This window comes from Neoroseomonas rubea (assembly GCF_016106015.1).
GTDB lineage: Bacteria > Pseudomonadota > Alphaproteobacteria > Acetobacterales > Acetobacteraceae > Neoroseomonas > Neoroseomonas rubea.
The window spans coordinates 1-46,602 of sequence record NZ_JACADQ010000009.1 but is presented as its reverse complement, the minus strand read 5'-3'; the positions used below and the strand labels follow the sequence as shown (position 1 = coordinate 46,602).

50 protein-coding genes, 1 tRNA gene and 1 pseudogene are annotated in these 46,602 nt (G+C 70.3%); 37 read left to right on the top strand and 15 right to left on the bottom strand.

All coding sequences use genetic code 11. From position 1 onward, the window contains the following. Positions 1-55: 55 nt before the first annotated feature. Complete coding sequence (locus HW577_RS02530; protein ID WP_198374481.1) at positions 56-1,123, bottom strand: helix-turn-helix domain-containing protein; 1,068 nt, start codon at positions 1,121-1,123, stop codon at positions 56-58. A gap of 353 nt (positions 1,124-1,476) precedes the next feature. Here HW577_RS02530 and guaA point away from each other — a divergent pair, with 353 nt between their 5' ends. The 3 genes from guaA to HW577_RS27120 all read left to right on the top strand — a co-directional run bounded on the left by guaA (position 1,477) and on the right by HW577_RS27120 (position 4,278). Beyond that, positions 1,477-3,057 (top strand): glutamine-hydrolyzing GMP synthase, encoded by a 1,581-nt coding sequence (gene guaA, locus HW577_RS02525; RefSeq protein ID WP_232474630.1) that lies wholly within the window; start codon positions 1,477-1,479, stop codon positions 3,055-3,057. Between the two features lie 69 nt (positions 3,058-3,126). After that, the gene (locus tag HW577_RS02520) at positions 3,127-3,501 is read left to right on the top strand and encodes a RidA family protein (RefSeq protein ID WP_198374479.1); all 375 of its coding nucleotides are present in this window, start codon (positions 3,127-3,129) and stop codon (positions 3,499-3,501) included. Between the two features lie 456 nt (positions 3,502-3,957). Further along, the gene (locus HW577_RS27120; RefSeq protein ID WP_408639516.1) at positions 3,958-4,278 is read left to right on the top strand and encodes an HNH endonuclease; all 321 of its coding nucleotides are present in this window, start codon (positions 3,958-3,960) and stop codon (positions 4,276-4,278) included. A 141-nt stretch (positions 4,279-4,419) separates the two neighbouring features. Here HW577_RS27120 and HW577_RS02510 read toward each other — a convergent pair whose 3' ends face one another. Beyond that, positions 4,420-5,289: a CPBP family intramembrane glutamic endopeptidase gene (locus HW577_RS02510; protein WP_198374477.1), complete on the bottom strand. Its 870-nt coding sequence runs from the start codon at positions 5,287-5,289 to the stop codon at positions 4,420-4,422. A 247-nt stretch (positions 5,290-5,536) separates the two neighbouring features. On the opposite strand from HW577_RS02510, the gene HW577_RS02505 reads away from it, so the two are divergent. Genes HW577_RS02505 through HW577_RS02495 form a run of 3 tightly spaced genes read left to right on the top strand, consistent with a single transcriptional unit; the run spans position 5,537 to position 6,934 of the window. Beyond that, positions 5,537-6,094 (top strand): DNA-3-methyladenine glycosylase I, encoded by a 558-nt coding sequence (locus HW577_RS02505; protein ID WP_232474629.1) that lies wholly within the window; start codon positions 5,537-5,539, stop codon positions 6,092-6,094. A 3-nt stretch (positions 6,095-6,097) separates the two neighbouring features. Continuing rightward, a complete protein-coding gene (gene ybaK / locus HW577_RS02500) occupies positions 6,098-6,571 on the top strand; it encodes a Cys-tRNA(Pro) deacylase (protein WP_198374475.1) in 474 nt (157 codons plus the stop codon). Positions 6,572-6,586: 15 nt separating this feature from the next. Then, positions 6,587-6,934, top strand: a complete 348-nt coding sequence (locus HW577_RS02495) for an arsenate reductase (RefSeq protein WP_198374474.1) — start codon at positions 6,587-6,589, stop codon at positions 6,932-6,934. A 62-nt stretch (positions 6,935-6,996) separates the two neighbouring features. Here HW577_RS02495 and HW577_RS02490 read toward each other — a convergent pair whose 3' ends face one another. The 5 genes from HW577_RS02490 to HW577_RS02470 are packed head-to-tail and all read right to left on the bottom strand — an operon-like array spanning position 6,997 to position 9,347. Continuing rightward, positions 6,997-7,455 carry an SRPBCC family protein gene (locus HW577_RS02490; protein WP_198374473.1) on the bottom strand — a complete coding sequence of 153 codons (459 nt, stop codon included), beginning with the start codon at positions 7,453-7,455 and terminating at the stop codon, positions 6,997-6,999. Beyond that, a complete protein-coding gene (locus tag HW577_RS02485; RefSeq protein ID WP_198374472.1) occupies positions 7,452-7,871 on the bottom strand; it encodes a VOC family protein in 420 nt (139 codons plus the stop codon). Before HW577_RS02485 ends, HW577_RS02490 begins: the two co-directional genes overlap by 4 nt. A 3-nt stretch (positions 7,872-7,874) precedes the next feature. Next, a complete protein-coding gene (locus tag HW577_RS02480) occupies positions 7,875-8,228 on the bottom strand; it encodes a DUF1428 domain-containing protein (protein ID WP_198374471.1) in 354 nt (117 codons plus the stop codon). A gap of 22 nt (positions 8,229-8,250) precedes the next feature. Beyond that, a complete protein-coding gene (locus HW577_RS02475) occupies positions 8,251-8,727 on the bottom strand; it encodes a VOC family protein (protein ID WP_198374470.1) in 477 nt (158 codons plus the stop codon). After that, positions 8,724-9,347 carry a TetR/AcrR family transcriptional regulator gene (locus HW577_RS02470; protein ID WP_198374469.1) on the bottom strand — a complete coding sequence of 208 codons (624 nt, stop codon included), beginning with the start codon at positions 9,345-9,347 and terminating at the stop codon, positions 8,724-8,726. The genes HW577_RS02475 and HW577_RS02470 overlap by 4 nt, the downstream gene beginning before the upstream one ends. A 162-nt stretch (positions 9,348-9,509) precedes the next feature. On the opposite strand from HW577_RS02470, the gene HW577_RS02465 reads away from it, so the two are divergent. From HW577_RS02465 to HW577_RS02435, 7 genes are all read left to right on the top strand, one after another. Continuing rightward, positions 9,510-9,713, top strand: coding sequence for a hypothetical protein (locus tag HW577_RS02465; RefSeq protein WP_198374468.1), 204 nt, complete (start codon positions 9,510-9,512; stop codon positions 9,711-9,713). A gap of 70 nt (positions 9,714-9,783) precedes the next feature. Continuing rightward, positions 9,784-11,352, top strand: a complete 1,569-nt coding sequence (locus HW577_RS02460; protein WP_198374467.1) for an ABC transporter substrate-binding protein — start codon at positions 9,784-9,786, stop codon at positions 11,350-11,352. Between the two features lie 58 nt (positions 11,353-11,410). Continuing rightward, positions 11,411-12,691, top strand: a complete 1,281-nt coding sequence (locus HW577_RS02455) for an ArgE/DapE family deacylase (protein ID WP_198374466.1) — start codon at positions 11,411-11,413, stop codon at positions 12,689-12,691. Continuing rightward, positions 12,631-13,647, top strand: coding sequence for a tripartite tricarboxylate transporter substrate binding protein (locus HW577_RS02450; RefSeq protein ID WP_198374465.1), 1,017 nt, complete (start codon positions 12,631-12,633; stop codon positions 13,645-13,647). Before HW577_RS02455 ends, HW577_RS02450 begins: the two co-directional genes overlap by 61 nt. Then, a complete protein-coding gene (locus HW577_RS02445; protein ID WP_198374464.1) occupies positions 13,644-14,882 on the top strand; it encodes a M28 family peptidase in 1,239 nt (412 codons plus the stop codon). Before HW577_RS02450 ends, HW577_RS02445 begins: the two co-directional genes overlap by 4 nt. A gap of 21 nt (positions 14,883-14,903) precedes the next feature. Next, the gene (locus HW577_RS27030) at positions 14,904-16,598 is read left to right on the top strand and encodes a GMC family oxidoreductase (protein WP_198374463.1); all 1,695 of its coding nucleotides are present in this window, start codon (positions 14,904-14,906) and stop codon (positions 16,596-16,598) included. Between the two features lie 88 nt (positions 16,599-16,686). Further along, positions 16,687-17,715 carry an amino acid ABC transporter substrate-binding protein gene (locus tag HW577_RS02435; RefSeq protein ID WP_198374462.1) on the top strand — a complete coding sequence of 343 codons (1,029 nt, stop codon included), beginning with the start codon at positions 16,687-16,689 and terminating at the stop codon, positions 17,713-17,715. Positions 17,716-17,846: 131 nt separating this feature from the next. Here HW577_RS02435 and rpoH read toward each other — a convergent pair whose 3' ends face one another. Further along, positions 17,847-18,731 carry an RNA polymerase sigma factor RpoH gene (rpoH, locus tag HW577_RS02430; protein WP_198374461.1) on the bottom strand — a complete coding sequence of 295 codons (885 nt, stop codon included), beginning with the start codon at positions 18,729-18,731 and terminating at the stop codon, positions 17,847-17,849. 228 nt (positions 18,732-18,959) lie between these two features. Beyond that, positions 18,960-19,886 carry an RluA family pseudouridine synthase gene (locus HW577_RS02425; RefSeq protein ID WP_198374483.1) on the bottom strand — a complete coding sequence of 309 codons (927 nt, stop codon included), beginning with the start codon at positions 19,884-19,886 and terminating at the stop codon, positions 18,960-18,962. Positions 19,887-19,944: 58 nt separating this feature from the next. Between HW577_RS02425 and HW577_RS02420 the strand changes: the two genes are divergently transcribed. From HW577_RS02420 to HW577_RS02400, 5 genes are all read left to right on the top strand, one after another. Next, positions 19,945-20,226 (top strand): DUF6476 family protein, encoded by a 282-nt coding sequence (locus tag HW577_RS02420; protein ID WP_332837356.1) that lies wholly within the window; start codon positions 19,945-19,947, stop codon positions 20,224-20,226. A gap of 6 nt (positions 20,227-20,232) precedes the next feature. Continuing rightward, on the top strand, positions 20,233-20,415 hold the full coding sequence (locus HW577_RS02415) for a DUF2256 domain-containing protein (protein ID WP_198374460.1): 183 nt from the start codon (positions 20,233-20,235) through the stop codon (positions 20,413-20,415). 41 nt (positions 20,416-20,456) lie between these two features. Next, positions 20,457-20,532, top strand: a tRNA-Glu gene (locus HW577_RS02410). A 328-nt stretch (positions 20,533-20,860) separates the two neighbouring features. Further along, entirely contained in the window at positions 20,861-21,139 is a 279-nt protein-coding gene (locus tag HW577_RS02405) for a hypothetical protein (RefSeq protein WP_198374459.1), read from the top strand. A gap of 547 nt (positions 21,140-21,686) precedes the next feature. Then, positions 21,687-21,842 carry a hypothetical protein gene (locus tag HW577_RS02400; protein ID WP_198374458.1) on the top strand — a complete coding sequence of 52 codons (156 nt, stop codon included), beginning with the start codon at positions 21,687-21,689 and terminating at the stop codon, positions 21,840-21,842. A 231-nt stretch (positions 21,843-22,073) separates the two neighbouring features. Here the strand turns inward: HW577_RS02400 and HW577_RS02395 are convergent, their stop codons facing one another. Further along, positions 22,074-22,856: a hypothetical protein gene (locus tag HW577_RS02395; protein ID WP_198374457.1), complete on the bottom strand. Its 783-nt coding sequence runs from the start codon at positions 22,854-22,856 to the stop codon at positions 22,074-22,076. A gap of 410 nt (positions 22,857-23,266) precedes the next feature. Here HW577_RS02395 and HW577_RS02390 point away from each other — a divergent pair, with 410 nt between their 5' ends. Further along, positions 23,267-25,708, top strand: a complete 2,442-nt coding sequence (locus HW577_RS02390; RefSeq protein ID WP_198374456.1) for an arylsulfatase — start codon at positions 23,267-23,269, stop codon at positions 25,706-25,708. A gap of 555 nt (positions 25,709-26,263) precedes the next feature. Here the strand turns inward: HW577_RS02390 and HW577_RS02385 are convergent. Next, on the bottom strand, positions 26,264-27,805 hold the full coding sequence (locus HW577_RS02385) for a winged helix-turn-helix domain-containing protein (protein WP_198374455.1): 1,542 nt from the start codon (positions 27,803-27,805) through the stop codon (positions 26,264-26,266). A gap of 153 nt (positions 27,806-27,958) precedes the next feature. Between HW577_RS02385 and HW577_RS02380 the strand changes: the two genes are divergently transcribed. Beyond that, a complete protein-coding gene (locus HW577_RS02380) occupies positions 27,959-28,204 on the top strand; it encodes a hypothetical protein (protein ID WP_198374454.1) in 246 nt (81 codons plus the stop codon). A gap of 434 nt (positions 28,205-28,638) precedes the next feature. Here the strand turns inward: HW577_RS02380 and HW577_RS02375 are convergent, their stop codons facing one another. After that, a complete protein-coding gene (locus HW577_RS02375) occupies positions 28,639-29,325 on the bottom strand; it encodes a DJ-1/PfpI family protein (RefSeq protein ID WP_198374453.1) in 687 nt (228 codons plus the stop codon). 688 nt (positions 29,326-30,013) lie between these two features. On the opposite strand from HW577_RS02375, the gene HW577_RS02370 reads away from it, so the two are divergent. From HW577_RS02370 to HW577_RS02350, 5 genes are all read left to right on the top strand, one after another. Continuing rightward, positions 30,014-30,616 carry an OsmC family protein gene (locus HW577_RS02370; protein ID WP_198374452.1) on the top strand — a complete coding sequence of 201 codons (603 nt, stop codon included), beginning with the start codon at positions 30,014-30,016 and terminating at the stop codon, positions 30,614-30,616. A gap of 60 nt (positions 30,617-30,676) precedes the next feature. Next, positions 30,677-31,909 carry an NAD(P)-binding domain-containing protein gene (locus tag HW577_RS02365; protein ID WP_198374451.1) on the top strand — a complete coding sequence of 411 codons (1,233 nt, stop codon included), beginning with the start codon at positions 30,677-30,679 and terminating at the stop codon, positions 31,907-31,909. A 17-nt stretch (positions 31,910-31,926) separates the two neighbouring features. Continuing rightward, positions 31,927-33,072 (top strand): NAD(P)/FAD-dependent oxidoreductase, encoded by a 1,146-nt coding sequence (locus HW577_RS02360; RefSeq protein ID WP_198374450.1) that lies wholly within the window; start codon positions 31,927-31,929, stop codon positions 33,070-33,072. Then, positions 33,069-33,512, top strand: a complete 444-nt coding sequence (locus HW577_RS02355; RefSeq protein ID WP_332837352.1) for a MaoC family dehydratase — start codon at positions 33,069-33,071, stop codon at positions 33,510-33,512. Before HW577_RS02360 ends, HW577_RS02355 begins: the two co-directional genes overlap by 4 nt. 118 nt (positions 33,513-33,630) lie before the next feature. Next, on the top strand, positions 33,631-33,786 hold the full coding sequence (locus tag HW577_RS02350) for a hypothetical protein (protein WP_198374449.1): 156 nt from the start codon (positions 33,631-33,633) through the stop codon (positions 33,784-33,786). A 23-nt stretch (positions 33,787-33,809) separates the two neighbouring features. Here the strand turns inward: HW577_RS02350 and HW577_RS02345 are convergent, their stop codons facing one another. Next, positions 33,810-35,348: a winged helix-turn-helix domain-containing protein gene (locus tag HW577_RS02345; RefSeq protein WP_198374448.1), complete on the bottom strand. Its 1,539-nt coding sequence runs from the start codon at positions 35,346-35,348 to the stop codon at positions 33,810-33,812. A 296-nt stretch (positions 35,349-35,644) separates the two neighbouring features. Here HW577_RS02345 and HW577_RS02340 point away from each other — a divergent pair, with 296 nt between their 5' ends. The 11 genes and pseudogenes from HW577_RS02340 (at position 35,645) to soxA (ending at position 43,303) form a co-directional block, all read left to right on the top strand. Beyond that, entirely contained in the window at positions 35,645-35,806 is a 162-nt protein-coding gene (locus HW577_RS02340) for a DUF1127 domain-containing protein (protein ID WP_198374447.1), read from the top strand. A 45-nt stretch (positions 35,807-35,851) separates the two neighbouring features. Then, positions 35,852-36,766, top strand: a complete 915-nt coding sequence (locus tag HW577_RS02335) for a DMT family transporter (protein WP_198374446.1) — start codon at positions 35,852-35,854, stop codon at positions 36,764-36,766. A gap of 16 nt (positions 36,767-36,782) precedes the next feature. Then, positions 36,783-37,207, top strand: a pseudogene (locus tag HW577_RS26400) (nuclear transport factor 2 family protein). A 192-nt stretch (positions 37,208-37,399) separates the two neighbouring features. After that, positions 37,400-37,900 carry a GNAT family N-acetyltransferase gene (locus HW577_RS02325; protein WP_198374444.1) on the top strand — a complete coding sequence of 167 codons (501 nt, stop codon included), beginning with the start codon at positions 37,400-37,402 and terminating at the stop codon, positions 37,898-37,900. A 75-nt stretch (positions 37,901-37,975) separates the two neighbouring features. Then, on the top strand, positions 37,976-38,605 hold the full coding sequence (locus HW577_RS02320; RefSeq protein ID WP_198374443.1) for an aminotransferase class I/II-fold pyridoxal phosphate-dependent enzyme: 630 nt from the start codon (positions 37,976-37,978) through the stop codon (positions 38,603-38,605). A 79-nt stretch (positions 38,606-38,684) separates the two neighbouring features. Continuing rightward, positions 38,685-39,146 carry a (2Fe-2S)-binding protein gene (locus tag HW577_RS02315; protein WP_198374442.1) on the top strand — a complete coding sequence of 154 codons (462 nt, stop codon included), beginning with the start codon at positions 38,685-38,687 and terminating at the stop codon, positions 39,144-39,146. Between the two features lie 14 nt (positions 39,147-39,160). Further along, positions 39,161-41,344, top strand: a complete 2,184-nt coding sequence (locus HW577_RS02310) for a xanthine dehydrogenase family protein molybdopterin-binding subunit (protein ID WP_198374441.1) — start codon at positions 39,161-39,163, stop codon at positions 41,342-41,344. After that, positions 41,341-41,781 (top strand): sulfur oxidation c-type cytochrome SoxX, encoded by a 441-nt coding sequence (gene soxX, locus HW577_RS02305; RefSeq protein ID WP_198374440.1) that lies wholly within the window; start codon positions 41,341-41,343, stop codon positions 41,779-41,781. The genes HW577_RS02310 and soxX overlap by 4 nt, the downstream gene beginning before the upstream one ends. 13 nt (positions 41,782-41,794) lie before the next feature. Continuing rightward, a complete protein-coding gene (locus tag HW577_RS02300; protein ID WP_198374439.1) occupies positions 41,795-42,238 on the top strand; it encodes a thiosulfate oxidation carrier protein SoxY in 444 nt (147 codons plus the stop codon). Between the two features lies 1 nt (position 42,239). Then, entirely contained in the window at positions 42,240-42,566 is a 327-nt protein-coding gene (locus tag HW577_RS02295; protein ID WP_198374438.1) for a thiosulfate oxidation carrier complex protein SoxZ, read from the top strand. After that, positions 42,563-43,303: a sulfur oxidation c-type cytochrome SoxA gene (gene soxA / locus HW577_RS02290; protein WP_198374437.1), complete on the top strand. Its 741-nt coding sequence runs from the start codon at positions 42,563-42,565 to the stop codon at positions 43,301-43,303. Before HW577_RS02295 ends, soxA begins: the two co-directional genes overlap by 4 nt. 490 nt (positions 43,304-43,793) lie before the next feature. On the opposite strand, the gene HW577_RS02285 is transcribed toward soxA, so the two are convergent. Further along, complete coding sequence (locus HW577_RS02285) at positions 43,794-44,771, bottom strand: aldo/keto reductase (RefSeq protein WP_198374436.1); 978 nt, start codon at positions 44,769-44,771, stop codon at positions 43,794-43,796. Positions 44,772-44,904: 133 nt separating this feature from the next. On the opposite strand from HW577_RS02285, the gene HW577_RS02280 reads away from it, so the two are divergent. After that, a complete protein-coding gene (locus HW577_RS02280) occupies positions 44,905-45,879 on the top strand; it encodes a Bug family tripartite tricarboxylate transporter substrate binding protein (protein WP_198374435.1) in 975 nt (324 codons plus the stop codon). 6 nt (positions 45,880-45,885) lie between these two features. On the opposite strand, the gene HW577_RS02275 is transcribed toward HW577_RS02280, so the two are convergent. After that, positions 45,886-46,602: SDR family NAD(P)-dependent oxidoreductase (locus tag HW577_RS02275; RefSeq protein WP_198374434.1), on the bottom strand; the 717-nt coding region annotated here is incomplete at its 5' end.

Genomic DNA, 46,602 nt, shown 5'->3' with positions numbered 1-46,602 from the left:
CGGCGCGGGACGCGGCGGCGCGCCGCGAGGTCCGGCCGCCCTGGCCGGGCGGGGATCAGCCCGGCCGGCGGGACCGCGATGGCTTGCGGCGCAGCGCCGCGGCGGGGCTTTCGCCGAAGGCGGCCTGGTACATGCGCGCGAAGCGGCCGGGATTGCTGAAGCCGAAGCGCAGGGCGAGGTCCGTCACGGTGCCGGTGGCGTCGCCGGACTGGAGGGCCTGCCGCGCCGCCGCGAGGCGCGCCTGGCGGATGGCCTCCAGCGGCGTCATGTCGCGGAACCGCCGGAAGCCGAGCTGCAGGCTGCGCACGCTGCATCCGGCCGCCTCGGCGACGTCGTGCAGCGCGAGCGGCGCCTCGACATTGGCCCTGATGAAGGCTTCGGCCCGCTTCACGACGCCGGGGATGGCGGGGCTCGTCGGCTGGAGCAGGCGCTGCGAATGGCTGTGCGGGATGGCGTGCAGCAGCGTGTAGACGACGAGGTCCGAGAAGGACTGGCTGGCGATCGCGTTGCCGGCGAAGGGCAGGGGCGACGCCAGTTCCTCGGTCATCAGCCGGAGCAGGCGCCGCAGGCTTTGCGCCGCGCCGGCCGACCAGTCGAAGACGGGCTCGAAGGCCAGGTCCCGCTCGATGGGACCGCCCATCAAGGCCGACAAGCGCTGGACCAGCGTCGCGGCCGGAATCCAGACCGCCAGCCTTTCGTGGTCGCCGGTGGCCGAGAGGCGCGTGCCGGGCACGCCACGGTACATGAGCCCGACCCGCTCATCGATCCGGGGCAGCGCCTTCGCGCCCGGAATGCCCGTGCAGTCCAGCGCGCCCCGACTCACCGCGGTCAGGCAATAGTCCGGAAGGCCTTCATTCGCGATCGTCAGCGTCGCGGCGAGGCGGTCGGCGATATAGGCGACGTCGAACTCGCCCACGCCGGTCGCGCCCCGCAGCGCGACGGCTTCGCCCGGCGCCGAGATACCGCCGGCGCGCTCCTCGATCCGATACCGCAGGGTCCTGAACTTCGGGGCGAGGAAATAGGGCTGCAACTGCGGCCAGTAGACGCCGGCCTCAAGGTCCCGCGGGTCGCCGATGCGCGCGGTCTTGAAGCCCTTGGGCGCGGTCACGCTCTCGCGGTTCATCGGTTGCGCCGCCCGCCAGGGCGGACGGAACGGCGGATGCCCGCGATGCGCATCGCCGATCGCACGGCCTGATTGTGCCGGCGCGGCGGCGGGCGCCGAGGCCGATGTTGCCGGCATTCAGGCGAACACGGTCCGCGGCTCGGTCCTGCCATTGGTGCAGCCCTCCACGGCTTGCGGCTTGCGGCTTGCGGCAAAGCCTGGTCGGGGCGCCGGCATGCCGCGGCCATGATGAGCCTTTGCGGTCCGCGGCAAAAGCGCTGCGAGGCTATCTTTCCGCGCGCGGGCTGACCCGGCGGCGGGCTCCCGCTTCGTGCCGGTCTTGCCCGCGTCGCGCCGTCATGCTTCACGCCGCCATGGCCGACCAGACCGCTGATTCCGCCCCCCGCCACGACCGGATCCTGATCCTCGACTTCGGCAGCCAGGTGACGCAGCTGATCGCGCGCCGCCTGCGCGAGGCCGGCGTCTACTGCGAGGTCTGGCCGTACCACCACGCCCCGGAGGAGCGCATCCGCGCCTTCGCGCCCAGGGGGATCATCTTCTCGGGCGGGCCGGCCTCGGTCACCGAGGGCGCGAGCCCTCGCGCGCCGGACTGCGTGTTCGAGATGGGCCTGCCCATCCTCGGCATCTGCTACGGGCAGCAGACGCTGGCGCAGCAGCTGGGCGGCACGGTGGAAGGCGGGCACGCGGCGGAATTCGGCCGCGCCTATGTGGACGTGACCGGGGACTGTGCCATCACCCAGGGCGTCTGGGCGAAGGGTGCGCGCGAGCAGGTGTGGATGTCGCATGGCGACCGCATCACGGAACTGCCGCCGGGCTTCCGCGTCGTCGCCAGCTCCGAAGGCGCGCCCTTCGCGCTGATCGCCGACGACAAGCGCCACTACTACGGCACGATGTTCCACCCCGAGGTCGTGCACACGCCGCATGGCGCGGCGCTGCTGAAGAATTTTACCCACCTGGTCTGCGGCTGCAGCGGCGACTGGACGATGGGCGCCTTCCGCGCCGAGATGATCGAGCGCATCCGCGCCCAGGTCGGCTCGGGCCGCGTGGTGTGCGGGCTGTCGGGCGGGGTCGATTCATCGGTGGCCGCGGTGCTGCTGCATGAGGCGATCGGCGACCAGCTCACCTGCATCTATGTCGACCACGGGCTGATGCGGGCGAACGAAAGCGAGCAGGTGGTGCGCACCTTCCGCGACCGCTTCAACATCAAGCTGGTGCACCGCGACGCCTCCGACCTGTTCCTCGGCCAGCTCTCCGGCATCACGGACCCGGAGGTGAAGCGCAAGACGATCGGGCGCCTGTTCATCGAAGTGTTCGAGGAGGAGCAGAACAAGATCGGCGGCGCCGACTTCCTGGCGCAGGGCACGCTCTATCCGGACGTGATCGAGAGCGTGTCGGCGACCGGCGGGCCGTCCGTCACGATCAAGTCGCACCACAATGTCGGCGGCCTGCCCGAGGGCATGCGCATGAAGCTGGTCGAGCCGCTGCGCGACCTCTTCAAGGACGAGGTGCGGGTGCTCGGGCGGGAACTCGGCATGCCGGAGGAGATCGTCGGGCGGCATCCCTTTCCGGGCCCGGGGCTGGCCATCCGCATCCCGGGCGAGGTGACGCGGGACAAGGCGGACCTGCTGCGCAAGGTGGACAGCATCTACCTGGAGGAGATCCGCGCGGCGGGGCTGTACGACGCGATCTGGCAGGCCTTCGCGGTGCTGCTGCCGGTGCGCACGGTGGGCGTGATGGGCGATGGGCGCACCTACGACCAGGCGTGCGCGCTGCGGGCGGTGACCTCGACCGACGGCATGACGGCCGATGTCTATCCCTTCACGATGGAGTTCCTGACGCGGGTCGCGAACCGCATCGTGAACGAGGTGCGCGGCATCAACCGCGTGACCTACGACATCACGAGCAAGCCGCCGGGGACGATCGAGTGGGAGTGAAGGGTCCCCCCTTTGCCCCCCGCATCCGCGCAGGCTCAACTGAACGCCTCCAGCATCGGGTGAGCTGTCATGACAAGCGATATCGAGCGCGTTCCGAATAGGAAACTACCCAGCAAGTCGGCGGTTGCCGTCTATCGCCTGCCCGGCGGCGGCGGCTTTCTCTGGGCGGTCGCGGTCTCGCCCGACCGCACGCAGGATATTCGCGCGCAGACACGGGGCACGCTCGCCGTGCTGGACAAGTACCTCGCCGATGCGGGCATCGACCGGACACGGATCGTGAAGGCGGAGGTGGTCGTGACCGATCACGACAACAAGCCGGCCTTCGACGAGGTCTGGGCGTCCTGGATGCCGGACGGCTTCGGGCCCGTGCGATCCTTCGTCGAATCGCGCATGCCCGAAGGCGACCTGATCGAGATCATCATCACCGCCGCCTTGCCGGCCTGACCCCGCATGCCGCGGCGGAGATGGACGGGCCACGGCGTTGAGGCGCAGGGCGGCATGATCCATCGGGTTCACCTTCCCCGCGGGCGTCACTCCGGGAAGATCGAGTAGGAGTAGGGGAGGTCGATGCACCGATAGATCGCACTTCTTCGGCGCCTTGGTGCGCCTGACGAGTTGGTCACGTCCTTTGTCGAAGTCTGCTCCATCAACGAATCGCTGCCAAACGAACACAGAGCCAGTTTCGCAGAGCTTCTTGAGGAGCAGTGTCGACGGTTTGGCTTTGACGAGATCCTCGAAGACGGTTGGTTCTTCCGTCCTGCGTCACTTGGGGGCGAGCACAATCGATCCGACACCGCGCCAGGACCTCAAGACGCCGAGGCGGCGACGATCGAGCAGGCCTATAGGCGGGGGTATAGCCAGGGGTTTGCGGAGTGTGCTCGGCTCGTTCGCAGTTCGGGTGTGTGGGCAGTTTCCGAAAGAGCCAGGGCGATTGGCGCATGGAGGTTCCGCCGGATCCAGCGGTTCGGAACGCAACCGGGAGCGGAGGAAAATCCGGGTGCGAACCTCTTTGGTGGCCGCACGTCGATTTCCGTTCGTGTGCGGTGGGAAGTCCTTCAGAGGGATGGCAACCGTTGTGTAGTCTGCGGGCAAGGTGCATCTGACGGGGTGACGCTCGAGATCGACCACATCGTGCCGGTTTCGAAGGGCGGATCAGACGAGAAGTCGAATCTCCAAATCCTTTGCGCACCCTGCAATCGCGGAGAATCCAATCGACCATAGCGGGCGCGCTCCCGACTAGGGGTTCGTATGGCTGATCCAATAAAGGCACTGCGTCCCCGCTGCCCCGGGACCGAGCCCGACGCGCAGGGACGGGCGAGGATGGCGCGCTTTGGGAACGCTGGCTGAACCGATCGGCGCGCTTCAGCCGGACCGCCGCCAGGCCGGGGGAACGACGTTGCCGCGCCTGACGGCGATGACCAGCAGCACGAGCCCGGTCGCCGTGCAGACCACGAAGGCGACCAGCGAGGATTCGAGGCCGAAGCTGCCGCCCGTCAGCCAGTCCGGGCCCTCGATCGTGGCGCGGATCAGCCCCGGATCGGTGACGCCACCGGACACGACGCCGGAGAAGATGGCCGACTGGGTGTAGTTCCACGACGCGTGGAACCCCATGCTCATCCAGAGGCGCCCGGTCAGCATGTAGGCCGCGCCGAGCAGCAGGCCGGCCTCGATGCTGATGAAGAGCGCGCCCGTGACGGTGCCCGCCGGATTGAGCAGGTGCACGAAGCCGAAGACCAGCGAGGACACCACCAGGGCGATCCAGCTGCCGAGCCATTCCTCGACGATGCGGTGCACCGCGCCGCGGAACAGCAGTTCCTCGAAGACGCCGGCACTCACCGCCATCGCCACCGCCGGCAGCATGAAGGCCACGGGATTCATGCCTTCGATGCGGTAGACCCCGGACAGGATCAGGACCAGGACGCTGGCCGTGTAGAGCCCCGCGCCGATCGCGAGGCCTATGCCCAACTCCCGGCCCATGCCCGGCAGGGCGAGTTCGCTGAGCCGCCGCCGCTCGATGACGCGGACGAAGCCGGCATAGACGGCGAAGCCCATGCCCGCCCATGCCGCGACCGCTGCGATCGACAGCAGCGGCGTTGTCGCGAAGCGCAGCATGATGTTGTTGCTGACGATCAGCATGACGAACAGGATTCCGCCGAGCAGCGCGAGACGCGTGAGGGGAAAGCGCACGATCCCCACCAGCACGGTCCACCCCGCGCCCGCGATCCTGTTCAAGGTCCTGCCCCCCAACCCCTTTTGGTCCGGGCGCCCCGCGGCGGAGGATCCGCCGCGCATCGCCCGTGCCGCGCATGCGTGCCGGGCCGGAGGCGACAGCAGCCGCCCTGGTCCGTTCCCGGGGCGAGTTGAGCAAGACCCTGCCCATCGTTGCAACATGGTGCGAAACTGCCTGCGCCTTGCCAAAGCAGAAGCCGGGCCGCGGGTTGACCAGGAGTTGGTTCGAAATCGTCACGAGCAACTGGACATGATGGACGACATCATCCGCTGCCCCTGGGCCGAGCGCGATCCGCTCGAACGCCACTACCACGACACGGAATGGGGCGTGCCGGTGCGCGATGCGCGCGCGCTGTGGGAATGCCTGATGCTGGAAGGCTTCCAGGCGGGCCTGTCCTGGACCGTCATCCTGCGCAAACGGGAGAATTTTCGCCGCGCCTTTGCGGAGTTCGACCCCGAGGCCGTCGCTTCCTTCGGGGAGGAGGACATCCTCTGCCTGCTCGCCGACCCCGGCATCGTGCGGTCCCGCGCGAAGATCGTCGCGACCATCGAAGGCGCGCGCATCTTCAACGCCATGCAGGCGCGGGGCGAGGATTTTGCCGAGTATTGCTGGTCTTTCACCGGCGGCGCGCCGCAGCCGGGCGACGGGCGCGCGACGGAGACCGAGCTTTCCCGCAGCATCTCGAAGGACCTAAAGCGTCGGGGCTTCAAGTTCGTCGGGCCCACGATCGTGTATGCCTGGATGCAGGCGACGGGCCTGGTCGACGACCATGCGCCGGGCTGCTTCCTGCACCGCGACCGGCGCTGATCCATGTCGAAGGCGACGCGCGCGACGGTGGCGCTGGCCAAGGCGGGGATCGCCTTCACCGTCCACACCTACGAGTACGATCCGGAGGCGGACAGCATCGGCCTGCAGGCGGCCGCGGCGCTTGGGGAGGATCCGGCCCGCGTGCTCAAGACGCTGATGGCGCTGGTGGACGGCAAGCCGGCCTGCGTGATCCTGCCATCGGACCGGGAGGTCTCGATGAAGCGGCTGGCCGCTGCCTTCGGGGGCAAGGCCGCGCAGATGATGAAGCCGGCGGAGGCCGAGCGCATCGCCGGCTACAAGGTCGGCGGCATCAGCCCGTTCGGCCAGACGCGCCCGGTGCGCACCGCGATCGAGCAGGCGGCGCTGGCGCACGCGCTGGTCTACATGAATGGCGGCCAGCGTGGGTTGCAGGTGCGGCTTGCGCCGCGCGACGCGGTGGCGTTGCTCGGCGCGATCGTCGCGCCCATCGTGGCCTGAACATCGGAGAGAGTCGTGACCATCGTCCTGCATGGCATCCGCAACTGCGACACGATGAAGAAGGCCTTCGCATGGCTGGACGGGCAGGGCCTCGACTGGCGGCTGCACGACTACAAGAAGGAGGGGATCGACCGCGCGCGGCTGGAAGGCTGGGTCGCGAAGCTGGGCTGGGAGGCGCTGCTGAACCGCGCCGGCACGACCTTCCGCAAATTGCCCGATGCGGAGAAGGCGGGGCTCGACGCCGGGAAGGCGGTCGCGCTGATGCTGGCGCAGCCTTCGATGATCAAGCGCCCTGTCGCGGTCGCCGGCGAAGCGCTGCTCGTCGGCTTCGACCCTGCCCGCTGGTCCGCGACGCTGAAGTGATGGGGACCCAGGGGCCCTTCGGCCCCTGGCGGGGGTGAGGGGGGCGGCGCCCCCCTCATGCGTCAGAGCGTCCGCGCCAGCGCCACGAGCTGGTCCGTCGCTGCCTTCCAGCCTTCGTCGAACCCCATGGCGAGGTGCCGGTCACGCGCCGCCTCGTCCGCGTGCAGCACGAGGGCGTGGTAGCGCGTGCCGCCCGCGATGGGCGTGAAGGAGATGATGCCCGTCATGAAGGGCGACGCCGCCGGGCGGAAGCCTTCCGTCAGCGCGTCCGTCCAGACGAGGCGGCGCTGCGGCACCACCTCCAGGTAGCAGCCTCGGCCCGGCATCTCCTCCCCCTCCGGCCCGCGGATGACCGAGTTGAAGCGCCCGCCCGGACGCAGGTCGATCTCCACATCGGTCGCGCGCCAGGGCACGGGGCAGAACCAGCGCTCGATCAGCGCCGGCTCCGTCCAGCACGCCCAGAGCGTCTCCGCCGCGACGTCGATGTCGCGGCGGAGCTCGAGGTCGAGCGCGGGGTTCATGGCGCGCCCTCGACGCCGATCATCCAAAGGACACCGAAGCGGTCCTGCACCATGCCGAAGCAGGGGCTCCAGAAGGTGGCGCCGAGCGGCATGCGGACCTCGCCGCCTTCGGCAAGCGCGGCGAAGTAGTGCCCGGCTTCCACCGCGTCACGGGCGGGAAGCGAGAGGCCGAAGCCCGCGAAGCGCACCGCCTGGCTGCAATGCCCGTCCGAGGCCATGATCTTCGCCTCGCCGATGGTGAATTCCGCGTGCATCACGCGGTCCTCGCTGCCCGGCGGCAGCATGCCGGGCGGTGGCGGGTCGGGCGCGTCGCGGAAGCGCATCAGCGTGCCGGTCCTGGCACCGAGCGCCTTGCCGTAGAAGGCGAGCGCCTCCTCGCAGCGTCCCTCGAAGAACAGGTAGGGGAGGATGGCCATGGCTCAGACCTCCAGCAGCACGGCGAAGCCGCCGAAGATCATGCGCTTGCCGTCGAAGGGCATGGTCGCGGGGTCCATCTTCATGCGCGGATCCTCCATGATCGCCTTCCAGCCGGCGTCGCGCGCCTCCTTCGTCGGCCAGGTCATCCAGGAGAAGACGACGGTCTCGTCCTCCGCCTGCTGCACGGCCATGCGGAAGGAGGTGAGCTTGCCTTCCGGCACGTCGTCCCCCCAGCACTCGACCATGGCGGTCATGCCATGCTCCTTGAGCATCGGCGCCATCTCCTCCGCGTGGCGGCGATATTCTTCCTTCCGCACGGTCGGCACGGCGAGCACGAAGCCGTCGATGTAGGACATGGGGGTTTCCTCCTTCCCGGGATCAGGCGCTTGCGTGCGCGGCTTCGAGCGCGGCCGCGTCGATCTTCACCATGCCCATCAGCGCCTGCATGGTGCGCGCGCGCTGGTCCGGCGTGCCGCTTGTCATCAGGCGGGGCAGGCATTCGGGCACGACCTGCCAGGCGACGCCGTGGCGGTCCTTCAGCCAGCCACAGGCCTGCGGCGTGCCGCCGCCGGCCAGCAGCGCGTCCCAGGCGCCGTCGAGCTCGGCCTGCGTCGCACAGGTCAGGACGACGGAGGTGGCCGCGCTGAAGGCCTCGCCCGGATTGCCGTTCATCAGCAGGAAGGGCGCGCCGGCGATCTCCATCCGCAGGAGCAGCACGGCGCCTTCGGGCAGCGGTCCGTCCGGCGGCGCGCGGACGATGTCGAGCACGCGGCTGCCGGGAATGGCGTCGGCGTAGAAATGCGCTGCCTCCTCGGCCTCCTTCTCGAACCACAGGCAGGTGGCGATCATGCTCATGGCGCCGCGTCTCCGAGGGTTGGGAACAGGAATTCGAGGTAGCGCCGCAGATGCCGGAGCGTGTCGACGGCCAGGTCCGGCCCGCCGGTCGCCTTGGCCATGACGAAGGCGCCCTGGATGACGGCGACGATGTGCAGCGCGAGGCCTTCGGGCGTGAAGCCGGTGACGCCGCGCGCATCCATCGCCGCGGCGATGTCGGTTTCAAGCCGCGCGGCGTGGTGGCGGATGCCGTCCTCGCAGGCGGCGCGGATGGCCGGCCGCGTCGCGAAGCTGTCCTGCACCAGCGCGCCGAGCAGGCAGGTAAAGTGGGCGATGTCGCCGCGCAGGATGGCGATCCGCGCATCAACATAGGCGAGCAGGCGGTCGCGTGGGTCCGCGTGGTCGCGCCAGCCGAGACGGTCGAACAGCGCCTCGAGCCATGTCGAGAAATGCGCCGCGGCGGTGACGGCGAGGTCTTCCTTGCTGCGAAAGTGGTGGAAGAAGGCGCCCTTGGTGACGCCGGCGGCGGCGCAGATGTCGTCGACGGAACTGCCTTCGTAGCCGCGGGTGCGCAGGACGCGCATGGCGGCGTCGAGGATGCGGGCGCGGGCGTCGGGGCGGGGCGTGGCGGTTCGGGACATGGTGCTGTCTGCTCGTGGAAAGCATACCAACCGGTTGGTATGTCCTGCAAGCCTTGAGTCCCCGATCGCCGTTCGGCCAGGTTGACGGTCTTGTCCGTCAGTCTGTGCTTGACGTAGCGGCGCGGGCGCGGAACGCTCACGCGTCGCAGGAGGACCATCGTCATGGCTGAGCGCACGCGTGACCCGGTCAGCATCAAGGGCCAGCTCATCAGCATGAGCATCCTCGGCAGCGCCGTGACGCTCTGCATCTTCCTCGAGAATTTCCGCGTCGCGGCCTGGACGCCCTACATCCTGCACATCATGGGCGGGGCGGTGCTGCTCGCGGTCGCGATCCCGCATTTCTTCTTCCGCCGACCGGTCGACTGACCCTTCGCGCTTGACGCGCCGGCGCCGCGCGCCCGAGGCTTCCCCCCAAGAACAGGGAGAGGGGCTTCCGATGCCGGGTTTCCGCGCGACACTGCTCGCCGCCGCCTTCACGCTTGCCGCCTTGCCGGCCGTCGCGCAGCGAACGCTGACCATCGGCGCCTCCTCCGCGCCCACGGGGATGGACCCGCACTACCACTCGTCCAACATGAACAACGCGCAGCTGCGCCAGGTGTTCGACCTGCTGATCGACCTCGACAGCAGCGGGCGCTTCGTGCCGCGGCTCGCGGAATCCTGGCGCGCGATCGATGACCGCACCTGGGAATTCAAGCTGCGGGAGGGCGTGCGCTTCCACGACGGCACGCCCTTCACGGCCGAGGACGTCGCCTTCTCCTACGCCCGCGTCCCCACCGTGCCGAACAGCCCCGGTCCCTTCACGCCCGCGGTCCGCCTGATCTCCCGCGTCGAGGTGGTGGATCCGCGCACCGTGCGCTTCCACACGCGCGACCCGCACCCCTTCCTCGAGCACGACATCGCGGCGGTCTTCATCCTCTCCCGCACCATCCACGCGACCGCGACGCTCGCCGACTTCAACGGCGGGCGCGCCATGATCGGCACCGGCGCCTATCGCCACGTCTCCTACCAGATCGGGGAGCGGCAGGAGGTCGTGCGCAACCCGGAATTCTGGGGCCCGGCCCAGCCCTGGGAGCGCGTGGTGACGCGCGTCATCTCCAATTCCGGTGCGCGTTCCGCGGCGCTCCTGTCGGGCGACGTGGACGTGATCGATTCCGTCCCCTCGCAGGACGTGCCGCGGCTGGAACGCGAGCCGCGCATCGCGGTCTTCGGCGTGGAGGCCAACACCACCTCCTACCTGTTCCCCGACGCGATGCGAGATGCGACGCCCTTCGCGACCGACAAGCAGGGAAGGCCGCTGCCGCGCAACCCGCTGGCGGACCAGCGCGTGCGCACCGCGCTCTCCCTCGGCATCAACCGACAGGCGATCGTCGAGCGCCTGCTGCAGGGGCAGGGCAGGGCGGCCGACCAGTTCGCCGCGCCGGCGCTGGAGGGGCGTGCGCCCGGCCTGCCGCCGCTTCCCTACGACCCCGAGCGCGCGCGGCGGCTGCTGGCCGAGGCCGGCTACCCCGACGGCTTCCGGCTGACCATCCACGGGCCGAATGGCTGGTTCGCCGGCGATGCGGAGGTGATGCAGGCGATCGCCCAGGGCTGGACGCGCATCGGCATCGAGACACGGGTCGAGATCCTGCCGCCGGCGAACCTGTTCAGCCGCGCGACCAACCGCGAATTCTCGATGTTCATGACGACCTTCACCGCCAATTTCGGCGCCAACATGTTGCGCCAGGTGGTGATGAGCCGGAACCCGGAGGCCGGCACCGGCCCCTTCAACCGCCAGCGCTGGGAAAGCCCGCGCATGGATGCGCTGCTGGCGCAGGCCATGGTCACCATGGACAGGACGCAGCGGGACGCGATCACGGCGGATGCGCATCGCATCGCGGTCGAGGAACTCGGCGTCATCCCGGTGCATTTCCTGCGCCTGACCTGGGCGACGCAGCGCGCCCGCGTGCGCTACGAGCCCGATCCGCGCTGGTACACCAACGCGCTGCTGTCGCACCCCGCGAACTGAGGCTGGCGCGTTCTGGCGAAGGGGCTAGCATCCCCCAGCCACCCCAGGGACGCGACCCATGCCGGACACCGAGGCCCGCAGCCGTATCTTCGCCGCGATCGACGCGGGCTTCGACAAGCAGGTCGCCTTCCTGCAGGACCTTGTGCGCTTCCCCTCGCTCCGCGGGCGGGAAGCGCCGCTGCAGGACTGGTTCGCGCGGCAGATGGCCGCGCGCGGCTACGCGGTGGACCGCTTCACCATCGCGGATGTGCCGGACCATCCGAAGATGGCGCCGATGGTCGACGTCGATCCCGCCGGCAGCGTGCAGGTGGTCGCGACCCATCGCGCGGCGAACCCCACCGGGCGCAGCCTGATCCTGCAGGGCCATATCGACGTGGTGCCGGAAGGCCCGCACGAGATGTGGACCCACCCGCCCTACTCGGCGACGATCCGCGACGGCTGGATGTACGGCCGCGGCGCGCATGACATGAAGTCGGGCGTGTCCTGCATGGTCTTCGCGATGGACGCAATCCGCGCGGCCGGCCTCGAGCCCGCCGCCGATGTCTATCTCCAGACCGTGACGGAGGAGGAGAGCACCGGCAACGGCGCGCTCGCCGCCCTGCTGCGCGGCTATCGCGCGGAAGCGGCGCTGGTGCCGGAACCGACCGGCCACACCATCACCCGCACCCAGACCGGCACCATCTGGTTCCGCCTGCGCGTGCGCGGGGTGCCGGTGCATGTCGCGGTGGCGCAGGACGGCACCAACGCCATCATGTCGGCCTATGCGCTGATCAACGCGCTGTACGAGCACACCCGCACGCTGAACGCGGCGGCGCGGTCCAACCCCTGGTATGCGGACATCAAGGACCCGATCAAGTTCAACCCCGGCATCATCCGCGGCGGCGACTGGGCGTCGAGCACGCCGGCCTGGTGCGAGGTGGATTGCCGCATCGGCCTCGTGCCCGGCACGACGCCCGAGGAAGCGATGGCCGGCATCGAGGCCTGCGTGAAGGCCGCCGCCCGCGGCGACGCCTTCATGGCGAACAACCCGCCCGACATCGTCTGGACCGGCTTCCAGACCGACCCCTATGTGCTGGAACCGGGCAGCGAGGCGGAAGCCGTGCTCGCCGCCGCCCATGCCAGCGTGCATGGCGGCGCCATGCCGGAACGCCGCACCACGGCGGTGAACGACACGCGCTACTACGGGCTCTATTTCGGCTTTCCGGGCCTCTGCTACGGTCCGAAGGGGGAAGTGGCGCACGGCTTCGACGAACGCACCTCGATCGAGGATCTCCGCACATGCACGAGGACCATCGCGACCTTCATCGCCGACTGGTGCGGGCTCCGTCCCCGCGCCTGAGGCGGCGCGCGCTGCTGGGCGTGGCCGGCGCCGCGCTCGCGGCACCCGCGCTGGCGCAGTCGGACTGGCCGAGCCGGTCGATCCGCCTGATCGTGCCCTTCGCGCCGGGCGGGTCCTCGGACGTGCTGGCGCGGCTGATCCAGCCGGGGCTTGGCGCCGCGCTCGGCCAGTCGGTCATCGTCGAGAACCGCTCCGGTGCGGGCTCCATGCTGGGGACGGAAGCGGTCGCGCGCAGCGCGCCCGATGGCTACACCTTCCTGCTGGCAGACCTGCCCTACGCCATCGTGCCCGCCCTGCAGGCGCGCATGCCCTATGATGTCGAGAAGGACCTCGTGCCGGTCGTGATGGTCGGCGCGGCGCCGCTGCTGATCTTCGGCCATCCCTCGCTGCCCGCGCGCAACGCGGCGGAATTCGCGGCGCTCGCGCGCGCGCGGCCGGGGCACTACACCTACGGCTCGGGCGGCGTCGGCGCGGCCTCGCACATGATGGGCGAGCTGTTCCAGATCGCCACCAACACGCAGCTGACCCATGTGCCCTATCGCGGCGGCGGGCCGGCGATCCAGGACCTCGCCGCGGGCAACCTCAACACCGTCTTCGTCACCGTCGCCTCCGCCGCGCCGCAACTCGCCTCGGGACAGATCCGCGGCCTTGGCGTGATGGCGGAACAGCGGATGCGCAGCCACCCCGACATACCGACCTTCCGCGAACAGGGCATCGACCTGGTGGCGGAGCATTGGTGGGGGCTGCTCGCCCCCGCGCGCACGCCGGAGCCCATCATCCAGCGCGTCGCCGCCGCCATGCCGGGGGTGCTCGGCACGCCGGAGATGGGCCCGCGGCTGGAGGCGCTCGCCGTCATCCCGCGCAGCGACGGGCCCGGCCCCTTCGCGGAGCGCATCCGCCAGGACATCCGCCGCTACGGGGAGATCGCGCGGAGCCGCGGCATCACCGCGCAGTGACGCTCGAGGCCTTCCTGGGCGCCGTCGCGGCCGATGCCGCGCTGGCGTCGGACTTCGCCGCGATCTGCGACACCGGCGGGCGGTTGCAGGGCACGGAAAGCGCCGCGCGCGGTTTTTCGCTGATGCATGACCGCATGGCGGCGATCGGCCCCGTGGCGGATGAGCCCGTGCCCTATGCCGGCTGGCGCTGCCATGAGGCACGCGTGACGGACCTTGCGAGCGGGCGGGACTTGGCCTGCGCGCCGCTGCTCGGCGCCGCGACGACGCCGCCGGGCGGCATCGTGCTGGATGCACTCGATTGCGGCCGTGGCGCGCCCGGCGCCTATGCCGATGCGGCGGGCCGTGCCGTGCTGGCGCGTCACGAATATCCCTTCGCCGCCTGGACGGTGCATCGCCGGCTGAAGCTGGCGGCGGCGACGGAAGCGGGGGCGGGCGCCTTCCTCATCGTGCAGCCGGAACCGGGCGTCGGGCCGGTCTCGGGCTCCTCCGGCCGCAATGGCGGGGCGGGCATTCCCGCGCTCGGCATCAGCGCGGAGGCCGGCGCGCTGCTGGCCGAGGGGCGGCGCGTGCGCATTACGCTGGCCGGCGAGGACATGGCCGCGACGACGCCGACGCTGCTGCTCGACCTGCCGGGGCGGGGGCCCGATCGCGTGATGCTCTCGGCGCATCTCGACGGGCATCCGCTGGGGGAGAGCGCGATCGACAATGCGACCGGCCTGGCCGCGGCGCTCTGCCTCGCCCGCGCGGCGGCGCGCTTCGTCGAGGGCTGCCCGCGCGGCCTGACGCTCTGCATCTTCGGGGCGGAGGAATGGGCGCTGTCGGGCTCGCGCGCCTGGCTCGCCGCAATGCCCGCGGCACGGCGCGTGCGCATGGCGGTGAACATCAACCTCGATTCCATCGCCGGCGGGCCGCGCCTTACGGCGCTGACGAGCGGCTTCGCGGCGCTCGGCCCCTTCCTGCGGGACGCGGCGGCGCAGGCGGGGCTGCCGCTTGGCGTCCACCTGCCGCTAATGAGCAATTCGGACCATGCGAATTTCGCCGCGCACGGCATCCCGGCCGCGCGGCTCGTGGCCGGATTCGACGAACCTGGCAGCGCGCTGCGCTACCTGCTGACGGCGGGCGACACCCGCGCCATCGTGCCGGCGCAGGAGTTGAAGGGTGCGACCATCACGGCCGCCGCCCTGCTCTGGGCCGCGCTGACCGCGCCGGACGAGGCGATCGCCGCGCTGCGCTGAAGAACGAGGAAGGGAAGACGCGTGTACGACTTCATCATCGTCGGCGGTGGGTCCGCCGGCTCCGTGCTGGCGCATCGCCTGTCGACGCCATCGGCCAACAAGGTGCTGCTCTGCGAGGCCGGGCCCGACACGCCGCCCGGCAAGGAACCGGCGACGATCCTCGATACCTATCCGGGGCAGGCCTATTTCGACCCGCGCTTCCACTGGACGGAACTGAAGGTCCGCACCCAGGTCGTCTCGCACAACAACCCGTCGGAGAAGCCGCCGCTGCGGAAGTACGAGCAGGCGCGCGTGCTGGGCGGCGGGTCCTCGATCAACGGGCAGATGGCCAATCGCGGCGCGCCGCACGACTACGACGAATGGGAACAGCGCGGCGCGGCCGGGTGGAACTGGGACGCGGTGCTGCCCTATTTCAAGAAGGTCGAGCGCGATCTCGACTTCGACAATGAATGGCATGGGCGGGACGGGCGCATTCCCGTCCGCCGCGTGCCGGAATCCGAATGGCCCGCGCATGCCAGGGCCGCGGTGGAAGCCTTCCACCAGGCGGGCTTCAAGCGGCTCGAGGACCAGAACGGCGCCTTCGAGGACGGGTACTTCCCGATCACGGTGAACGTGACGGAAACGCGCGTCTCCGCCGCCATCGGCTACCTCGATGCCGACACCCGCAAGCGCCCGAACCTGACGATCTCCACCGACACGCAGGTGATGTCGTTGGTCTTCGAGGGCGCGCGCTGCGTCGGCGTGCGCGCGCTGGTGGCGGGACAGGAACAGGAGTTCCGCGCGCGCGAGGTCATCCTGTGCACCGGCGCCATCCATTCGCCCGCGCACCTGATGCGCGCGGGCATCGGGCCGGCGGCGCAGCTCAAGGACCTCGGCATCGAGGTGCGCGCCGACCTGCCGGGGGTGGGGCAGGGGCTGATGGACCACCCGGCCATCTCGCTGTCCTGCTTCATCCGGCCGGAGGCACGGCTGAACCGCACGAAGTTGCGCCGGCACATCCTGGCCGGGCTGCGTTTCTCCTCGGGCATCGAGGGTGCCCCGGCGGGCGACATGTTCATGGCGGTGGCGAGCAAGTCTGCCTGGCACGCGGTGGGGGAGCAGGTCGGCTCCATGCTGACCTGGGTGAACAAGACCTATTCCCAGCGCGGCCAGGTGCGGCTCGCCTCGACCGATTGGCGGGCGCATCCGGAGGTGGAGTTCAACCTCCTGTCGGACCGCCGCGACCTCGAGCGGCTGATGATCGGCTTCCGGCTGGCCGCGGCGCTGAACCTGAGCCCGCCGCTCGCCGCCGTCACGGCCGACCCTTTTCCCGCCGCCTATTCCGACCGGGTGCGCCGCATCGGCGTGGTCAACACGAAGAACCGCGTGCTGACCTCTATCATCGCGAGGTTCCTCGACGGGCCGGGCTTCCTGCGATCGGCCTTCATCGACCGCTTCGTCATCGAGGGCTTCCGCTTCCGCGAGGTGATGGAGGATGAGGAGGCGCTGGAAGCCTTCATCCGCAAGGCGACGATCGGTGTCTGGCACGCCTCCTGTTCCTGCCGCATGGGGGCGGAGGGGGATCCGATGACGGTCGTGGACCCGGCGGGCCGGGTGCGCGGGGTCGCCGGCCTGCGGGTGGTCGATGCCTCGGTCTTCCCCGTGGTGCCATCCGCCAACACCAATTTCCCGACGCTGATGGTGGCCGAGAAGATGGCGGCGTCCATCCTCGGCTGACCCCCCTGGCGGGGGCCGTTTCGGACGGGCATGCTTCCGCCCCTGCCGCCCGGTGCGGGGCGGCACGTGGGAACATGGGAGACAGCGAATGAGCAAACTCGGCACCCGCATCGCGGGTGTGGCCGCTGCGGCGGTCATGGCCTTCGCCGGCCAGGCGGTCGCGCAGTCGGCGCCGGACACGGTCGCGGCGATCCGCGCCCGTGGCACGCTGGTGTGCGGCGTGGCGATCAACTCGGCGGGCTTCGCGCTGCCCGACAGTCGCGGCGAGTTCCGGGGCCTCGACGTCGACACCTGCCGCGCCGTCGCCGCCGCCATCCTGGGCGATGCGACGAAGGTGCGCTTCGCGCCGAACACGACCGTCCAGCGCTTCCCCATGCTGCAGTCGGGCGAGATCGACATCCTGGTGCGGAACACCACTTGGACGCTGGGGCGCGAATCCTCGCTCGGCCTCGCCTTCGCGGGCATCAACTTCTATGACGGCCAGGGCTTCATGGTGCGCCGCAGCGCGGGCGTCACCTCCGCCCGCCAGCTTGATGGCGCGACCGTCTGCGTGCAGCCCGGCACCACGACGGAACTGAACCTCGCCGACTACTTCCGCACCAACCGGATGCGCTTCACGCCGGTGGTCATCGAGAGCGTCGAGGAGATCCGCGCGGCCTTCGTCTCCGGCCGCTGCGACGCCTACACGAACGATGCCTCCTCGCTCGCCTCCTTCCGCGCGACGCAGCAGGACCCGAATTCCTTCCTGCTGCTGCCCGAGTTGATCTCCAAGGAGCCGCTCGGCCCCGTGGTGCGCAAGGGCGACTGGCGCTTCTTCGACATCGTGCGCTGGAGCCTGTTCGCGCAGATCGCCGCCGAGGAACTCGGCGTGACCAGCGCGAATGTCGAGGAGATGCAGCGGACCAGCAGCAATCCGGACATCCAGCGCCTGCTGGGCCGCACGGGTGACCTCGGGCGGTCGATGGGCCTGGACAACGACTGGGCGGTGCGGATCATCCGCCAGGTCGGCAACTACGGCGAGATGTATGAGCGCAACATCACGCCGATCGGTATTCCGCGCGGCGTCAACAACCTCTGGAACAATGGCGGGCTGCACTACGCGCCGCCGATCCGCTGACGCGCGGCGATCCTTCGTGGGATGGGGAAGGGGACGGCGACGTCCCCTTCTTCATGTCAGGGGGCGGGCAATGAAAAGGGCGGCAGGATCACCCTGCCGCCCTTCCTGGGATCAGGCCCGCGGTGCGCCGTTCAGCCGACGCTGAGGCGCCGTTCCGTCACCTGCTGCTTCATGGACTTCTGCAGCTTCTCGAAGGCGCGCACCTCGATCTGGCGGACACGCTCGCGGCTGATGCCGTATTGCTGCGAGAGTTCCTCGAGCGTCGTCGGCTCCTCCTTGAGCCGGCGCTCGATCAGGATGTGGCGCTCGCGCTCGTTCAGCGTCTTGAGCGCGCCGTTCAGCAGGTCGCGGCGGTTGGACATGTCCTCCCGCTCGGCGAGGGCGGATTCCTGGCTCTCGCCGTCATCGACCAGCCAATCCTGCCACTCGCCCTCGCTGTCGGCGCGGACGGGCGCGTTCAGGCTGTGGTCGGGGCTGGCGAGCCGGCGGTTCATGTTGATCACGTCCTGCTCCGGCACCGCCAGGGCATGGGCGATCTTGGCCACCTGCTCGTCCTTGAGGTCGCCTTCCTCGAGCGCGGACATTTGGGCCTTGAGCCTGCGCAGGTTGAAGAACAGCTTCTTCTGCGCCGCCGTGGTGCCCATCTTCACGAGCGACCAGGAGTGCAGGATGTATTCCTGGATCGCGGCGCGGATCCACCACATGGCGTAGGTGGCAAGGCGGAAGCCGCGCTCCGGGTCGAAGCGCTTGACCGCCTGCATCATCCCGACATTGCCCTCGGAGATCAGCTCGCCCACCGGCAGGCCATAGCCGCGGTAGCCCATCGCGATCTTGGCGACGAGGCGCAAATGGGACGTGACGAGCTTGTGTGCGGCCCGCTCATCCCCATTTTCCTTCCAGCGGCGAGCGAGGGAGAGCTCCTCCTCCGGCGAAAGCATCGGGAACTTGCGGATATCCTGCAGATAGCGCGAGAGGTTGCCCTCAGTCGCCATCGGGATGGCCATGCTGGAAGCCATGGTTCACCTGCCTCCTGGGCCGGGCGGACTCCCCGTGACGGCGGGGCCCGCGAGCGGCCAAAAGCCTCGGTTATTGTCGCCTTCCTCAGGGCCCTGACCCGGGCCGTCCGCCCCGGTCACGTCGGGGCCGGCCGGACGGGGCGCTTGCTGGCACCCTTCGGAATCCGACACCCAGTTTCTAGCCGCCGCCGCGCTGCGGCGCAAGAAAAACCGACCGCAATAGTCGGGTTACGGCCTGTTACCGTCCAGCAACAGGAGCAGCCCTTCCATGTCCGGCGGCATCGGACTTTCGAAGTTCAGCGCCTGCCCGGTTACGGGATGGTTGAAGCCTAGACTTGCCGCGTGCAGCGCCTGGCGGGGGAAGGCCAGCAGCGCGTCGCGCGCCTCGGCCGGCAGCAGGCGCGCGGCCGCCGGCGTGCGGCGCAGATAGACCGGGTCGCCCACCAGCGGGTGGCCGATATGGGCCATGTGGACGCGGATCTGGTGCGTCCGGCCGGTCAGCAGCCGGCATTCGACAAGGGCCGCGGCCGCCCCCCAGGCGCGCCTGACGGCATAGCGCGTGGTCGCCGGCTTGCCGCCGCGCTCGACCACGGCCATGCGCTTGCGGTCGGCCGGATGCCGCCCGATCGGGGCCGAGACCTCGCCGGCCAGCGGTTCCGGCAACCCCCAGCAGAGCGCGAGATAGGCGCGGTCGAGGTCGCGCGCCGCGAAGGCATCCGACAGCACGCGGTGGGCGCGTTCCGTCTTCGCCACGACCATGACGCCGGAGGTGTCCTTGTCGAGGCGGTGGACGATCCCCGGCCGCATCTCCCCGCCGATGCCCGAGAGCTCGTCGCCGGCATGGGCCAGCACGGCATTGACCAGCGTGCCGTCCGGATTGCCCGGCGCCGGATGCACCACAAGGCCCGCCGGCTTGTCGAGAACGATGAGGTCCCGGTCCTCGAACAGGATGGTGAGCGGGATGGCCTGGGCCTGCGGCGTCGCGGGAAGGGGCGGGGGAACCTGCAGCGTGTAGCGCGCGCCGGCGCGCACCGCCTCGGACGGATCGGTCAGCGGCGCGCCGTCGCGGAAGGCGTGGCCGGCTTCCATCAGCGCCTTGACCCGGGAGCGGGAGAGCGAACCTATGGCGTCCGCGAGGAAGCGGTCGGCGCGCATGCCGGCGGCCTCGGGCGGCGCGACGGCGTCGAGGCGTTCGGGTTCGGGAGAAGATGGCGTGGCGGCGCTCAAGGCTCTGGTTATCGGTATGGGGGTGCTGATTGTCGCGGGCACCGTGACGCTGGTGGTCCTCCTCGTCCAGCGGGCAGGCGCGCCGGCGCGCGGCGGGGCGGTCGCCGCGGTTGCCCTGGGGGAGCCCGCGGGGACGCGGATCGGAGGGATCGCGATGACCGATCGTGCGCTCGCGATCTGGGTGGTGCGGCCCGAGGGCGGGGATCGCGTGATCATGGTCGATCCCGGCAGCGGGCGGCGTACCGGCGAGATCCGGCTGAGCGAGTGAGGCGCCATGGCGCATCGCAAGCCGCATCTGCCCGAGAAGATCTGCGCTGCCTGCGCCCGGCCCTTCGCCTGGCGGAAGAAATGGGCGCCGGTGTGGGAGGAGGTGCGGTTCTGCTCCGACGCCTGCCGGGACGGCCGCCGGGACGCCGCGCGCGCGGCCTGCGGGGCGGCGCGCAAGAAGGGCGCTTGATCCGGCCGGGCGGCGGGGCTAGAAGCGCGCCTCCGGCCAGGGTCCCATTCGTCTAGAGGCCTAGGACACCGCCCTCTCACGGCGGCAACAGGGGTTCGAATCCCCTATGGGACGCCAATCTTTTCCACGTTCTGGTCGAAATCGCCTACTTGGGCTGCCTACTTCGGCGGTCGAAGGGGACGGGCCGCGCCCACCCCGGGCGCTTGTCGAGCGCGGAGCCATTGCAGCGCGCTTTACGTTTTCGTGAGAACCGTCGCAGGTGTCCTGCGTGTTGTCGGGCGGCGCCCTTTCCCTACGCAGCCAATCCAGGCGCCCACGTCCGGGGCCGTCCCGGCGCTCGTCCTGTCCCCTGTCCTACGCTGGCCCGCACCCTTCCCAACCCGCTTGGTTCAAGGACGCGGGGTTCCCTGCCCATCGTGGTCGCGCGCGTCCCGGTGGGCGGGGCGTGACGGCGCGGACGATCCGGGAGGACATGGCGATGGCGCAGGTGGTGACGGCGGACTTCGGGGCGTCACGGGCGGAACGGGACGCCCGGGCGCGGCTGGACGCGGTGGCGGCGGCGCTGGATCAGGCCGGCGTGCCGGGCGCGGAGGCGGTGCGGCGAATCGACGCGGGAGCGATGCTCGCCGCCGGCTGGTCGCCCATTGAGATTGGCGCGCTCGCTCGCCGCGACGCGCTCGGGGTCGGCGTGGTCGAGGACGGTGGGCGCCTCGTCCTAGCGTAGCGCGCCCTCGCTCGCGCCACGGTCGGGGCGCCGGTGTGGCGGGTGCTGCGGATGGCTGCTGCGCGGCATAGCGCCGGCCAGGCGATACTTGGCAGGGGCGCACCCTTCGGACGGGAGTGCTCTAGCCGCGAGGCAGGGGCGATGCGGCGCGGGCGGCAGGGGGTGCAGGCGGGCGACCCGGCGCCAGCGGGCGCGGCCCACCACCCCACCCCGACCCCCCGGCGCTAGCCGCTCGTGCGCGTCGCGTCCTTTAGCCGACGCGCCGAGAACGTTTTCCGTGTCTGGACTTTTCCCGCGCCGTTAATCTCGCGCAAGCGCGTCAGCGGAACCACGACCGGCGCCCGCTCGGCTTGGCCGCCGGTGTCGGCGGTGCACCCGGGGCCGCCGCCGGGATGGGCGGTTCGGGCGGGACTTCGCCCAACCACCACGAGACTTCACGGCGCGCGCGCTGATCATACCCCTGGATCCGCGCTCGGATGCAGCGAGGCAGCGTTACGTCGGCACCGACCAATGCGCGGCCAGCCGTCAAGAGCGCCGTGACAGCCTGATGGCTTTGGCGACCATCGAGCGGGACCGGTCGAACTTCGTCGAGGCCGAATGCCTGGCTGCCGAGGCCGCCGCGATCAACCCCACCGATCGCGAGGCAGCCGCCCTGCTCGCGCAGCTCCGCTCGCTGCGCCAGCGCATGCCTGGGCTGCGCTAGGCAGCTGCGGTTGCCAACACCGCCGTTCGGACTCCGCGGCACTCGCAGGACGGCGCCCCCACGCGGGCCTGTAGGCTTGCGCTGACGAAGTGCCTGCGTCCGCAGGCTGCGCAGTGCGCGCTGCCAACACACCGCCACGACGGTCGCGCTTGTGGCGGAGCGGGCGAAGTATCGTGCCTTGCCAGTGCTGCTTCGACCGGGGACCCGAAAGGCAGCCCCGGCCCGACGGCGTCAGAAACGCCAGCTCGCGCCGATGATCGGGCCACCCATGTCGAGCGCGACGTTGTTGCTGCCCTTGTCGTAGTCGATGTGGATCCAGCGGAAGCCGGCCGAGACGCTGATGCTCTCGGTCACCTGGTAGTCGACGGTCCCGAAGGCCTGCCAAGTGAATTCAGACCCGACGCCGAAGCCGCCGATGTCGCCATAGGCGGTCACCGAGAAGCGATCGCTGAGGCGCAGCACGCCGCGCGCGCTGATAACCGGGTCCACCCAGCTGGTCGATGCGTTCTGGGTGCGCCCCGGCAGGCGGCCGGCGTCGAGCGTGAGCTCGGTGTCGAACCACCAGCCGCGTATGCCGCCGCCGAGCTCGACCCGCCCGGCCGATCCATCCGCCACGGTGTAGAGGCCGATGGCGGAGACCTCGACGGATTGCGTGCGCGCGCTGCCGCCGCTGTAGGCACCCAGGCCCGGCACGGGCACGCCCTGCTGGAGGTTGAGGTACATGATGTCGGTGACGATGCTGAAATTGCCGCGCCGCGCTTCCGCGAGGCCCATGTAGGAGAACTTCATCGTCCCGAAGATGTCGCCAAAATCGGCCGTGAAGCTCTCGCCGCCATGCGGCCCGGTCACCTCACCGCCCAGGCCCGAGAACCACACATAGGGGGAGAGCGTGAAGGTCCACGCATCACTGGGCGGCGGGGTGCCCTGCGCCGCGGCGGGGTTCGCCATCAGCGCGAGGCCCGCGAGCGCGCCGGCCATGGCGCCCTTCGTCCCGATGCGAATCTTCGTCGTCATTTTGCACCCTTTACCGTTGTCGTCGCGCGGCCCGGATCAAGCGAGCCGTCGGAACTGCTCCTTGCGCGCCGATACGCCGCGAAGGCCGGCCATGCGCAGGCGCGGGCGCCTGCGCCGGGATGCCAGGCCGAATCGTGCCGTCGCCAAGGGAACCCGTCCATCATACAGATCGAATATGGTTCATGCGCCGGCCGCACGCGTTGATCCACGTCAATGCCGCGCCCGGTCACGGGCCGCAAAATCCTGAATAAGCTGATGATTCGCGCCGTGGCGGGAACGATCTGCGCAGACTGAGGAAACAGGTCATGACGCTCGGATCTTCGGGGAAACCTCGTTCGCAGCCCGGGGCGATTCACCACGCGGCATGCGACGAGGGGATGCGGGCGCGGAGCGCCGCCACGACCCTGTGCGTGAGGCTGCCGCGCGCATCCGCGACGCGCCTCGCGGGCGCGCTCGCGCTCATGCTCGGGCTGTGGTCGATGCAGCCCGCGGTCGCGCAGGAGCTGCGCGGCACGCCGGGCTCCGCCACCGCGGTCGAATTCCCCAATGCGCGCATCCTGCCGCAGCCGCCCGCGCCCTTCGCCGGGACCATCAGCCCCGCGGCGCGCGACAGCACGCCGGCCTGGCCACCGACGCTCGGCGCGCCCGAGGGCGCCCCCAATGTCCTGCTGATCATCACCGACGATGTCGGCTTCGGCGCGCCCTCGACCTTCGGCGGCGTCATCCCGACACCGACGCTCGATGGCGTGGCGGCGTCAGGGCTGCGCTACACGCAGTTCCACACCACGGCGCTGTGTTCACCGACGCGGGCTTCGCTGCTGACCGGACGCAACCCGCATTCGGTCGGCTTCGGCGCTGTCGCGGAACTCTCGACCGGATTTCCCGGCTACAACGCGATCATCGGCGCCGACACCGCGACGATCGCGCAGACACTGCGCCAGAACGGCTATTCGACCGCCTGGTACGGCAAGAACCACAATACGCCGCCCTGGGAGATCAGCCCCGCCGGGCCGTTCGACCGCTGGCCCACGGGCCTCGGCTTCGATGTCTTCTACGGCTTCATGGGCGGCGAGACGAACCAGTGGGAGCCGGGCAACCTGTTCCACAACACCACGCGCATCCTGCCGCACGAGGTACGGCACGGCTGGAACCTCACCACCGCCATGGCCGACGAAGCCATCGAGCGCATCCGCGAACTGCACGAGGTCGCGCCAGGCCGCCCGTGGTTCATCCACTACGCGCCAGGCGGCGCGCATGCGCCCCACCATCCCACACCCGAATGGATCGCCCGCTTCCGCGGCCAGTTCGACGAGGGCTGGGAGGTGATCCGCGAGCGCATCTTCGCGAACCAGCAGCGGCGCGGCGTGCTGCCGCCCAATGCCGTGCTGCCGCCCTGGCCGGACACGCTGCCGCGCTGGTCGAGCCTGTCGGCCGATCAGCGGCGGCTCTACGCACGGCAGGCGGAGGTCTTCGCCGCCTACCTCGCCTATACCGACCACGAGATCGGCCGCGTCATCCAGGCGGTGCGCGATGCCGGGCAGATCGACAACACGCTGATCATCTACATAAGCGGCGACAATGGCGGCAGCGCTGAAGGCCAGGTGCACGGCACGCCGAACGAGTTCGCCTTCTTCAACGGCGTCGCGATCCCGGTCGAGCAGCAATTGCCCGTCATCGACGAATGGGGCGGGCCCGCCACCTATCCGAACCTCGCGGTCGGCTGGACCTGGGCCTTCGGCACGCCCTACCAGTGGACCAAGCAGGTCGCGTCGCATTTCGGCGGCACGCGTAACGGCATGGCGATCTCCTGGCCGCGGCGCATCACGGATCGAGGCGGCATTCGCCATCAGTTCCACCACGTGATCGACATCGCGCCGACCATCCTTGAGGCGATTGGCATCCCCGAGCCGCGCATGGTCAACGGCGTGGCGCAGCGCCCGATCGAAGGCATCAGCATGGGCTACACCTTCGACGCCGCGAACGCACAGGCGGCCTCGCGCCGGCGCACGCAGCACTTCGAGATGCTTGGCCATCGCGGCATCTATCATGATGGCTGGTACGCCAATACGACGCCGCCCACGCTGCCCTGGCAGACCTCGGGCCACGCGCCGGAGGATGTCGTCAATGGCTATGCCTGGGAGCTCTACAACCTTGCCGAGGATCCGACGCAGACCCGGAATCTCGCGGCGCAATTCCCGGACCGGCTGCGCGACCTGCAGCAGCTCTTCCTGGTCGAGGCGGCGCGCTACCGCGTCCTGCCGCTCGATAATTCGAGCCTGCCGCGGCTGATCGCGCAGCGGCCCGGCCCCTCGGCCGGGCGGGACGAATTCATCTACCGCGGGAGTGGGATCAGTCTCCTGGCGAGCGTGGCGCCGTCGCTGCTGAACCGCGCTTATCGCCTGGTGGCCGAGATCGAGGTGCCGGCGGGCGGCGCCGATGGCGTGATCGCGACGCATGGCGGGCGCTTCGCGGGCTGGGGCCTCTATCTGCTCGGCAGCCGGCCGGTCTTCACCTGGAACCTGCTCGACATGGAGCGGGTGCGGTGGGAGGCGCCGGCCGCGCTCCCGCCGGGGCGCCACACCATCGCCTTCGACTTCCAGCCTGAGGCATCCGGCGCGCCGGTGGGGCGTGGTGGAATGGGCATCCTGTCCGTCAACGGCCAGGTGGTATCGCGGCAGGCGATGGCGCGGACGCTGCCCTTCGCCGTGCAGAGCGACGAGACCTTCGATGTCGGACGGGACACCGGATCGTCGGTCGACGACCGGGACTATCGGACGCCTTTCGCCTTTGGCGGGCGCCTGGAACGGTTGGTGGTAACGCTGGGCGATTCCACCTTACCAAGGAATCGGTGACGCGCGCACAGACGGCGTTAGCCGTGCTGTCCCGGATGTGACAGCGGGCATTGCCGTAGCGGCCGCGAGTGCCTGGTATGCACCATGCGGCCCGCCTCCAAGGTGAGAATCTCCAGGCAAGTAGTACGCGAACCAGAGCCAAAGCCTGCTACCCTTAAACCGACCTTTTACCTGGGTTTTTGCGTTCCGTACTAAATCGGCCAAGTCAGGAGGTCCGGAGAGATTTGGCCTGGAGAGAGCGAATTTCGGCCCTCTCCGCGCCGGGCCAGTCAACAGGTCTGCCCCGAAAACCCCAGGAAAGCTCCCACTCAGCGCGGCACTCAGTCAGGCGGAGAGCGCGGCTCGTATGGGAACTGGCGGAGGGAACGCACCCGGATTCGGACCATCGTAACTCGGCGACTCCGATCAGGACAACGTGCCCCACGAAATAACGCCAGTCTAAACGTCAGGCGCCTTGCAACATGCATGTCAGGCGCGTCTCGACAGTCCGCCCCTCCTTGTAGATGGATATTCACCCGCCTCACTCACCGGTCGAGCTTTGCGGGGCACGACGCACTATTCAGGAATTCCCGCAGCAACCAGCGCACCGATGAGCTTCTCGCGGAACGCCGTGTCGCGATACTGACGGATATGCGCGCGGGCAGTGGGGAACAAGGCCAGCATCCGTGCCGCTGCCGCACGGCCAGCGTCCTCGCGGCCCAACAGCCAATTCGCAATGATGACGTAGCGGTGGCCCGGCGAATGATACGGCGCGACCTGCACCGAGCGCTCCGCCCATTCGAGCGCGCTCGCGTAGTCGCCGAATGCGACATGGACAGATGAGAGGCCCGCGTACGTTCTTTCGATCGTGGGATCTAGCGGGCTGAGCCGGAGAGCGTGCTGGAACGCCTCCAGCGCGACCCGCGGCTCGCTATTGAAATTGTAGACCCATCCGGCACAGGCGGCGATGACGGCCGAGTTCGGGTTCAGCACCTGAGCCCGCGCTGCTGCTGCCCGCGCGGTGGAATGATCGGCGCCATAGAAGGCGAGAGCGTGGGCCGCCAGGGCAAGGGCGAGGGGATCGTCCCAGGTGCTCGCAACCGCCGCGCGCGCACATCGGGCGCCTTCCTCCTGGATCGCCTCGTCGGCCCAGGTGTTCACCGTCATGAAGGCCGTCATGTTCGCCAACTGCGCTTTGCCCAGGGCGAACTCGGGATCGAGTTGGACGGCCTCGCGGAGCAGACACAGCGCCTTCTCGTTGCCCTCCCTCATCTGGGTGCGCTGCCAATACATCGCCTGGAGCAGCAGGTCGTAGGCGGTCAGGCTGCCGGTCGGCTTGGTCTGCGCGCGCCGGATCTCCGCGTGCTGCAGGCTCGGCTCGATGGCGCCCGCGACGGCCTCGGCGACCCGGTCCTGCAGCTCGAAGATGTCGTCCAGCGTGCTGTCGAACCGCTCGGCCCAGAGCTGGTGACCGGTCTCGGCGTCGATCAGCTGACAGGCGATGCGCACCCGGCCCGCCGCGCGGCGCACGCTGCCTTCCAGCACGTAGCGCACGCCGAGGTCGCGCCCGACTTGGCGCGGGTCCACGGCGCGGCCCTTGTAGGTGAAGCTCGAATTGCGAGCGATCACGTAGAACCAGCGCGCACGGGAGAGCTGAGTGATCAGCTCGTCGGTGATGCCGTCGGAGAAATACTCCTGTTCGGCATCGCTGCTGAGATTGGCGAAGGGCAGCACCGCGAGCGCCGGGCGATCGAGCGGCGTTATGGCCGGCGCCGCGGCCGGCGGCGGCGGGGCCGGCTCGGCCGTAGTTTCCAGCAGGTAGCCGCGGCGGGGGACCGAGCGCAGCACCCGCCCTTCCTCGTCGCCGATGGCGCGCCGCGCCGTGCGCACTGCCTGGACGAGGCTGTCCTCGGTGACATGCACGCCCGGCCAGACAGCATCGAGCAGCGCGTCCTTGCTCAGCGTCCGGCCGGGGTTGCGGGCGAGTAGCACGAGCAGGTCGAAGGGCTTGGGGGCCAGCGCGATCTCGGCGCCGTCGGCACCACGCAGGCAGCCGCGCGCGGTGTCCAGCGTCACCCCGCCAATACGCAGGGCCGGTCCTCCCTTCGCCTCGTCCATGGCGCTCCGGGCCGATCAATGCGTCACCAGGAAAGCATACGTCAGGCATCGGCGCGAGATCAGCGTGCGTTCAGGACGCGGACGGGGGCTGAGGGCGATGGTGGGCCCACGGACGGCAGCCCGCCGCCCGGGCCCATGACCCAGGAGCTTCCGATGAGTCTGCACCTCGCCAACGACTTCCTGCCGACGCGCACCGAGAACACCCGCACGCCGACCATGCTCCGCGGCGCCATGCGCCTGTTCGCCCTGGCCCTGCGGCTGCGGCCGCGTGGCATGATCCCGCCGATGACCCAATCGGGGCGGCTTTCCGCGACCGACCTGCGCGATGTCGGTCTCTCCGCTGATCATATCCGGCAGGCGCCGATCTGGGGCCATGGCGGGATCATGTGGCGGCCGTGAGCAGATCTTGGCTCGACGCGAAGTAAGCCACTACGCCCGGAAGCGCCGCAGCGCAGCGCTCTTAGATCGTCACCCGCTGTGACTGCGTCGCTCGCAACTTCGTCTCACATGGTCGGTTTCTCCTATGCCGATCTGCGCGAAAGCCACGCCCGGCCGGTCAGCCGGGCCGCGAGCAAGGCCGACGCGATGCGGGTCAGCGGCATATCGTCCGGTTGAACGCCCGATCTGCTGCCATCGCGTCCATCATCCGCGCGAGCGCGGTCGCGGGCTCGTGCGCGGTCGGCTGCTTTCGATCAAAGGGGAAACCCGACATGAAAGCCGGGGCGTGCTTGATGCCTCGGCGCGAAAACTCGTTGTCTGGTTCGGCGCGGGCGCGAGATCCCGCCTCGTAAAGGACAACGCTGTCTGGCGCCAAAAGTGGGTGGCACCGAGCGTCAAGAAGGAAACTTCGCCGCAATGGTGCGCAGCGCCGCTTCCCGCCGCGCCACCACCGGCGCGAAGGCGTTGCGCGCCGTGTCGACCACGCGCTGCGGCGCTTTTGCGGGCGAGCCAGCGGAAAAAGGCGGTTCCGGATCGTACTGCATGTAGAGCTGGATACCCTGGGCGACATCTTCCCCCCGCAGGCGCGCCGCCACGCGCAGGGCCCCGTCGAAGCCCGATGTGACGCCCGCCGCTGTGACGAAAGGGCCATCCTCGACGACGCGCTCATCCACGGGGATTGCGCCGATCAACGGCAGCAGGTGATGGCTGGCCCAATGCGTCGTGGCGCGACGACCGCGAAGGAGGCCGGTTGCTCCGAGAAGGATGGCGCCCGTGCAGACGGTGAAGACGAGCTGCGCGCCCTCGGCTTGCCGGCGCAGCCACGCCACGAGAATTGGATCCTGCATCGCGGCGTCTACCCCGAAGCCACCTGGGATGTGCAGGACATCGAGCTGCGGTGCCTCCTCAAGCGTCGCGTCCGGCAGGAAGCGAAGCCCCTTCATGTCGGTCACCGGCTCCACCGTGCGCGCATAGAGGCGCCAGGTGGAGTCGGGCAGCCGCGAGAGCACTTCATGGGGGCCGCTCAGATCCACCTGATCGATGTCGGGAAAGATCACGCTGCCGATGTTCAGGTGGGCCATACGCCGTGTCTCCTGGGTCTGCGCCACGGCACCTCGCGGGCGGCCGCTACGTTGTGAATTCGGTATCGCTGCCGAACATGACCCAAGGCCCTGCAAGATCCAAGGATTGGGCTGCGCCAGAAAAACCTGAGGTTCCGAGAGATGACGGCCGCCGATGCGCACATTCCGCAACGGAAGCCCCGAAAGCGCGGGGATCGCTGGAGACGCCGCACGTTGGGGCGGATCGAGGGCGGTGGTGGGGATGGCGGCGAACCCGCTGGTGCCTGCCAGGCTCGCCGTCCTGAGGCCGGCCGCATCATCAGCGGCTTTTGCCTTCCGTACTGAAACACCCACGTCATGAGGTCCCGGGAGAAATGGCCTCCGGAGAGCGATTTCCGGGCGGCCGCGTGAGCCTGGTAATCTCGCGCCGGCGTAGACCACCGCAGGCCGCGACTAGCGGCTACCAGGGCTCGGAACCTGCGGGCCAAGCCAGCGACCTCGCGAACTGGCCCGTTCAACGAGCCAACGACATCTCAAGACTTCCGCAAGGGCTTCTCCAAGCGCCGACGTTATCGGCTGCCTAGGGTTCAACCACGTCCAACGGAGCGGCACCCATCAGGCCATCCGCCTGACGCCCGAAGGACGAGCAGACCGACTGTCGCCCACCAACAGGCGGCACCGCCGCCGACGAGACCACGGGAGAAGCAAGATGAACGCTGTCACCACCACCGCCGAAGCCGCTGCCCCCGCCACGAAGAAGGAGAAGTCGCCTCTCAACGGAGTAAACACGCCCGCGCTGCTCGCCACCATCGGCGTCGTCGCCGACCAGCCGGCGCTCGCGAAGTTCCAATTCCGCGCCCATGGGCAGTGGAAGTCCGGCACGCACATGCAGGGCACCATGCTCGGTTTCTTCGGCGCCGGCGGGGAGCATGCGCACAAGGCCGCCACCATGGCCGACAGCGACCACCCCGCCGTCCTTTGCGGTGAGGACCAGGGTCCGACGCCCGTCGAATGGATCCTGCATGGCCTCGCCGGCTGCCTCACCGCGGGCATCGCCAATATCGCCGCGGTGCGCGGCGTGACGCTGCATTCGGTCGAATCCTTCGTGGAAGGCGATGTCGACCTGCGCGGAATCCTCGGCCTGTCGGAGGATGTCCGCAACGGCTTCAGCGACGTGCGCGTGACCTTCAAGGTGAAGGGCGACGCGCCGGCCGAGACGCTGAAGGCCATCGTCGCGCAGGCCAAGGCCCGCTCCGCCGTCTTCGACGTCATGACGAACGGCGTGCCGGTCTCCATCGCCGTGGAGGCCTGACGCCAAAGGCCGGCGGCGCGCCCCAGCGCCGCCGACCCCTCGTTCCCAGCGGAGGATCCCATGCGGACCACCGACGCCATCGTCATCGGTGCCGGCCAGGCGGGGCTTGCCATGAGCCATTGCCTGGCGGCGCGCGGCATCGACCACCTGGTGCTCGAGCGCGGTCGCGTTGCCGAACGCTGGCGCTCCGAACGCTGGGACAGCCTCCGCCTGCTGACCCCGAACTGGATGAGCCGCCTGCCCGGCTGGTCCTATCGCGGCGACGACCACGACGGGTTCATGACCATGTCCGAGGTGGTCGCCTACCTCGAAGGCTACGCCGCCCGCGCGCCGGTGGTCACCGGCGTCGCGGTGCATGCACTGCATCGCGCGCCCGCTGGCTATCGGCTGGAGACGAGCGCCGGAACCTTCGCCGCCCCCGCCGTGGTCATCGCCACCGGCCAGTGCGACGTGCCCCACATTCCGGCCATGGCGGCCGAGTTGCCGCGGGCGATCCATCAGGTCACGCCCTCCGGCTACCGCAACCCATTCCTGCTGCCGGATGGTGGCGTGCTGGTCGTCGGAGCCTCCGCCTCCGGCGTGCAGATCGCCGAGGAGATCCATTGGTCCGGCCGTCCGGTCACGCTTGCCGTCGGGCGCCATACGCGCCTGCCGCGGCGCTGGCGCGGGCGCGACATCCTCGACTGGATGGACCGCGCCGGCGTGCTCACCGAACCGGCCGAGCAGGTGCGTGACCTGTCCGCAGCGCGTACCCAGCCCTCGCTGCAGCTGGTCGGCCGGCCTCATCATGCGAGCCTCGACCTCGGCACGCTGCGCGCCATCGGGGTGCGCATCGCGGGGCGCCTCGCCGGGATCGCGGGGGGGCGCGCGCTGCTGCGCGACGACCTGGCCGAGACCACCGCTGGCGCGCAGCGCACGCTCGACCGGCTGCTGGACCGGATCGGCGCCCTGGCCGATGCCGAGGGCGCGCCGGACGAGGCCCCGCCCCCGACACTCGCGCCCTTCGCCCGCACGCCATCCGCGATCGACCTCGCTGCCGAAGGCATCCGCACCGTCGTCTGGGCCACCGGCTTCAGGCGCGACTACGCCTGGCTGCGCGTGCCCGTGCTCGATGCGTCGGGCGAGATCCGCCACGCCGGCGGCGTGACGCCTGCGCCCGGCCTGTTCGTCATCGGTCTGCGCTTCCTGCGCCGGCGCAACTCCAACTTCCTCGACGGCGTCGGCGCCGATGCCGAGGCGCTCGCCGGGGAGGTGCTCGCCCATCTCGCCACCAAGGGCCGTGCCGCGGCCTGAGCAAGCGGAGACCCGCCATGCACCCCACCGAACGCTTCGATGCCGTCGTCGTCGGCGCCCGCTGCGCCGGCGCGGCCGCCGCCATGCTGATGGCGCGCAAGGGGATGCGCGTGCTGGCACTCGACCGCGGGGGCTACGGCACCGACACGCTCTCCACGCACGCGCTGATGCGCGGGGCGGTGATGCTGCTCTCCCGATGGGGCGTGCTGCCGCGCCTGGCCGAAGCCGGAACGCCGCCGATCCGACGCACCACCTTCCACTATGGGGCGGAAGCGATCGCCGTGGATCTGCGCCCCGGCGACGGCGTGGCGGCGCTCTATGCCCCGCGCCGGACGCTGCTCGACAGCGCGCTGGTCGATGCGGCCTGGGAGGCCGGTGCCGAGATCCGCCACCACCACACAGTCACCGCCCTGCGCCATGATGCTGCTGGCCGCGTCGCCGGCGTGGTCGCAGCGGACGGGGCGGGGCATGAGCATGTCATCGCCGCCAGCCTGGTGGTTGGTGCAGACGGTATCGGTTCGGCGGTCGCGCGGCTGACCGGGGCCACGGTGCAGGAGGAAGCGCGCCACGCCGCAACCTGCCTCTATGGCTACTTCCCCGACCTGCCCGACACCGGCACGCACTGGCACTATGCGCCTGGCGCAGGTGCCGGACGCATCCCGACAAATGCGGGGCGGCATGTCGTCTTCGTCTCGGTGCCGCAGGATCGCTTCAGGGCAGAGCTGCGCGGGGACCGGATCGATGCCCTGCGTCGCGTGCTGCGAATGGATTTCCCGGCGCTTGCCGCGGACCTTGGCAGCGCGCTGCCGGATGGGGACCTCATGGCCTTCGCCGGCCGCAAGGGGTTCCTGCGCCAGGCCGCCGGTCCCGGATGGGTGTTGATCGGCGATGCCGGCTACTTCAAGGACCCGATCACCGCGCATGGCATCACCGATGCGCTGCGCGACGCCGCGCTGCTCGCCGAGGCCGCCGTGGCGGGCAGCGCCGCCGCCTTTGCCCGCTTCGCCGCGGTACGCGACGATCTCTCCCTGCCGCTGTTGCGCGTCACGGACGAGATCGCCGGATACGCCTGGACGCTCGAGCAGGCGAAGGCGCTGCACCTCGATCTGAACAGGGCGATGAAGCGTGAGGTCGCCGCGCTGGCTGCCGAGGTCGTGTCGTGAGCGATCCCTGGAGCGGCACTCTCGCCGGCAAGCCGCGGCCCGGCCAGGCGGCCGAACGCAGGCGCAGCACATCCATGGCCGATGTGGAGGCCTTCACCGCCATCACCGGCGATCGCAACCCCCTGCATTACGACGCGGCGCTCGCCGCGGCCTCGCCCTTCGGCGGGCTGATCGTACAAGGCGGCGTAACCTCCGGCCTGCTCAACGCCGTGGTGGCCGAGGACCTGCCTGGCCCGGGCACCGTCTTCCTCGGCGTCGAATGGCGCTTCGTGAAGGCGGTGCGTGTCGGCGACGAGATCGTCGCGCGCGTCGAGATCGTCGCGGTACGCGACGACAAGCCGATCTGCACGCTTGCCACCACCGTGCGCAATGCGGCGGGTGAGGACTGCCTGACCGGCACCGCCGTGACCTGGACAGCGCCGCTGCGTGGCCCGGCGTGATCTCCAGGATATCTCGACGCCGCCGCAAGGCCTTCTGCAAGCGCCGCGGTGCGGGGATCGCGAGACTTCACCTGGCACCGCCGATCCAGGCCGGAGCGCGATCGAGAGGAGACCGAGCATGACCAGCATCACCGCCGTGAAGATCGGACCCACCCGCTGGGCCGGCGCCGAATGGTCCCGCCACATCGCCGGCAAGGCGATGGCCGAGCGCGACGCGAAGCGTGCACCGCTGACATGGCTGGACGAACTGGCCGTTCTCTATCCGCCCTGCTGAACGTCCGGCGAGGCGGGCGGGCCTTACCCGAGGCCCGCCTGCCGCAGCCCGTCCAGGCAGCGCCCGACAAGGTTCTGGTCTGCGCAAAAGAAGAAATCCTCGCGCGCCCTCTCCAGCGTATAGCCCGGCTCCTTCGCGAGCAGCCCCTCGAGGGCGCGTCGCGCCTCGTCCTCGCGCCCCATCAGCCCGAGGGCGGCGACCAGCATCATGTGCGGCCAGGCCTTGGCATTCGGCACGCGCGTCGCGCGCCGCGCGCTGTCCACGGCCTCCGCCAGTTCATCCAGGTCGATATGGGCCAGCGCCCGGGTGGCGTGGAAGCTCGACAGATGCGGATCTCGCGGGCTGAGCTGCGCGGCGCGCTCGACATGCGCGATGCCTTCGCGTGCCCGGCCGCTCCAGACCTTGGTGCAGCCGAGGGCAAAATGCGCCTGGGCGAAGCTCGGATTGAGCGCCACGGCCTCCTCCAGCAGCGCGATCGCCTCCTCGTAGTCGTGGCGGAACGCGTGCACGCGCCCGAGGACGCAGAGGTTCATGCAGTCCTGTCCATCGAGCCCGACGGCATTGCGGCTCGCCTGCAGCGCTTCCTCGAGCCGGGCCTCCCGCGCCTGCCTGTCGCCCACCACGGTTTCCTGCAGCAGAACGTAGGCGAGGCCGCCATGCGCCCGGGCGAAGCCGGGGTCGAGCGCGATGGCGCGGCGGAACATCGCCTCGGCCTCCGCGAGGCCCGGCTGGGTGAAGCCCCACAGGTGGAACAGGCCGCGCTGGTAACAGTCCCAGGCCCCCAGGCTCACCGGCGGGCGGCGCACCGCGGCCTCACGTTCCAGCCGCGCGAGCTCCGGCTCGATCGCCGCGGCGATCTGCTCCGACATCGCGCGCTGGGCCTCGAGCACATCAGCGAGCGGCAGGTCGTAGGTCTCGGACCAGAGCTGCCGCCCGCTCTCGCAGGAGACGAGGTCGGCACCGAGCCGCACGCGATCGCCATGCTTGGCGACGCTGCCATGCACCATGTAGCGGACGCCGAAGGCCGCGCCGATCTCGCGCGCATCCACCTCCCTCCCGCGGAAGGCGGCCGCGGTGTGGCGGCTCAGTACATCCATCCAACGATGCCGCGCGAGCAGGCGGATCACGTCCTCCGTCAGGCCGTAGCTGAAGTAGTCGGTGTCCGGCTCGGCGCTGAGATTGTCGAAGGGCAGCACGACGACCGATGGCCGGGTCGCGGCCTCGCTGCGCGATGGCGCCTCCATCGGCGCGGCAGGGGCTTCGGCGGGCTCCTCCGCGACGGCTTCCGCGACTTCGCCCACGAAACGGAAGCCGCGCTTGTGCACGGTCTTGATCAGAGCCTGGCGCTCGCCATCGTCGCCGATCGCCTTGCGGGCGGCATTGATGCGGCTGCTGAGCGCGGCCTCGGACACGATCCGTCCGTTCCAGACGACGTCGAGCAATTCGTCCTTGCTCACGACGCGGTCGCGGTTGCGTACGAGGTGCAGCAGCAGGTCGAAGACCTGCGGTTCGACATGCACGCGGATGCCGTCGCGCCGCAATTCCTGACGGCGCAGGTCCATTTCGTGTCCTGCGAAGTCGATGCGCATTCCCGAACTCCCCGATCCAGGGGCGCGCGCGGTCTTCGCGGTCCGGGCCACCACGCGCGGCGCGGTTTGTAGCACGTCGGGCAACACTATCGACCGCCGCCTGCAGGCACTCAACACCCGTTGTGCTCCAGGTCACGCGGTTCGCAGAAAACGCGAGGAAATCTCCAGCCATCCGTCAGGCCGGCGCCAAGCGCCGCGCCGCGTCATCCAGCACAAGTCTCCCGCCGCGGCACTCGGTCCGCGGGCCATCAAGGACAGGAGATTGTGCCATGACGACCATCGGATCGCTGATCATCGGCCTGATGCGGATGCACGAGCGCGCGCGGGGCCGGCGCCTGCTGCTGGAGATGGATGCCCGCCTGCTGAAGGACATCGGCCTCGACCGGGTCGGTGCCGAGGCGGAGGCCGCGAAGCCCTGGTGGCGGGACTGACGCGAGAGCGTCTCCCCGTCGCCGCCCCATCCGGAGGCTGCACCCATGTCCACCTCGCCATACGTGCCTGGCATTGCCGCCGGGCTCTCCGCCGCCGCCATCTGGGGCGGCGCACTGGCCGTGACGCGTTTCGGGGTCTCGGGCGAGACGCCGCTCTCGCCCGCCGACATCGCCATGCTCCGTTTCGCAGGCCCGGCGTTGCTGCTGCTGCCGGTGCTGCACCGCGCCTGGCCGAGGATACGCCAGGTCCCGGCGGGGCTGCTGGCGCTGATGTTGCTCGGCGGCGGGGCACCCTTCGTGCTCGTCGCGGGCAACGGGCTCACTATGACGGGCGCGGCGGAGGCGGGGGCGCTGCTGCCCGGGGCGGCTCCGCTCTGCGTCGCGCTTGTCTCCGCGCTGCTCGGGGAACGGTTTGGCGCGCTTCGTGTCGCTGGGCTGGTGATGATCGGCAGTGCCGTCGCAACCGTCGTCGCGCCATCCCTCGGTACTGGTGGCGAGGCACAATGGCAGGGCTACCTGTTGCTGCTCGTCGCCGCGATGCTGTCGGCAGGCTATACGATCGCGCTGCGGCGCAGCGGGCTTGGTCCTTGGGAGGCGGCGGCCTTCGTCAGTGCGGGGTCGGTGCTCGGCCTTGGGCCCTTCTATCTCATGGCCATGGAGCCGGGTGTGATGTGCGCGGCCTGGCATGACATCGGCGTGCAGGCAGCGTTCCAGGGCCTGGCGTCCGGCATCCTCGCACCGGTTGCCTTCGCCGCGGCCGTGAGGCGGCTTGGCGCATCGCAGGCGGCGGCGTTCGGCAGTCTCAGCCCAGGCGCGGCATGTGCCGGCGGCTTCGCGCTGCTCGGAGAGGTGCCGACAGGCCCGACGGTCGCGTCGGTCGTCGCCGCCGGGCTCGGCATCATTCTGATGGCATGGTCGCAGCACGGGTCGCGTCTGCGGCCGTGGTCAGGCCGAGCATAGTTTCGACCGCGCCCCGATGTCGCGCCGGCAGCGATTTCGCCCGGCACATGTAGCGCGTGTACGCCGGGGCGGGGGTTCTGGATCGGATGGCGAGCAGGAGGCAATCAGCGAGACCGTTCAGCACTACGTGGACGGCGGAAGGACCGGCAGGGGCGAGCTGATGAAGCCGGCCTTCCACGCCGACGCGACCATCTTCGGCTATGTCGGGCCGGATCTCTTCGCCGGCCCGATCCAGGGGCTGTTCGACTGGAACGACAGGAACGGCGCGGCGAGGACGTGGTCGTGAACGTGACCATCCTGCAGGTGGTCGAGACGGTCGCCGTGGTGCGCGTCGAGGCGGACAACTGGACCGGTCAGCGCTACACCGACTTTCTCGCGCTGCTGAAGGTCGATGAGCACTGGAAGATCATGCAGAAGGTCTTCCACCACCACGCCGCCTGACGCCCTGACCAGGCACAGTCAGCGTTGCAACCGGTGCAGCAACGCCGATCGGCTCCTGGTCGCGTACCCGGATTGCCCAGCCGACCGGACGTCCGGGCAGCACCAGGGGAGGCCAGCCCATGGCCGGAATCCGCGTCGCCGACAGATCCGACGAGCCCGGTGTCTTCGGCGTGATGACCCTGGCCTTCGCGAATGATCCGGCCTGCCGGTTCCTGTTCCCAGATCCAGTACCTGACGTTCTTCCCGGAATTCGTGCGGCTCTACGGCGGTCGCGCGTTCGACCATGGTGGTGCCCACGTCATCGCGGGGCACGGCGGGGCAGCGCTGTGGCTGCCGCCGGATGTGCATCCGGACGATGAGGCGCTCGATCACCTGATCGAACGCGGCGTCGCACCTGCCGCCAAGCCCGAAGTGCTTGCGGTCCTCGCGGCGATGGCGTCGTACCACCCGGAGGAGCCGCACTGGTTCCTGCCGCTGATCGGCATCGATCCGCGCCAGCAGGGCCAGGGCCACGGCATGGCCCTGATGACCTACGGGCTCCAGGCCTGCGATCGCGACGGCAGGGCGGCCCACCTCGATTCATCGCATCCGGACAACGTCCCGTTCTATGAACGCTTTGGCTTCGAGCTTCTCACGACGATCGAGATCGGCGGGCATCCGCCGATGTATCCCATGCGACGTCGCGCACGATGAACCAATCGTCGCCGGGGCGACGGCGCGTCCAGCGGGTCTGACCGGAAGCACCTTCCCATCAGGGCGGAGACCGACATGCAGCTTTCCTTCGAAGTCGACCCGTCGGCGCCGATCTCGCTGCAGAACCAGCTGGTCGGGCAGATCAGCACGTCGATCACGACCGGGCGCCTGAAGGTCGGCACACGACTGCCGGGCACGCGCGCGCTCAGCGAGCAGCTCGGCGTGTCGCGCAACACGGTCCTGCTGGCCTATGCCGGACTTGCCGCCGAGGGCTTCGTGGAGACGCGCGAAGGGGCCGGCACCTTTGTCAGTCCAGCATCGCCCGAGCCACCGAAGTTCACCACGCCCGCGACGACGACCGCCCCGCACGCGGCGACGCCCGCGCCGATACCAACACCGCCGCCTATCGTCTGCGATTTCGAGCTGGAGGGGATCGACCCCGACCTGTTGCCAAGCGTGGCGTGGCGCCGCCTGATGATCCGGCGGATGCAGAGCGCGCGCTTGAACCTCACCCGCGCCGGCGACCCCCAGGGCGCACCGGAACTGCGTGCTGCGCTGTGCCGCTTCCTCGGCGCGACGCGCGGCATGTCGGTGGAGCCCGGGCAGGTCGTGGTCGTCTCCGGCATCCAGCAGGCGATGACCGCGGTGGGGCAGATGCTCGTGCGCCCCGGCAGCGGGCCGGACCACCCGCGCGCGGACCGGTAGCGAAAACGCCGCGAGGGAGGCTATGGTCCCCCCGAGCCGAGGCGAGCAGCGCGTCTCGGGCAGGGAGCACGCCATCGCCATGACCCGCCTCAACGTCAACGGACGCCTTGTCGAGGTGAACGCCGACCCCGACACGCCCCTTCTCTGGGCAATCCGGGACCATGTCGGCCTGACCGGCACGAAGTATGGCTGCGGCATCGCCGCGTGCGGCGCCTGCACCGTGCACATCGACGGGCAGCCGATCCGCTCCTGCGCCACGCTGCTCTCCGCGGTGTCCGAGACCCAGAAGATCGTGACGATCGAGGGGCTGTCGCCGGACGGCAACCATCCGATCCAGCGCGCTTGGCGGGAACTCGACGTGCCGCAATGCGGCTTCTGTCAGTCCGGCATGATCATGGCCGCGGCCGCGCTGCTTGCCGAGAAGCCGCAGCCGACCGATGCCGACATCGACGAGGCGATGACCAACATCTGCCGCTGCGGCACCTACAATCGGGTACGGGCCGGCATCCATGCGGCCGTGCGCGGCCGGACCTCGGGCTGAGGAGCGCCGCCGCCATGAACAAGATCGACCGCATCCGCCCGTCGCGCCGTTCGCTGCTGAAGGGCGCGGGCGCGCTCGTCGTCGGCTTCCACCTGGCGCCGAAGGGCGCGCTGGCGCAGGCCGCCGCCACGCCGGCGCAGACGCCCGAGATCAACGCCTGGGTCGTGGTCCATCCGGACGACCGCATCGTGCTGCGCATGGCGCGTTCCGAGATGGGCCAGGGGACGCGCACCGGCCTGTGCCAGATGATCGCGGAGGAACTGCACTGCGACTGGTCGCGGATCGAGACGGAATACGTCACGCCCGGCCAGAGCCTGGCGCGCAACCGCGCCTGGGGGAACTTCCTGACCGCCGGCAGCCAGGGCATCCGGCAGAGCCAGGACTATGTCCGCCGCGGCGGCGCCGCCGCCCGGATCATGCTGATCGAGGCCGCGGCCAGCCAATGGGGCGTGCCGGCGGCGGAATGCTCGGCGCGGGACAGCGTCGTCACCCACGCGCCGACCGGGCGGACGCTGCGCTACGGCCAGCTGGCCGCCGCCGCCGCGCGCCTGACGCCGCCCAATCCCGTGCCGCTCAAGGACCCGCGGGAATGGACCGTGATCGGCCAGTCGAAGCCGCGGCTCGACACCGCGGCCAAGACGACGGGCGCGCTGGTGTATGGCGCCGACCTGAAGATGCCGGGGATGCTTGTCGCCGTGCCCCGGCGCTGCCCGGTCTTCGGCGGGCGGGTGAAGTCCTTCGACGCGGCGGCGGTGCGCAACCGCCCCGGCGTGCGGCACGTGCTGGCGGTGGGCGAGAATGCGGTCGCCGTGGTCGCGGACACCTTCTGGCAGGCCAAGACCGCGCTCGACGCGCTGCCGGTGGAATGGGACGGGGGCGAGAACGCGCGCGTCTCCTCCGCCACCATCGATGCCCGGCTGACCGAGGGGCTGGACGCCGCCGAGGCCTTCGTCGGCAACAGCCAGGGCGATGCCCGCGCGGCCATCGCCGGCGCGGCGCGGAAGGTGGAGGCGGTCTATTCCTACCCCTTCCAGAACCACGCGCCCATGGAGCCGATGAACGCGACCGTGGTCTGGACGCCCCAGCGCTGCGACGTCTGGTGCCCGACCCAGAACGGGGAGGCGGCGCTTGTCGCGGCCTCCCAGGCCGCCGGCCTGCCGCAGCAGCAATGCGACATCCACCGCATGGACCTCGGCGGCGGCTTCGGTCGGCGTACGACGCATGACTGGCTGGCCGATGCGGTGCTGATCGCCAGGCAGGTCCCGGGCGTTCCCATCAAGACGATGTGGACGCGCGAGGAGGACATGGTGCAGGGCCGCTACCACCCCGTCACCAAGTGCAAGCTCACCGCCGGCCTCGACGCGAATGGCGAGGTCACCGGCCTGCACATGCGCATCTCGGGGCAGTCGATCCTGTCCTTCGTCTTTCCGAACGCGCTGCAGAACGGCCGTGACCCGGTGCAGTTCCAGGGGCTGAACGCGAGCGGGGCGGAAAGCGCGATCGGCTATACCTTCCCCAACCTGCTGATCGACCACGCCATGCGGAACACGCATGTGCCGCCGCATTTCTGGCGCGGCGTGAACCACAACCAGAACGCCATCTACCTGGAATGCTTCCTGGACGAGGTCGCGCACGCGACGAACCAGGACCCGCTCGCGCTGCGGCGCAAGCTGATGGCGAACCACCCGAAGCACCGCGCGGTGCTCGACGCGGTGGCCGAGCGCATCGGCTGGGGCGGGCCGCTGCCCGCCGGCGTACAGGGCCGCGGCATCGCGCAGCAGATGGGCTTCGGCTCCTACGTAGCCGCCGCGGCGGAGGTTTCGGTCAGCCCGCGCGGCGAGCTCACGATCCACCGCATCGTCGCCGCGACCGACTGCGGCGTCGCGGTGAACCCGAAGCAGATCGAGATGCAGGTCGAGGGGTCCTTCGTCTATGGCCTCTCGGCGCTGCTCTATGGCGAGTGCACCGTGAAGGACGGCGCGATCGAGCAGACCAACTTCGACACCTACAACGTGCTGCGCCTGGCGGAGATGCCGAAGGTCGAGACGATCGTCATGCCCTCCGGCGGCTTCTGGGGCGGCGTGGGGGAGCCGACCATAATGGTCGCCGCGCCGGCCGTGCTGAACGCGATCTTCGCGGCGACCGGCAAGCGCATCCGCTCGGTGCCGCTGAAGGACCAGGACCTGCGGCGCGCTTGACGGCGCGCGGCGTCGTCCTGCTCGCGCTGCTGCTTGCCGCCGCGCCGGCGGCGGGCCAGGTGGCGTCCTTCGCGGTCACGGGCGACGCCATCGCGGCGCCGCTCGAAGGGCGCGTCGGGAATGCGGCGCGCGGCGCGGCGGTGGTGAGGAACCGGGAGACGGCCAATTGCCTGATCTGCCATTCCATCCCGGACGCGACCGAGCGCTTCATGGGGGAGGTCGGCCCGCCGCTCGCCGGCGTCGGCGCGCGGTTGACGCCAGGACAGATCCGCCTGCGCCTGGTGGACCCGACGCTGCTGAACCCGGCTGCCGCGATGCCAGCCTACCACCGGGTGGACGGGCTCGCGAATGTGGATCCGCGCTGGCGCGGGCGGCCCGTCCTGTCGGCGCAGGAGATCGAGGACGTCGTGGCCTACCTGGCCACGCTGGGGGACTAGGACGATGAGACGTATGCCGCGACGCACGCTGCTCGCCATGCCGCTGGCCGCCGCCGGGCCGCGCGCGGCCATAGCCCAGCGCCCCCCGGCCGAGGATTTCGCGGCGGCCGAGCGCACCATCCTCGCCGGCCGCGCGCCGCGCGCCGACGGCATCGCCCTGGAGGTGCCGCAGCTGTCGGAGAACGGCAATTCGGTCGACATCGCGGTGAAGGTCGCGAGCCCTATGACGGCGGCCGACCACGTCACGGCCATCCACATCCTGTCGGAGAAGAACCCGGTTCCGCGCGTCGCGACCTTCGCCCTCTCGCCGCGCGCGGGGCGCGCCGAGGTCGCGACGCGCATCCGCCTCGCGACCACCCAGACCGTCACGGTGCTGGCCGAGACCAGCGCCGGCGCAGTCCACCGCGCCTCGCGGGAGGTGATCGTGATCCTCGGCGCCTGCGTGGACGGGGGCTGAGATGGCTGCCAGCATCCCCGCCCGCATCACCCTGCCCGAGACCGCGCGGCGGGGGGAGGTTGTGAGCGTGCGCGTCCTGGTGCGCCACCCGATGGAACGCGGCTTCGACGGGCCCGGCCTGACGCCCCTGCCGCGCCACATCCTGCACACCCTGCGCGTGACCTATGCGGGGGAGGAGGTGTTCCGCATGGCGCTATCCTCCGGGATCGCGGCCAATCCCTATGTCGAGTTCACCACGGTCGCGACCGAGACGGGCGACCTGGTGTTCGAGTGGCAGGAGGATGGCGGCGCCGTCTACCGGCGCGAGGCGCGCCTCGTCGTGACGTGATCCGCGCCGCCGCCGGCTTCGCCCTGCTGGCCTGCGCCACGCTCGCCGGGGCGGCCGAGATCAGGCCCTCGCGCGATTATCTTTCCCCGGAACTCCGCGCGCAGCAGGACGATCCGTCGCGCCATCCGGGATGGCTGTGGGTCGAGGAAGGGGAGGCGCTGTGGCGGCGCGGCGCGCGCAGCTGCGCCTCCTGCCACGGCGACATCGCGGGGATGCGGGGTGTCTCGGCGCGTTACCCGACGGTTGCGGCAGACGGGGCTTTGCTGAATCTCGAAGGCCGGATCGAGCGCTGCCGAACCGAACACCAGGGCGAGGCCGCCTTCGGCTACGAGAGCGAGCCGCTGCTCTCCCTCACCGCCGCCATCGCGCAGCGGTCGCGCGGCCTGCCGGTCAGCGTCGCGACCGACGGGCCCGCCGCCGCGTTCCTCGAGGAAGGGCGGCGCCTGTTTGGCATGCGGCAGGGGCAGCTCAACCTGTCCTGCGGGCAATGCCACGACGATAATGCCGGTCGCCGGCTGCGCGGCGACGTGATCTCGAACGGCCTGCCCACCGGCTATCCGGCCTATCGGCTGGAATGGAACACGCTGGGCTCGCTGCATCGCCGGCTGCGGGCGTGTTCGCTGGGCGTGCGGGCGGAGCAGTTCCCGCTGGGCTCGCCCGAATACCTGGCGCTGGAGCTGTTGCTGGCCGCCCGGGCGAACGGGCAACCGGTCGAGGCGCCGGGGCTGCGGCGCTGAGGGGGTCAGGTCACTTTCAAGGTGCGGAACCTGGCAAGTGGAATGCGAAACACGGCAAGTGCCCACCGGGTTGAAACCGGCCTTGGACCTAGGTGCTTGAGTCACGTACCAAATCGGCCAAGTCACGAGCCCGGGAGAGAATTCGCCGCCGGAGAGCGATTTTCGGCCGCCTCGGCTTCAAGCCGGTCAACAAGTCCAGCCTGGAAACCGCAGAAAACCTGCGTCTCAGCGCGACGGTCTGCCAAGGAGAGAGCGGGTTGGCCATGGGAACTGGCGGACCAAGCGCCATTCGAATCTTTGGTACGTGGCTGACCGCCTACGCACCCATTGCTACGCATTCGCACCAGTTCGCAGGTTCGTCGCATACGGGACGCCAAGCCTTCCCAAATCATTCCACGCGTGCGGCGCAGCGTTGCACGGATCGTGACGGCACGCCCTGGCAGCAACGGCGCCCGTCAGCTCCATTGCAACCAAGGCGCAGGTTCGACCGTCAGCCCGCCTGGATCGCCGCGATCATCCCAAGCGCCTCCGCCGGCAGCGGCCCCTTGGTGATCGCGGCCACGGCGTGGTCGAGTTCGGCGCTGCTCGAGGTGCCGACCAGCACCGTCGGGATCTCCCGCGGCATCGCGGCGTAGCGCAGCGCGAGTTCCACCAGGTCCGTCGCGTGGCCGGCCTCGATCACCGGCAGCAGCCGCCGCGCCGCGGCGACATCGGCGGCGTAGGATGCGCCGGAGGCGATCGGCGCGACCGAGGGCACGCCGAGCGCGCTGCGCGCCTCGCTCCCGCTCAGCGCGCCGCCGGCGAGGATGCGGATCGCCATGACGCCGACATCGATCGACGCCGCGTGCCGGATGCAGCCGCCGAGGTCCGGCATGGCCGATCCCGCCGGCAGTGGCACGAGGCCGCTCGGGTTGAGGATGTTGTAGGGCATCTGCGCCGTCGCGAAGCCGCCCTGCTCCAGCACGCGGCGGATCTCGCTCGCCTCGCCCAGGCCGGTGATGCCGTAGTGGCGGAACTTCCCCCCATCGCGCAGCCGCTGCAGCACCGGCACCGCGTCGTGCAGGATGGCGTCGGCCGTGAAGGTCGGCGGCGCGCCATCGCGCGTGATGGGCTCGTGCAGGTGCAGGATGTCGACGCTGTCGCGCCCCAGCCGCGCGAGGCTCGCCTCCACGGACGCGACGATCGCGCCGCCGATGTCGCCGCGCTGCTCGCCGCGGATGCGCACCTTTGTGCCGACCGTGACCTTCGCGTTCAGACCCTTCAGGGCGCGGCCGAGATTCGTCTCCGACACGCCATCCCCATAGGCCGCGGCGGTGTCGAAATAGGTGACGCCCTGGTCGATGGCGCGGCCGATGGCGCGGTCCTGCTCGGCCGCCGTGCCCTTCACCATCAGCCCGCCAATCGCCCCGCATCCGTAGCCGAGCACCGAGACCATGATCCCGGTCCGTCCCAGTCGCCGCTGTTCCATCAGTTCCCGTCCCTTCGACCGGCCGCGATGCTGCGCCGCGCGCGCAGGTGCCGCAAGCGCGCGCCATTGCCGCGCGGCCGCCGCGATGCAAGGCTGAAGCCAACGGCCGCAGATGCCGGACGGAGGAAGATCCATGCTGTCACGCCGCCTGCTGCTTGCGTCCCCTGCGCTCGTCGCGCTGCACCGCCCCGCCCTTGCGGCCTATCCCGACCGGCCCATCCGCGTGATCGTGCCCTTCGCCGCGGGCGGAAACACCGACATCCTCGCGCGCATCCTGACCACGTCGATGGCCGAGCGCCTGGGCCGACCGATGGTCGTGGAAAACCGCACGGGCGCGGGCGGCAGCGTCGGCGCGGATTTCGTCGCGAAGACGACCGCCGATGGCTACACGCTGCTGTTCGGCGCGGGCGGGCCGCTCACCGCGAACCCGGTGCTGCAGGCCAACATCCCCTATGACGTGCTGCGCGACTTCCGTCCCATCGGCCTGGTCGGCATCCTGCCCATGATCTGCCAGGTCAGCGCGCGCACGCCGGCGCGCTCGCTCACCGAGTTGCTGGCGCTGATGCGCGCCCGGCCGGGGCAGGTGACGGTGGCGACGCCGGGCAGCGGCAGCGCCGCGCATCTCGCCCTGGAACTCGTCATGGCCGGGGCGAATGTGCGCGCGACGCATGTCCCCTATCGCGGCGGCAGCGCCATGATCCCGGACCTGATCAACGGCACGGTCGATGCCGGCATGGTGGAACTGCCCTCCGCCCTGCCGCAGCACCGCGACGGCTCCGCGCCGATCGTGGCGATCGCGGCGAAGGAACGCTCGCCCGTCCTGCCCGGCGTGCAGACTTTCATCGAGGCCGGGCTGCCCGGCTTCACCGCCGGCAGCTACGGCGGGCTGCTCGCCCCTTCCGGCGTGCCGGCGGAGGTGACGACGGCGCTCAGCCGCGCCCTGCTCGCGACGCTGCAGGACGCGGCCGTGATCTCCCGCATCGCCGAGGTCGGCGCCGTGCCGAGCGCGCCCGCGCAGCGCACGCCGGACGGCTTCGCCGCCTTCCTCGCGCAGGAACTGGAGAATGCCCGCCGCGCGGCGCAACTCGCCGGGCTGCGCCCGTCCTGACCGGCGTCAATCCGCCGTCCAGCCGCCGTCCACCACCAGCGCCGAGCCGGTCATCAACGCCGAGGCGTCGGAGGCGAGGAACAGGACCGCGCCCATCAGGTCCTCGACCTGGCCGATGCGGCCGAGCTTGATCTTTGTCAGCACGCTCGCCTTGAAGGCGGCGTCCTCGAAGAAGGGCTTGGTCAGCGGCGTCTCGATGAAGGTGGGGCCGAGCGTGTTCACGCGGATGCCGTGCGGGGCGAGTTCCACCGCCATCGCCTTGGTCAGCCCCTCGATCGCCCATTTGGACGCGCAGTAGATGGTCCGGTTCGCCGCGCCGACATGGCCCATCTGGGACGAGACGTTGATGATCGACCCGCCGCGCCCCGCCGCGAGCAGCCGCCGCGCGACCGACTGGGCGAGGAAGAAGGCGGCACGGAGGTTCAGGTCCATCACCGCGTCGAAATCGTCCTGCGTGACGTCGACGAAGGGCTTCGGCCGGTTGGTGCCGGCATTGTTCACCAGCACCTCGTAGGGTTCCCGCGCGGCGATGGCGCGCGCGGCGGCGTCGGCGTCCAGCACGTCGAGCACCAGCGTATCGGCCGCCCCGCCGCGGGCGCGGATCGCCTCGGCCGCCGCCTCGATCTCCCGCGCGGTGCGGGAGAGCAGCGTCACATGCGCGACCGGGAGAGCGCACGCCTGAACCCCAGCCGCACTCGAACCGGGGGAGGCGCCCGCTGCCCG

Coding starts and splice junctions, on each gene's coding strand:
- HW577_RS02530 (WP_198374481.1), bottom strand. CDS start 1,123: ATGAACCGCGAGAGCGTGACCGCGCCCAAGGGCTTCAAGACCGCGCGC.
- guaA (WP_232474630.1), top strand. CDS start 1,477: ATGGCCGACCAGACCGCTGATTCCGCCCCCCGCCACGACCGGATCCTG.
- HW577_RS02520 (WP_198374479.1), top strand. CDS start 3,127: ATGACAAGCGATATCGAGCGCGTTCCGAATAGGAAACTACCCAGCAAG.
- HW577_RS02505 (WP_232474629.1), top strand. CDS start 5,537: ATGATGGACGACATCATCCGCTGCCCCTGGGCCGAGCGCGATCCGCTC.
- ybaK (WP_198374475.1), top strand. CDS start 6,098: ATGTCGAAGGCGACGCGCGCGACGGTGGCGCTGGCCAAGGCGGGGATC.
- HW577_RS02490 (WP_198374473.1), bottom strand. CDS start 7,455: ATGAACCCCGCGCTCGACCTCGAGCTCCGCCGCGACATCGACGTCGCG.
- HW577_RS02485 (WP_198374472.1), bottom strand. CDS start 7,871: ATGGCCATCCTCCCCTACCTGTTCTTCGAGGGACGCTGCGAGGAGGCG.
- HW577_RS02480 (WP_198374471.1), bottom strand. CDS start 8,228: ATGTCCTACATCGACGGCTTCGTGCTCGCCGTGCCGACCGTGCGGAAG.
- HW577_RS02475 (WP_198374470.1), bottom strand. CDS start 8,727: ATGAGCATGATCGCCACCTGCCTGTGGTTCGAGAAGGAGGCCGAGGAG.
- HW577_RS02470 (WP_198374469.1), bottom strand. CDS start 9,347: ATGTCCCGAACCGCCACGCCCCGCCCCGACGCCCGCGCCCGCATCCTC.
- HW577_RS02465 (WP_198374468.1), top strand. CDS start 9,510: ATGGCTGAGCGCACGCGTGACCCGGTCAGCATCAAGGGCCAGCTCATC.
- HW577_RS02460 (WP_198374467.1), top strand. CDS start 9,784: ATGCCGGGTTTCCGCGCGACACTGCTCGCCGCCGCCTTCACGCTTGCC.
- HW577_RS02455 (WP_198374466.1), top strand. CDS start 11,411: ATGCCGGACACCGAGGCCCGCAGCCGTATCTTCGCCGCGATCGACGCG.
- HW577_RS02450 (WP_198374465.1), top strand. CDS start 12,631: ATGCACGAGGACCATCGCGACCTTCATCGCCGACTGGTGCGGGCTCCG.
- HW577_RS02435 (WP_198374462.1), top strand. CDS start 16,687: ATGAGCAAACTCGGCACCCGCATCGCGGGTGTGGCCGCTGCGGCGGTC.
- rpoH (WP_198374461.1), bottom strand. CDS start 18,731: ATGGCTTCCAGCATGGCCATCCCGATGGCGACTGAGGGCAACCTCTCG.
- HW577_RS02425 (WP_198374483.1), bottom strand. CDS start 19,886: ATGCGCGCCGACCGCTTCCTCGCGGACGCCATAGGTTCGCTCTCCCGC.
- HW577_RS02415 (WP_198374460.1), top strand. CDS start 20,233: ATGGCGCATCGCAAGCCGCATCTGCCCGAGAAGATCTGCGCTGCCTGC.
- HW577_RS02400 (WP_198374458.1), top strand. CDS start 21,687: ATGGCTTTGGCGACCATCGAGCGGGACCGGTCGAACTTCGTCGAGGCC.
- HW577_RS02395 (WP_198374457.1), bottom strand. CDS start 22,856: ATGACGACGAAGATTCGCATCGGGACGAAGGGCGCCATGGCCGGCGCG.
- HW577_RS02385 (WP_198374455.1), bottom strand. CDS start 27,805: ATGGACGAGGCGAAGGGAGGACCGGCCCTGCGTATTGGCGGGGTGACG.
- HW577_RS02380 (WP_198374454.1), top strand. CDS start 27,959: ATGAGTCTGCACCTCGCCAACGACTTCCTGCCGACGCGCACCGAGAAC.
- HW577_RS02375 (WP_198374453.1), bottom strand. CDS start 29,325: ATGGCCCACCTGAACATCGGCAGCGTGATCTTTCCCGACATCGATCAG.
- HW577_RS02370 (WP_198374452.1), top strand. CDS start 30,014: ATGAACGCTGTCACCACCACCGCCGAAGCCGCTGCCCCCGCCACGAAG.
- HW577_RS02365 (WP_198374451.1), top strand. CDS start 30,677: ATGCGGACCACCGACGCCATCGTCATCGGTGCCGGCCAGGCGGGGCTT.
- HW577_RS02360 (WP_198374450.1), top strand. CDS start 31,927: ATGCACCCCACCGAACGCTTCGATGCCGTCGTCGTCGGCGCCCGCTGC.
- HW577_RS02350 (WP_198374449.1), top strand. CDS start 33,631: ATGACCAGCATCACCGCCGTGAAGATCGGACCCACCCGCTGGGCCGGC.
- HW577_RS02345 (WP_198374448.1), bottom strand. CDS start 35,348: ATGGACCTGCGCCGTCAGGAATTGCGGCGCGACGGCATCCGCGTGCAT.
- HW577_RS02340 (WP_198374447.1), top strand. CDS start 35,645: ATGACGACCATCGGATCGCTGATCATCGGCCTGATGCGGATGCACGAG.
- HW577_RS02335 (WP_198374446.1), top strand. CDS start 35,852: ATGTCCACCTCGCCATACGTGCCTGGCATTGCCGCCGGGCTCTCCGCC.
- HW577_RS02325 (WP_198374444.1), top strand. CDS start 37,400: ATGATCCGGCCTGCCGGTTCCTGTTCCCAGATCCAGTACCTGACGTTC.
- HW577_RS02320 (WP_198374443.1), top strand. CDS start 37,976: ATGCAGCTTTCCTTCGAAGTCGACCCGTCGGCGCCGATCTCGCTGCAG.
- HW577_RS02315 (WP_198374442.1), top strand. CDS start 38,685: ATGACCCGCCTCAACGTCAACGGACGCCTTGTCGAGGTGAACGCCGAC.
- HW577_RS02310 (WP_198374441.1), top strand. CDS start 39,161: ATGAACAAGATCGACCGCATCCGCCCGTCGCGCCGTTCGCTGCTGAAG.
- HW577_RS02300 (WP_198374439.1), top strand. CDS start 41,795: ATGCCGCGACGCACGCTGCTCGCCATGCCGCTGGCCGCCGCCGGGCCG.
- HW577_RS02295 (WP_198374438.1), top strand. CDS start 42,240: ATGGCTGCCAGCATCCCCGCCCGCATCACCCTGCCCGAGACCGCGCGG.
- HW577_RS02285 (WP_198374436.1), bottom strand. CDS start 44,771: ATGGAACAGCGGCGACTGGGACGGACCGGGATCATGGTCTCGGTGCTC.
- HW577_RS02280 (WP_198374435.1), top strand. CDS start 44,905: ATGCTGTCACGCCGCCTGCTGCTTGCGTCCCCTGCGCTCGTCGCGCTG.